Annotated in this window: 50 protein-coding genes, 1 pseudogene and 2 riboswitches (1 of these 53 running past the window's edge); of the genes and pseudogenes, 20 read left to right on the top strand and 31 right to left on the bottom strand. The window is 72.4% G+C overall.

Going from position 1 to position 57182, the window contains the following annotated elements:
* Positions 1-509: 509 nt before the first annotated feature.
* The 3 genes from ABT297_RS15165 to ABT297_RS15175 form a co-directional block, all read right to left on the bottom strand.
* Positions 510-890, bottom strand: coding sequence for an STAS domain-containing protein (locus tag ABT297_RS15165; RefSeq protein WP_350549127.1), 381 nt, complete (start codon positions 888-890; stop codon positions 510-512).
* Between the two features lie 74 nt (positions 891-964).
* Entirely contained in the window at positions 965-1594 is a 630-nt protein-coding gene (locus tag ABT297_RS15170) for an alpha-ketoglutarate-dependent dioxygenase AlkB (RefSeq protein WP_350549129.1), read from the bottom strand.
* 64 nt (positions 1595-1658) lie between these two features.
* Complete coding sequence (locus ABT297_RS15175; protein WP_350549131.1) at positions 1659-2936, bottom strand: ROK family protein; 1278 nt, start codon at positions 2934-2936, stop codon at positions 1659-1661.
* Positions 2937-3723: 787 nt separating this feature from the next.
* Here ABT297_RS15175 and ABT297_RS15180 point away from each other — a divergent pair.
* From ABT297_RS15180 to ABT297_RS15195, 4 genes are read left to right on the top strand one after another with little or no spacing between them, the layout of a single operon-like run.
* Positions 3724-8031 carry a discoidin domain-containing protein gene (locus ABT297_RS15180; RefSeq protein ID WP_350549133.1) on the top strand — a complete coding sequence of 1436 codons (4308 nt, stop codon included), beginning with the start codon at positions 3724-3726 and terminating at the stop codon, positions 8029-8031.
* Between the two features lie 50 nt (positions 8032-8081).
* The gene (locus ABT297_RS15185; protein ID WP_350549135.1) at positions 8082-8249 is read left to right on the top strand and encodes a hypothetical protein; all 168 of its coding nucleotides are present in this window, start codon (positions 8082-8084) and stop codon (positions 8247-8249) included.
* Between the two features lie 45 nt (positions 8250-8294).
* Positions 8295-9131 carry a methyltransferase domain-containing protein gene (locus ABT297_RS15190; protein ID WP_350549137.1) on the top strand — a complete coding sequence of 279 codons (837 nt, stop codon included), beginning with the start codon at positions 8295-8297 and terminating at the stop codon, positions 9129-9131.
* A 13-nt stretch (positions 9132-9144) separates the two neighbouring features.
* The gene (locus tag ABT297_RS15195; RefSeq protein WP_350549139.1) at positions 9145-9981 is read left to right on the top strand and encodes a PHP domain-containing protein; all 837 of its coding nucleotides are present in this window, start codon (positions 9145-9147) and stop codon (positions 9979-9981) included.
* A gap of 276 nt (positions 9982-10257) precedes the next feature.
* Here the strand turns inward: ABT297_RS15195 and ABT297_RS15200 are convergent, their stop codons facing one another.
* On the bottom strand, positions 10258-11091 hold the full coding sequence (locus tag ABT297_RS15200) for a hypothetical protein (RefSeq protein ID WP_350549141.1): 834 nt from the start codon (positions 11089-11091) through the stop codon (positions 10258-10260).
* Positions 11092-11255: 164 nt separating this feature from the next.
* Positions 11256-11846 carry a TetR family transcriptional regulator gene (locus ABT297_RS15205; RefSeq protein ID WP_350549143.1) on the bottom strand — a complete coding sequence of 197 codons (591 nt, stop codon included), beginning with the start codon at positions 11844-11846 and terminating at the stop codon, positions 11256-11258.
* A gap of 52 nt (positions 11847-11898) precedes the next feature.
* Between ABT297_RS15205 and ABT297_RS15210 the strand changes: the two genes are divergently transcribed.
* Both ABT297_RS15210 and ABT297_RS15215 read left to right on the top strand, forming a co-directional pair.
* The gene (locus ABT297_RS15210; protein ID WP_350549145.1) at positions 11899-12408 is read left to right on the top strand and encodes a class I SAM-dependent methyltransferase; all 510 of its coding nucleotides are present in this window, start codon (positions 11899-11901) and stop codon (positions 12406-12408) included.
* On the top strand, positions 12390-12701 hold the full coding sequence (locus ABT297_RS15215; RefSeq protein ID WP_350549147.1) for a hypothetical protein: 312 nt from the start codon (positions 12390-12392) through the stop codon (positions 12699-12701). The genes ABT297_RS15210 and ABT297_RS15215 overlap by 19 nt, the downstream gene beginning before the upstream one ends.
* Before the next feature lie 3 nt (positions 12702-12704).
* On the opposite strand, the gene cobN is transcribed toward ABT297_RS15215, so the two are convergent.
* On the bottom strand, positions 12705-16286 hold the full coding sequence (cobN, locus tag ABT297_RS15220; protein ID WP_350549149.1) for a cobaltochelatase subunit CobN: 3582 nt from the start codon (positions 16284-16286) through the stop codon (positions 12705-12707).
* A 59-nt stretch (positions 16287-16345) separates the two neighbouring features.
* Positions 16346-16525, bottom strand: a riboswitch (cobalamin riboswitch).
* Between the two features lie 77 nt (positions 16526-16602).
* On the opposite strand from cobN, the gene ABT297_RS15225 reads away from it, so the two are divergent.
* The 3 genes from ABT297_RS15225 to ABT297_RS15235 are packed head-to-tail and all read left to right on the top strand — an operon-like array spanning position 16603 to position 19882.
* Positions 16603-17736, top strand: coding sequence for a ferredoxin-like domain-containing protein (locus ABT297_RS15225; RefSeq protein WP_350549151.1), 1134 nt, complete (start codon positions 16603-16605; stop codon positions 17734-17736).
* Positions 17733-18374, top strand: a complete 642-nt coding sequence (locus tag ABT297_RS15230) for a precorrin-8X methylmutase (RefSeq protein ID WP_350549153.1) — start codon at positions 17733-17735, stop codon at positions 18372-18374. The genes ABT297_RS15225 and ABT297_RS15230 overlap by 4 nt, the downstream gene beginning before the upstream one ends.
* Entirely contained in the window at positions 18371-19882 is a 1512-nt protein-coding gene (locus tag ABT297_RS15235) for a precorrin-2 C(20)-methyltransferase (RefSeq protein WP_350549155.1), read from the top strand. Before ABT297_RS15230 ends, ABT297_RS15235 begins: the two co-directional genes overlap by 4 nt.
* 49 nt (positions 19883-19931) lie before the next feature.
* On the opposite strand, the gene ABT297_RS15240 is transcribed toward ABT297_RS15235, so the two are convergent.
* Positions 19932-20075 carry a hypothetical protein gene (locus ABT297_RS15240; RefSeq protein ID WP_350549157.1) on the bottom strand — a complete coding sequence of 48 codons (144 nt, stop codon included), beginning with the start codon at positions 20073-20075 and terminating at the stop codon, positions 19932-19934.
* A 101-nt stretch (positions 20076-20176) separates the two neighbouring features.
* On the opposite strand from ABT297_RS15240, the gene ABT297_RS15245 reads away from it, so the two are divergent.
* Positions 20177-20731 (top strand): hypothetical protein, encoded by a 555-nt coding sequence (locus tag ABT297_RS15245; protein ID WP_350549159.1) that lies wholly within the window; start codon positions 20177-20179, stop codon positions 20729-20731.
* A 135-nt stretch (positions 20732-20866) separates the two neighbouring features.
* Here ABT297_RS15245 and ABT297_RS15250 read toward each other — a convergent pair whose 3' ends face one another.
* On the bottom strand, positions 20867-21550 hold the full coding sequence (locus ABT297_RS15250; RefSeq protein ID WP_350549161.1) for a TetR/AcrR family transcriptional regulator: 684 nt from the start codon (positions 21548-21550) through the stop codon (positions 20867-20869).
* 83 nt (positions 21551-21633) lie between these two features.
* Here ABT297_RS15250 and ABT297_RS15255 point away from each other — a divergent pair, with 83 nt between their 5' ends.
* Positions 21634-22338 carry a Crp/Fnr family transcriptional regulator gene (locus tag ABT297_RS15255; protein ID WP_350549163.1) on the top strand — a complete coding sequence of 235 codons (705 nt, stop codon included), beginning with the start codon at positions 21634-21636 and terminating at the stop codon, positions 22336-22338.
* A gap of 272 nt (positions 22339-22610) precedes the next feature.
* Here ABT297_RS15255 and ABT297_RS15260 read toward each other — a convergent pair whose 3' ends face one another.
* Positions 22611-23525 carry a helix-turn-helix domain-containing protein gene (locus ABT297_RS15260; protein ID WP_350549165.1) on the bottom strand — a complete coding sequence of 305 codons (915 nt, stop codon included), beginning with the start codon at positions 23523-23525 and terminating at the stop codon, positions 22611-22613.
* Between the two features lie 135 nt (positions 23526-23660).
* Here ABT297_RS15260 and ileS point away from each other — a divergent pair, with 135 nt between their 5' ends.
* Positions 23661-26774, top strand: coding sequence for an isoleucine--tRNA ligase (ileS, locus tag ABT297_RS15265; protein ID WP_350549167.1), 3114 nt, complete (start codon positions 23661-23663; stop codon positions 26772-26774).
* Positions 26775-26789: 15 nt separating this feature from the next.
* Here the strand turns inward: ileS and ABT297_RS15270 are convergent, their stop codons facing one another.
* The 11 genes from ABT297_RS15270 to ABT297_RS15320 all read right to left on the bottom strand — a co-directional run bounded on the left by ABT297_RS15270 (position 26790) and on the right by ABT297_RS15320 (position 40502).
* The gene (locus ABT297_RS15270) at positions 26790-27536 is read right to left on the bottom strand and encodes a cobalt-precorrin-6A reductase (RefSeq protein WP_350549169.1); all 747 of its coding nucleotides are present in this window, start codon (positions 27534-27536) and stop codon (positions 26790-26792) included.
* A gap of 98 nt (positions 27537-27634) precedes the next feature.
* On the bottom strand, positions 27635-29827 hold the full coding sequence (locus ABT297_RS15275) for a pectate lyase-like domain-containing protein (RefSeq protein ID WP_502885571.1): 2193 nt from the start codon (positions 29825-29827) through the stop codon (positions 27635-27637).
* 166 nt (positions 29828-29993) lie between these two features.
* Positions 29994-30584, bottom strand: a complete 591-nt coding sequence (locus ABT297_RS15280) for a hypothetical protein (protein ID WP_350549171.1) — start codon at positions 30582-30584, stop codon at positions 29994-29996.
* 256 nt (positions 30585-30840) lie between these two features.
* Positions 30841-31182 carry a glycoside hydrolase family 18 protein gene (locus ABT297_RS15285; RefSeq protein ID WP_350549173.1) on the bottom strand — a complete coding sequence of 114 codons (342 nt, stop codon included), beginning with the start codon at positions 31180-31182 and terminating at the stop codon, positions 30841-30843.
* Between the two features lie 190 nt (positions 31183-31372).
* Positions 31373-32569, bottom strand: coding sequence for an ROK family protein (locus ABT297_RS15290; RefSeq protein ID WP_350549175.1), 1197 nt, complete (start codon positions 32567-32569; stop codon positions 31373-31375).
* Between the two features lie 77 nt (positions 32570-32646).
* Positions 32647-33708 carry an NHL repeat-containing protein gene (locus ABT297_RS15295; RefSeq protein WP_350549177.1) on the bottom strand — a complete coding sequence of 354 codons (1062 nt, stop codon included), beginning with the start codon at positions 33706-33708 and terminating at the stop codon, positions 32647-32649.
* Positions 33709-33799: 91 nt separating this feature from the next.
* A complete protein-coding gene (gene cobM, locus ABT297_RS15300; RefSeq protein ID WP_350549179.1) occupies positions 33800-34552 on the bottom strand; it encodes a precorrin-4 C(11)-methyltransferase in 753 nt (250 codons plus the stop codon).
* On the bottom strand, positions 34549-36492 hold the full coding sequence (gene cbiE / locus ABT297_RS15305) for a precorrin-6y C5,15-methyltransferase (decarboxylating) subunit CbiE (protein ID WP_350549181.1): 1944 nt from the start codon (positions 36490-36492) through the stop codon (positions 34549-34551). Before cbiE ends, cobM begins: the two co-directional genes overlap by 4 nt.
* Positions 36480-37811: a cobyrinic acid a,c-diamide synthase CobB gene (locus tag ABT297_RS15310; RefSeq protein ID WP_350549183.1), complete on the bottom strand. Its 1332-nt coding sequence runs from the start codon at positions 37809-37811 to the stop codon at positions 36480-36482. Before ABT297_RS15310 ends, cbiE begins: the two co-directional genes overlap by 13 nt.
* Positions 37805-38407 carry a cob(I)yrinic acid a,c-diamide adenosyltransferase gene (gene cobO / locus ABT297_RS15315; protein WP_350549185.1) on the bottom strand — a complete coding sequence of 201 codons (603 nt, stop codon included), beginning with the start codon at positions 38405-38407 and terminating at the stop codon, positions 37805-37807. Before cobO ends, ABT297_RS15310 begins: the two co-directional genes overlap by 7 nt.
* A 1-nt stretch (position 38408) precedes the next feature.
* The gene (locus ABT297_RS15320) at positions 38409-40502 is read right to left on the bottom strand and encodes a VWA domain-containing protein (RefSeq protein ID WP_350549187.1); all 2094 of its coding nucleotides are present in this window, start codon (positions 40500-40502) and stop codon (positions 38409-38411) included.
* Between the two features lie 41 nt (positions 40503-40543).
* Positions 40544-40674, bottom strand: a riboswitch (cobalamin riboswitch).
* Positions 40675-40741: 67 nt separating this feature from the next.
* Between ABT297_RS15320 and ABT297_RS15325 the strand changes: the two genes are divergently transcribed.
* From ABT297_RS15325 to ABT297_RS15335, 3 genes are all read left to right on the top strand, one after another.
* The gene (locus tag ABT297_RS15325; protein WP_350549189.1) at positions 40742-41632 is read left to right on the top strand and encodes a hypothetical protein; all 891 of its coding nucleotides are present in this window, start codon (positions 40742-40744) and stop codon (positions 41630-41632) included.
* Between the two features lie 66 nt (positions 41633-41698).
* Positions 41699-42484 carry a hypothetical protein gene (locus ABT297_RS15330; RefSeq protein WP_350549191.1) on the top strand — a complete coding sequence of 262 codons (786 nt, stop codon included), beginning with the start codon at positions 41699-41701 and terminating at the stop codon, positions 42482-42484.
* Between the two features lie 15 nt (positions 42485-42499).
* The gene (locus ABT297_RS15335; RefSeq protein ID WP_350549193.1) at positions 42500-42862 is read left to right on the top strand and encodes a hypothetical protein; all 363 of its coding nucleotides are present in this window, start codon (positions 42500-42502) and stop codon (positions 42860-42862) included.
* Positions 42863-43013: 151 nt separating this feature from the next.
* On the opposite strand, the gene ABT297_RS15340 is transcribed toward ABT297_RS15335, so the two are convergent.
* On the bottom strand, positions 43014-43736 hold the full coding sequence (locus ABT297_RS15340) for a copper resistance CopC family protein (protein ID WP_350549195.1): 723 nt from the start codon (positions 43734-43736) through the stop codon (positions 43014-43016).
* An 87-nt stretch (positions 43737-43823) separates the two neighbouring features.
* On the opposite strand from ABT297_RS15340, the gene ABT297_RS15345 reads away from it, so the two are divergent.
* Positions 43824-44300 carry a cupredoxin domain-containing protein gene (locus ABT297_RS15345; protein WP_350549197.1) on the top strand — a complete coding sequence of 159 codons (477 nt, stop codon included), beginning with the start codon at positions 43824-43826 and terminating at the stop codon, positions 44298-44300.
* The gene (locus ABT297_RS15350) at positions 44300-45562 is read left to right on the top strand and encodes a hypothetical protein (protein ID WP_350549199.1); all 1263 of its coding nucleotides are present in this window, start codon (positions 44300-44302) and stop codon (positions 45560-45562) included. The genes ABT297_RS15345 and ABT297_RS15350 overlap by 1 nt, the downstream gene beginning before the upstream one ends.
* A 225-nt stretch (positions 45563-45787) precedes the next feature.
* Here ABT297_RS15350 and ABT297_RS15355 read toward each other — a convergent pair whose 3' ends face one another.
* The 5 genes from ABT297_RS15355 to ABT297_RS15375 all read right to left on the bottom strand — a co-directional run bounded on the left by ABT297_RS15355 (position 45788) and on the right by ABT297_RS15375 (position 50778).
* Positions 45788-46951, bottom strand: coding sequence for a hypothetical protein (locus ABT297_RS15355; RefSeq protein WP_350549201.1), 1164 nt, complete (start codon positions 46949-46951; stop codon positions 45788-45790).
* A gap of 333 nt (positions 46952-47284) precedes the next feature.
* Positions 47285-47743: a hypothetical protein gene (locus tag ABT297_RS15360; protein WP_350549203.1), complete on the bottom strand. Its 459-nt coding sequence runs from the start codon at positions 47741-47743 to the stop codon at positions 47285-47287.
* 112 nt (positions 47744-47855) lie between these two features.
* Positions 47856-48620 carry a phosphodiesterase gene (locus ABT297_RS15365; RefSeq protein ID WP_350549205.1) on the bottom strand — a complete coding sequence of 255 codons (765 nt, stop codon included), beginning with the start codon at positions 48618-48620 and terminating at the stop codon, positions 47856-47858.
* 113 nt (positions 48621-48733) lie between these two features.
* Positions 48734-50311: an MDR family MFS transporter gene (locus tag ABT297_RS15370; RefSeq protein ID WP_350549207.1), complete on the bottom strand. Its 1578-nt coding sequence runs from the start codon at positions 50309-50311 to the stop codon at positions 48734-48736.
* Positions 50308-50778 (bottom strand): MarR family winged helix-turn-helix transcriptional regulator, encoded by a 471-nt coding sequence (locus ABT297_RS15375; RefSeq protein ID WP_350549209.1) that lies wholly within the window; start codon positions 50776-50778, stop codon positions 50308-50310. The genes ABT297_RS15370 and ABT297_RS15375 overlap by 4 nt, the downstream gene beginning before the upstream one ends.
* Positions 50779-50868: 90 nt before the next feature.
* On the opposite strand from ABT297_RS15375, the gene ABT297_RS15380 reads away from it, so the two are divergent.
* Positions 50869-51456, top strand: coding sequence for a TetR/AcrR family transcriptional regulator (locus tag ABT297_RS15380; RefSeq protein WP_350549211.1), 588 nt, complete (start codon positions 50869-50871; stop codon positions 51454-51456).
* A 111-nt stretch (positions 51457-51567) separates the two neighbouring features.
* On the opposite strand, the gene ABT297_RS15385 is transcribed toward ABT297_RS15380, so the two are convergent.
* Entirely contained in the window at positions 51568-51909 is a 342-nt protein-coding gene (locus ABT297_RS15385) for a hypothetical protein (RefSeq protein ID WP_350549213.1), read from the bottom strand.
* 46 nt (positions 51910-51955) lie between these two features.
* The gene (locus ABT297_RS15390; protein ID WP_350549215.1) at positions 51956-53218 is read right to left on the bottom strand and encodes a galactose-binding domain-containing protein; all 1263 of its coding nucleotides are present in this window, start codon (positions 53216-53218) and stop codon (positions 51956-51958) included.
* 191 nt (positions 53219-53409) lie between these two features.
* Here ABT297_RS15390 and ABT297_RS15395 point away from each other — a divergent pair.
* Positions 53410-53550: pseudogene (locus tag ABT297_RS15395) on the top strand (response regulator transcription factor); the annotation flags it as partial.
* An 11-nt stretch (positions 53551-53561) separates the two neighbouring features.
* Here the strand turns inward: ABT297_RS15395 and ABT297_RS15400 are convergent.
* Positions 53562-54065, bottom strand: coding sequence for a chemotaxis protein CheX (locus tag ABT297_RS15400; RefSeq protein ID WP_350549217.1), 504 nt, complete (start codon positions 54063-54065; stop codon positions 53562-53564).
* A 190-nt stretch (positions 54066-54255) separates the two neighbouring features.
* Here ABT297_RS15400 and ABT297_RS15405 point away from each other — a divergent pair, with 190 nt between their 5' ends.
* A complete protein-coding gene (locus ABT297_RS15405) occupies positions 54256-54837 on the top strand; it encodes an ATP-dependent Clp protease proteolytic subunit (RefSeq protein WP_350549219.1) in 582 nt (193 codons plus the stop codon).
* A 76-nt stretch (positions 54838-54913) separates the two neighbouring features.
* On the opposite strand, the gene ABT297_RS15410 is transcribed toward ABT297_RS15405, so the two are convergent.
* Positions 54914-56152: an SGNH/GDSL hydrolase family protein gene (locus ABT297_RS15410; protein ID WP_502885574.1), complete on the bottom strand. Its 1239-nt coding sequence runs from the start codon at positions 56150-56152 to the stop codon at positions 54914-54916.
* A gap of 79 nt (positions 56153-56231) precedes the next feature.
* Positions 56232-57182, bottom strand: the 3' portion of a protein-coding gene (locus ABT297_RS15415) for a coiled-coil domain-containing protein (RefSeq protein WP_350549223.1). It continues 81 nt past the right edge of the window; 951 of the gene's 1032 nt are visible here — the last part of the coding sequence; its start codon lies beyond the right edge, outside the window; it ends in the stop codon at positions 56232-56234.

Here is a 57182-nt window from a genome sequence, read left to right on the forward strand (position 1 = left end):
CGGCCGCAACGCGCGAAGGACGCGCGAGCGCTACGCGCGGCCCGGCCCGGCCCGGGTGCCGTGCGGCCGACGGCCGCCTGGTGTCCAGGCGCTGCACGGCGACTGGCCCGGCCGCCGCTCGCGTCTGACACCCAGACACAACGTGCGGATGACGCGCGAGCGCTGCGCGCGACCTGGCCCGGACGCAACGCGCGAAGGACGCGCGAGCGCTACGCGCGGCCCGGCCCGGCCCGGCCCGGGTGCCGTGCGGCCGACGGCCGCCTGGTGTCCAGGCGCTGCACGGCGACTGGCCCGGCCGCCGCGCGCGTCTGACACCCGGACGCAGCGAGCGCCGCATGGCTGACGGCCGCCGATGCCCGGTCGCCCCGCGTGGCTCGGATCCGCGTGCGGTATGCGGGTGCCGCGTGCGGCTGACGTCCAGGCGCCATACGACCAGCAGTCGCCTGACCGTCGACCGCCGCGCGGTTGGCAGCCGGGCGCTGCATGCGGCTCGCGCACGGCCGGGCGGCTCAGGCGGACTTCGGCGGTGCCCAGCCCCTCGTGCCGGTGGGCGTGCTCAGGGTCTCCAGCAGCCCGAGCAGGCTCAGCACCCGCCGCACGCCCGGGCTGGGGTTCACGATCCAGAGGTCGCTGCCGCTGCCGATCGCGTGCGCCCGCGCCGAGACGAGCTTGCCGATCGCGGTCGAGTCGATGAACGTCACGAGCTCGAAGTCGACCTCGACGGCCCGCGCCCGCACGTCGTCGATGGCCCGGAACAGCACGCTGCGCAGCTGTGCGACGTTCTCGACCGTCACCTCCCCCGCGGCCCGCACGCGCAGCGCCTGGCCGGGCAACGGCTCGACGGTGATGTGCAACTCCGGAAACACGGCGAAACGATCGGCGGGACTCATCCGGCTCACCTTCCAGGATCCGAGCCGCTCCCACGATACGGGCACTCACCCGCCGAGTCACCCAACGACTACACCTAGGCCACCCCGGCCGGCCGGAACTGCACGCTGACCCGGGGACCCACCGGACGAGCCGTCTTCGGGATCGCGTGCTCCCACGTCCGCTGGCACGAGCCGCCCATCACGATCAGATCCCCGTGCCCGAGCGGGAACCGGACGCTGTCGCCGCCGCCGCGCGGCCGCAGCAGCAGCGTGCGTGGCGAGCCGAACGACACGATCGCGACCATGGTGTCGAACCGCGCCCCGCGCCCGATCGTGTCGCCGTGCCAGGCGACGCTGTCGCGGCCGTCGCGATAGAGGCACATGCCGGCGGTCATGAACGGTTCGCCGAGCTCCTCGACGTAGTGGGCGGTCAGGCGGCGCCGCGCCTCGGTGAGCAGCGGGTGCGGCAGGGTCTCCTCGGCCGCATACCACCGCAGCAGGCGCGGCACGTCGACCACGCCGTCATACATCTTGCGGCGCTCGGCGCGCCAGTCGACCTCGTGCAGCAGGGTCTGCAGGATCGAGTCGGAGCCGAGCACCCAGCCTGGCAGGTGATCGACCCAGGCCCCGCGGCTGAGGTGATGGCGCGTGACCTGGCCGGTGAGCGACCCCAGGGAGGGGCCCGCGACGTCGAACATCGACGGCTGGTACGCGAGGTCAATCATGCCTGGAAGTCTACCCCGAATTCGAACAGGCGTACGACCGAACACGCGATTCGGCGAAAGGCGCTCAGCGGACGCCGGCGAGCCGGGGCGGTGCGGGCAGCGACACGGCGGTCGGGTCCTCGATCATGCGCTCGACGACGACGCCGGCCCCGCCGCGGGCGGCCGCCGTGAAGCCCAGGTGCGAGGCGACGAAGTGGCAGCGCGCGGCCGTGGAGGCGACCGCGAGCCGGGCTAGGTTGGCCTGCGCCGACGGGATGAGGTGGTCGGCGAGCTCGGCGAAGTATCCGCCGAGCACGATCACCCGCGGGTTGAACAGGTTGACCAGGATGGCGCCGCCGTGGCCGAGCCAGCGGCCCACCTCGGCGACGGCGTCGGCGACGTTGCGGTCGTCGGCGGCGAGGCGGCGGGAGATCTCGGCGATGCGCTCCTGCGGGTCGGGGATCGGGCCGTCGCCGGGTCCGTACGCGGCGTCGGGGGTGGCCCGGCGGACCAGCTCGGCGAGGCCGACCTTCGTCTCCCAGCAGCCGACCCGGCCGCAGCCGCAGGGGTCGCCGCCGGGCTCGACGGGCAGGTGGCCGACCTCGCCGGAGAAGCCGTCGGCGCCGCGCAGCAGCCGGCCGTTGACGATGACGCCGCCGCCGACGCCGACCTCGCCGGTGAGGTAGACCAGGTCGTCGGTCCCGGCCGCGACGCCCCAGGTGTACTCCGCGAGCGCGGCCAGGTTGGCGTCGTTGTCCACGCCGATCCACAGTCCCGGCGCGAGCCCGTGCGCGAGCCGGGCTGCGACCGGCACGTCCCGCCAGCCCAGGTTGGGCGCGAGCACGACCACCCCGCGCGCCACGTCGACGAGGCCGGGCACCGCGACGGTGAGCCCGACGGGGGTCACCCCGCGGCGCACCAGCTCCGCCAGGGAGCGCCGGGCGGCCTCGGTCAGGTCGTCGAGGCAGCGCTCCACGTCGCGGTGCATGGCGTCGAAGCTGATCCGCTTCTCGATGACGGTGCGGCCGGTCAGGTCGCTGCCGTGCACGGCGAGATAGTCGACGTTGATCTCGATGCCGACGGCGCCGATGTCGGGGCTCAGCGCGATCCCGCGCCCGGGCCGCCCGGCCCCGCCGGAATACTCGGCGCCGATCTCACGGACCAGCCGCCGGGCGAGCAGCTCGTCGACCAGGCTGGACACCGTCGCCTTGTGCAGGCCGGTGGCCGCGGCGATCGCGGCCCGCGAGCGCGGCCCGTTGGCGCGGATGTGCCGCAGCGTGCGGGTCAGGTTGGCCCGACGCAGGGCGAGCTGGTCGGTCGGCTCCTCGGCGGACCCGGCCCCGGCGCGCTCCTTGTTCACCATCGCAGCCCTCCCCGGCGCCGCGCCGTCCGCAGCGGCATTGACACCTTTTTCGCGATCCGACGAAAGTCCGGCCGGCCGCTCCGACAACGTCCGCGAGTCAGCCGCATCGGCGCGCCCTATTCGTCGGTCCGTCCGACGAATCAACCACGAAACATCCCGGTAACACCAGACCTGCGGGCAACGAATCACGAACGTTTCGGTGGTGGGCCGCGCGAGTCCACAACAGCCGCGCACGATCCAACGCGGCAACCCCACGGGATGTCACACGACCAAAGACCGGCGTCACTGTCCTGACGACTCAAAACGCCCAGACCGTTGACGAGCCGGTGGCAAGTCTGCAACATTTGGCGCAACACAGTGCAAGATTCATACAAGCGCTCGACAGACTTACGCTGCTCTCCGCAACTCGATCACAGCCGCACCGCCAACCGGCTCGATCGCCAACCGCCCCGCCTACGGAGAGGCCGACCACCGTGCAGCGGCACCTGCAGCCCCACGGTCGCGCACCACCCGCGCGGCCGGTGTAAGAACCCGACCGCCATCGACCGTCTTCATGTGGCCGCCACCGCACAGGACCGTACCCGCCGGACCGCACCGCCAAACCCCGCCGCCACCGTGCGGGAAGCCGTCCGGCGAACCGACGCCGACCCCCGCCAAAGCTTCGCCCGATGCGTCCAATCCCGTCATCGCGGGTCGCAGGTCGAGTCACCGTCCGTCCGCACGCGTCGCCACGCCTCCGCACCACCACCCCGCTTCGACGCATGAGATGACACGACGAAGGAACCCGATGAGCAGAAGGCTCGTGATGCGAAGGGTGCTCGCGGTGTTCGCCGCGGCCACCCTTGTCGCGGTGACGGCGCAGACGCTGCCGGCGCAGGCCGCCGGCGGCCCCAACCTCGCCAGCGGCCGCCCCGCCACCTCCAGCAGCAACAACGGCGCGAACGGCATCGGCAACATCAACGACGGCAACCAGGGCACCTACTGGGAGAGCGCCAACAACGCCTGGCCCCAGTGGGCGCAGATCGACCTGGGCAGCGCCAAGAACATCGACCAGATCGTCCTGAAGCTGCCTGACCTCAGCTCGTGGCAGACCCGGACGCAGACGCTGTCGATCTCCGGCAGCAACGACGGCACCGGCTACAGCACGATCCTCGGCTCGGCCGGCTACGTGTTCAACCCGGCCACGCACAACACGGTCAACATCAGCTTCAACGCCACGAACACCAGGTACGTCCGGCTGAACTTCACCGCCAACACCGGCTGGCCGGCCGCGCAGATCTCCGAGTTCGAGATCTACGGCGTGTCCACCGGCTCCAGCACCAACCTGGCCGCCGGCAAGTCGTTCAGCTCGAGCAGTGTCAACGGCCAGTTCGCGGCCGCCAACGCGGGCGACGGCAACCAGAACAGCTACTGGGAGGGCACGAACAACGTCTTCCCGCAGTGGCTGCAGGTCGACCTGGGCGCGGCGGTGCCGGTCAGCTCGGTCGTGCTGAAGCTGCCCGCCTCGTGGGGGGCCCGCACCGAGACGCTCTCGGTGCAGACCAGCACCACCGGCACCTCCTTCGCCGACATCGTCGCCTCCGCGGGGTACAACTTCGCTCCCGGCAGCAACAACACGGTGACCATCCCGTTCACCCAGACCACGGCCCGCTACATCCGGGTCAACATCACGGCCAACACCGGCTGGACGGCGGCGCAGATCTCCGAGCTGGAGGTCTACGGCCCGTCGACGGGTGACACCCAGCCGCCGACCGCGCCGGGCAACCTCGCCTACACCCAGCCGGCCAGCGGGCAGATCAAGCTCACCTGGACCGCCTCCACCGACAACAGCGGCTCGATCGCCGGGTACGACGTCTACGCCAACAACTCGCTGGTCACCAGCGTGGCCGGCAACGTGCTGACGTACACCGACAGCCAGCCCGACTCGGCCACGGTCAGCTACTACGTCAAGGCGCGCGACGCCGCCGGCAACCAGTCGCCGGCGAGCAACACGGTGACCCGCACCGGCACCACCCCGGACACCCAGCCGCCGACCGCGCCCGGCAACCTCGCCTACACCCAGCCCGCCAGCGGGCAGATCAAGCTCACCTGGACCGCCTCCACCGACAACAGCGGCACGATCGCCGGGTACGACATCTACGCCAACAACTCGCTGCGCTCCAGCGTCGCGGGCAACGTGCTGACCTACACGGACAACCAGCCGGACTCGGCCACGGTGTCGTACTACGTGAAGGCCCGCGACGCTGCCGGCAACGCCTCCGCGGCGAGCAACACCGTCACCCGCACCGGCACGGGCAACCCGCCGCCGGGCACCAACGTGGCGCTGGGCAAGCAGATCGAGGCCAGCGGCTCGGTCTTCACGTTCGTGCCGTCCAACGCCAACGACAACAGCGCCACCACCTACTGGGAGGGCGCGGCCGGCTTCCCGGCGACCCTGACCCTCAAACTGGGCGCCAACCACGACATCTCCAAGATCACGCTCAAGCTCGACCCCAGCGCCGGGTGGGGCGCCCGGACCCAGAACCTGCAGGTCCTCGGCCGTGAGCAGAGCGCGACCTCGTTCACCAACCTGGTATCGGCGGCGGACTACCGCTGGGATCCGGCGACCGGCAACTCGGTGGACATCACCGTCTCCGCCCGCGTCGCCGACGTTCAGCTGAAGATCAACTCCAACACCGGGGCCCCGTCGGGCCAGATCGCCGAGTTCCAGGTCTTCGGCACCCCGGCGCCGAACCCCGACCTGCTGATCACCGCCCTCACCGCGGCGCCCGCGTCGCCGGTGGAGACCGACTCGGTCAGCCTGACCGCGACGGTGAAGAACGCCGGCAACGCCGCGTCCGGCGCGACGAACGTCAACTTCTACCTCACCACGCCGCAGGGCACCGTCAAGGCCGGTACCGCCAACGTGACGGCCCTGGCCGCCGGCGCGCAGAACACGTTCACCGCGAACATCGGCCCACGCACCGCGGGCACGTACACGGTGAGCGCGAAGGTCAACGAGGACAACTCGGTCATCGAGTCGGACACGACCAACAACTCGTTCACCAGCCCCACCAGCCTGGTGGTGGCGCCGGTACAGAGCTCCGACCTGATCGCCTCGCCGGTGGCCTGGTCGCCGAACAACCCGTCCGCGGGCAACAACGTCACGTTCACCGTGGTCATCAAGAACCAGGGCACTCAGGCCTCGGGCTCTGGTGCGCACGGCGTGACGCTCACCCTGCTCAGCTCGACGGGCGCGACGGTCAAGACCCTCACCGGCTCCTACACCGGCACGATCGCCGCGGGCGCCAGCTCGCCGGTGATCACGCTCGGCACGTGGGCGGCGGTCAACGGCAAGTACACCGTGCGCACCGTGCTCGCCGCGGACACCAACGAGCTGCCGATCAAGCAGGGCAACAACACCAGCGACAACCCGCTGTTCGTCGGCCGCGGCGCGAACATGCCGTACGACATGTACGAGGCCGAGGACGGCACCGTCGGCGGCGGCGCGCAGGTCGTCGGGCCGAGCCGTGACATCGGCACCATTGCGGGCGAGGCGTCCGGCCGCAAGGCCGTCACGCTGAACTCGACGGGCTCGTACGTGCAGTGGACGACCCGGGCCAGCACCAACACGCTGGTGACCCGGTTCTCGATCCCGGACGGCACCAGCTCGACGCTCAACATCTACGTCGACGGGACCTTCGCCAAGTCGATCTCGCTGACGTCGAAGTTCGCGTGGCAGTACGGCAACGAGGCGTCGCCGACCAACACCCCCGGCAGCGGCCCGCGGCACATCTACGACGAGGCCAACATCCTGCTCGACAACACGGTGCCGGCCGGACACACGATCAAGCTGCAGAAGGACGCCGCCAACAGCGGCACGTTCGCGATCGACTTCATCAACCTGGAGCAGGTCTCCCCGATCGCGAACCCGGACCCGGCCAAGTACATCACGCCGGCCGGCTTCGCGCAGAAGGACGTGCAGAACGCGATCGACAGCGCGCGGCAGAGCACCACGGCCCTCGGCGTCTACCTGCCGGCGGGCACGTACATCACCAACGAGAAGTTCAACATCGGCGGCAAGGCACTGCAGATCGTCGGGGCCGGGCCGTGGTACACGAAGTTCTTCACGCCGCAGGACCAGCAGAACACCGACGCGGGCTTCCGGGTCGAGACCTCGGCGAACGGCTCCACCTTCAAGAACCTGTCGTTCTTCGGCAACTACGTCGAGCGCATCGACGGGCCCGGCAAGGTCTGGGGCGAGCTCAAGGACAACCAGAACCTGACGATCGACAACGTCTGGGTCGAGCACACCGTCTGCATGTACTGGGGCGTGCACAACAACAACATCAACATCAGCAACAGCCGCATCCGTAACACGTACGCGGACGGCATCAACTTCACCAACGACACGACCAACACCCACCTGAACAACATCGACGCCCGCACCACGGGTGACGACTCGTTCGCGCTGTTCTCCGCGACCGACGGCGGCGGCTCGGTGGGCAACCACGACAACCTGTGGGAGAACCTGTCCGCGACGCTCACGTGGCGGGCGGCCGGCCTCGCGGTCTACGGCGGGTACAACAACACGTTCCGCAACCTGTACATCGCGGACATGCTGACGTACTCCGGCATCACGCTCAGCTCGCTGGACTTCGGCTACCCGTTCGTCGGGTTCGGCCCAGGGTCGACGCCGACGAACATCCAGAACGTCTCGCTGGTGCGCGACGGCGGTCACTTCTGGGGCAACCAGGCGTTCGGCGCGATCTGGGTCTTCTCCGCCTCGAAGCAGTTCCGTGGCATCCGGGTGTCCGATGTGGACATCGTCGACCCGACGTACTCCGGCATCATGTTCCAGACGAAGTACACCGGCAACTCGCCCGAGAACCCGGTCACCGACACGGTGTTCACCAACGTGAGCATCAGTGGCGCGAAGCGCAGCGGTGACGCGTACGACGCGAAGTCCGGCATCGGCATCTGGGTCAACGAGATGCCCGAGCCCGGTCAGGGCCCGGCCGTCGGCTCGGCGACGTTCAACAACCTCACCTTCTCCAACAACGCGGAGAACATCCGCAACAGGACCAGCACGTTCACGCTCATCATCAACCCGTAACCCGCACCAACTCAGACGGCCGCCGGGCACCCGCCCGGCGGCCGTCGCCGTTGCGGCCCAAGGACACGCTTCGGCGGGCCGACGCGCTGGTGGTGACCGTGCTCGCGGCCGGCGGCATCCGCCCGGCCGACGCCCAGGCCGGCGGCGAGGAAGAGGCGTGGGACGTCGGCGCGCTCGCCGCCGGACACCGCGACCCAGGTGGCGATCCCGGAAAATGAGATTGTCGTACCGAATTATGAGAATCAAATACTACAGTCCGAGACATGCCATCCAACGTCTACACCCATGGACACCACGAGTCGGTCCTGCGCTCCCACCGCTGGCGCACCGCCGAGAACTCCGCCGCCTACCTGCTGCCGGTGCTCAACGGCGACATGAGGGTCCTGGACGTCGGGGCCGGGCCGGCGACGATCACCCGTGACCTGGCCGCCCGGGTGGCCCACGTGACCGCGCTGGAGGTCACCGAGGAGGCGGTCGGCGTGGCCCGCGACGGGCTGGCCGGCATCGGCAACGCCGAGGTCGTGCTGGGCGACGTGCACGCGCTGCCGTTCCCCGACGACACGTTCTGCGTGGTACACGCCCACCAGGTGCTGCAGCACGTCGCCGACCCGGTGCTGGCGCTGCGCGAGATGCACCGGGTGTGCAAGCCTGGCGGCTACGTGGCCGCGCGCGACAGCGACTACGCCGGGTTCGTGTGGTATCCGCGGGTGCCGGAGCTGGACGACTGGATGGCGCTGTACCAGCGGATGGCCCGCGCCAACGGCGGCGAGCCCGACGCCGGGCGGCGGCTGCTGGCCTGGGCCCGCGAGGCCGGCTTCGCCGAGGTCACCGCCACGTCGAACACCTGGTGCTTCGCCGACGACGAGGACCGCGCCTGGTGGGGCGGCATGTGGGCGGACCGGGTGCGCACCTCGGCGATGGCCCGGCAGGCTCTGGACGCCGGTGTACCGCAGGAGGAGCTGGACCGCCTCGCCGACGGCTGGCGGCGCTGGGCCGCCGACGGTGACGGATGGCTGTCCATCCTGCACGGCGAGATCCTGGCCCGTCCAACAGCCCGTTCGTCAGCACGCCCTACCGTGGCCGACGGGTTCCGGGCGTGACACCATGCTCGCCGTGAGCCGAGATCAGTTGCCCCCCGACCTGCACACCCACACCCAGTTCTCGTGGGACACCACGGCCGGGGACATGGACGGCTCGTGCGCCCGGGCGGTCGAGCTCGGACTGCCGGCGATCGCGTTCACCGAGCACACCGACTTCGTGTCCTGGACCGTCGACGCGGCGCTGCTGCCGGAGCGCATGGCCCGCCACCTCGCCGACCCCACGCACCTGGCGCCGCCGCCGCTGGACGTGGCCGGATACCTGGAGGCTGTCGACCGGTGCCGCGCGAAGTACCCCACCCTGAAGATCATCACCGGCGTCGAGCTCGGTGAGCCGCACTGGTTCGCCGAGCAGGCCGCGGCGCTGCTCGCCGGCGCCCCGTTCGAGCGCGTCATCGGCTCGCTGCACTCGCTCAGCGTCGACGGCCGGCACCGCCTGGTCGAGGACGAGTACGCGCTGCGCGGCGTCCCCGAGGTCCTGCGCGACTACTTCGCCGAGACGATCCGCATGATCGAGACGTGCGGCGACTTCTCGACGCTGACGCACCTCGACTACCCGGTGCGCTACCTCCCCGCCGGCTACGAGTTCCGCCTCGCCGACTTCGAGGACGAGGTCCGCGAGGTGCTGCGCGTCCTGGCCGGCACCGGGCGCGCCCTGGAGGTCAACACGCGCCGGACCCTGGAGCCGGACCTGCTGCGCTGGTGGCGCGAGGCGGGCGGCACGGCGGTGAGCTTCGGCAGCGACGCCCACCGCCCGGACATGGTGGCGGCCGGTTTCGCCGAGGCTGCCTCCCTGGCCGAGTCCACCGGTTTCCGACCGGGCCGGCACCCCTACGACCACTGGATCCGCTGACCATGAGTCCAGCCAAGCGGGGAACTCACCAGCGTTCGTAGCGGCGGCTCGGCCAGGTCAGTGGGTGGCGCAGGTCTTCCAACACCATCAAACGTGAACTCGGTCTGCCCAGGAACGCTGACACCCGCGCCACCGCCGACCAATCCCACACGCACCGCGACGGCTGCGATAAAGCACCGGTACGCAAACGACGCGCGGTGCCGTCCCGGGCGGGACGGCACCGCGCGAGCGGAGCCTGGAACAGATCAGCTCAAGTGTCCGTGGACGGTCGGGCGATTACTTTCCGTCGGCAGACGGGTGGGCGTCCGGGTCCGCGACGAACGCGAGCTGTGCCCGGCGCCGCCGGACCGCGAGCAGGGCGACGCCGCCGGCAACGAGCGCGGCGCCGGCCAGCGCCGTGCCACCCACCGCGACGCCGGTCACCGGCAGGCCACCGCCGCCACCGCCGCCGACCGGCGTGGAGGCGCTGTCGGACGGGCTCGGGGTCTGCGAGGGCTCAGTGCTGGCCTCCGGGGTGCCCGAACCACTCGTTGAAGGACTGGCCGAGGGGCTTTCCGAGGTGCTTTCCGAGGCGGACGGCGACGTGGACGTCGAGCTCGAGGTCGACGGCGAGGCGGATGGCGACTTCGACGGCGACTTCGACGGCGACGGGCTGGCGGCGCCGCCCACACAGGTGTGGGAGAGGTTGAAGAAGTCGGCCTTCGTCTTGTCGTTGCTCACCAGGGCGCTGCCGTCCAGCAGCGTCCAGCCGGACGGCACGACGATCCAGGCCTTGCTGGCACCGTTGGTGGTGATGCCGTCAGGGTAGGCGTCGAGCTCATTCGGGATGGTGATCGGGACGGTGTTGCCGCCCGTGTCGCGGAACGACAGGTTCAGGTTGACGAACACGGCGTCGTTTTTAGGCAGTACGAACACGAAGCCGTCCCGCCCGGCGCCGCGGTTAGCGACCGGAATCTGGTCGCATTTGTGTTCTCCTTTGAAGCCCGCGGCCGTGGTGTTGCGGTGCGGCGAGTGCAGCGGACGCGAGACCGCCGCGGACGCGGTGCCGGCGAAAAGCAGCACGGCCGCGGCGGCCGGGACGGTGGCTAAGACGAGGGGTCGAACTAACACGAAGGATCCTCCGAATGGATGCAGCGGACTGCAAAGAAGTGCGGGAGGAGCCTCTGGTGTTACGCAAGATGCGAATGTTACGTAAGGTGCTTGCGTGATTGCGTCTCGGTGATCTACAAATCGCCACGAACCCGATGGTTCGGACGGTGATGGGCCCTGCCGGCTTACGCCCGCAGGGCGCCGACCAGGACGGTGTCGACGACCCGGCGCACGGCGTCGGGGGTCGGGGGCGTGCCGGTGCGGTCGGCGTAGAGCAGGTGGCCGGAGCCGACCAGCATGGCGCCGAGCGTGTCGACGTCGGCGTCCGCGGCGACGCGGCCCAGGTCGCGCTCCGCGGCGAGGTACGCGCCGAACATGACGGCGGCCTCGGTGAGCACCGGGACGCCGGCCGGCCAGGTCTCGCGCAGCCGCGCGCGCAGCTCGTCGCGGAAGGTGACGAGGGCGACGATCGCCACGGCGACCGAGCCGAACACGGCGGCGAGCGCGCCGCTGAGGTTGTCCGCGACGGTGCCGGTGCCGGCCGCGCCGCGCAGGGCGGCGGCCTGGGCGTCCATCCGGTCGACGCGATCGAGCACGAACTGCGCCAGGAAGGCGTCGAAGTCCTCGAAGTGCCGGTGCAGCACGCCCTTGGCGCAGCCCGCCTCGGTGGTGACCGCGCGGCTGGTCAGCCCGCTCGGCCCGTCGCGCAGCAGGATGCGATCGGCGGCGTCGAACAGCTGCTCGCGCACGTCGCGGATGGCGATGCCCGTCGGCACGAAGGCGCCCCTTCCCGTTGCAGAGTGGGCACTTGCCCACTAGCGTGGGCGCATGCCCACTCCGTCATCGCCCGAACCCGAGCCCCATCGACTCCGAACGGTAGCCGAGTCCTTCGGGGCGGACACCGAGCGCTACGACCGGGCCCGGCCAAGCTACCCGGACGCCCTGATCGAGCGGGTCGTCGCCGCGAGCCCCGGCCGCAGCGTCCTCGACGTCGGCTGCGGCACCGGCATCGTCGCGCGCCGGTTCCAGGCGGCCGGCTGCACGGTGCTCGGCATCGACCCCGATCCGCGCATGGCCGAGGAGGCCCGCCGGCGCGGGCTCGACGTCGAGGTGGCCACCATCGAGGCGTGGGAGCCGGCCGGCCGCACGTTCGACGCCCTCGTCGCCGGCCAGGCCTGGCACTGGGTGAACCCGGTCGCGGGCGCGGCGAAGACGGCGGCGGTGCTGCGGCCCGGCGGCCGGCTGGCGCTGTTCTGGAACGCGCGTTCGAGCCCCCGCCCGACCTGGCCGAGGGCTTCGCCGCGGTCTGCCGCCTGGTCGTGCCCGACCTGCCGATGATGCACCGCTGGTCGTTCGGCGGGGACGACTACGCGAAGCTCGCCGCCAAGCCCGCGGAGGCGATCCGGGCCGGCGGCGCGTTCGGCGAGCCGGAGGACTGGCGCTTCCCGTGGCAGCGCGAGTACACGCGCGACGAGTGGCTCGACCAGGTGCCGACCTCCGGCGCCGCGAACTGGCTGCCGCCGGACACCCTGGCCGAGATCCTCGCGGGCTTCGGCGCCGTCCTCGACGCGGCGGGCGGCGCCTTCACCATGCGGTACACCACCGTCGCCGTCACCGCGGCGCGGGCCTGACCGTCAGGCGTCGTCCTCGAGGTCGCCCTCGGTCTGCAGGTAGACCTCGCGCAGCGCGTCCAGCGTGGCCGGCTCCGGGTGCTCCCACATGCCGCGGTCGGCCGCCTCCAGCAGGCGCTCGGCGATGCCGTGCAGCGCCCACGGGTTGGACTCGGTGAGAAACTTGTGGTTGTCCGGGTCGAAGACATAGGACTCGGCCAGCTTCTCGTACATCCAGTCGGCCACGACGCCGGCGGTGGCGTCGAAGCCGAAGAGGTAGTCGACCGTCGCGGCGAGCTCGAACGCGCCCTTGTAGCCGTGCCGGCGCATCGCGGCCAGCCAGCGGGGGTTGACCACGCGGGCCCGGAAGACCCGGGCGGTCTCCTCGCTCAGCGTGCGGGTGCGCACGGCGTCGGGGTTGGTGCTGTCGCCGACGTAGGCGGCGGGCGCCCGGCCGGTCAGGGCGCGGACCGTGGCGACCATGCCGCCGTGGTACTGGAAGTAGTCGTCGGAGTCGGCGATGTCGTGCTCGCGGGTGTCGGTGTTCTTCACCGCGACGCTGATCCTGCGGTACGCGCCCTCCATGTCCGTGCGCGCCTCGACGCCGTCGACGCCGCGGCCGTATGCGTAACCGCCCCACACGGCGTAGACCTCGGCGAGGTCCCGGTCGTCGCGCCAGTTGCGGCTGTCGATGAGCGGGAGGATGCCAGCGCCGTACGCACCGGGCTTGGAGCCGAAGACGCGCAGCGTGGCGCGCCGCTCGTCGCCGTGCCCGGCCAGATCGGCGTGCACGTGCGCACGCACGTAGTTGTCCTCGGCGGGCTCCTCGGCGCTCGCGGCGAGCCGGACCGCGTCGTCGAGCAGCGCCACCACGTGTGGGAAGGCGTCGCGGAAGAAGCCGCTGATGCGCATGGTCACGTCGATGCGCGGGCGGCCCAGCTCGGCGAGGCCGATGAGCTCGAGGCGGGTGACGCGACGGGACGCCTCGTCCCAGACCGGGCGGACGCCCAGCAGCGCGAGCGCCTCGGCGATGTCGTCGCCCGCGGTGCGCATGGCGCTGGTGCCCCACATGGACAGGCCGACGGACTTCGGCCATTCGCCGTGATCCGTCCTGTACCGCGAGAGCAGCGACTCGGCCATCGCCTGGCCCGTCTCCCACGCCAGCCGGCTCGGCACCGCCTTCGGGTCGACGGAGTAGAAGTTGCGGCCGGTCGGCAGCACGTTGATCAGGCCGCGCAGCGGCGATCCGCTCGGGCCGGCCGGCACGTATCCACCGTCGAGCGCGTGCAGCACCATCGTCAGCTCGTCGGTGGTGCGCGCCAGCCGCGGCACGATCTCCTCGGCGGCGAAGCGCAGCACTCGTACCACTTCTGGGTTATCCGAAATATCAGACATCTCAGATACATCCCAATTGCGGGCCTCCATCGCGGCGACCAGCTCCCGCGCCCGCGCCTCGGTCGCGTCGACCGCCGTGCGGTCCGTCGAGGACTCGGACAGGCCGAGCGCCTCGCGCAGGCCGGGCAGCGCGGCGACCTGGCCGCCCCACATCTGCCGGGCGCGCAGCATCGCCAGCACCAGGTCGACGCGCGCCTCGCCGGTCGGCGCCTGGCCCAGCACGTGCAGGCCGTCGCGGATCTGCACGTCCTTGACCTCGCACAGCCAGCCGTCGACGTGCAGCAGGAAGTCGTCGAACTCGGCGTCGTGCGGCCGGTCGGCGAGGCCGAGGTCGTGGTCGAGGCGGGCGGCCTGGATCAGCGTCCAGATCTGGGCCCGGATCGCGGGGAGCTTCGCCGGGTCGAGCGCGGCGATCGTGGCGTGCTCGTCGAGGAGCTGCTCCAGGCGGGCGATGTCGCCGTAGGTGTCGGCGCGGGCCATCGGCGGCACCAGGTGGTCCACGAGCGTGGCGTGCGCGCGGCGCTTGGCCTGGGTGCCCTCGCCCGGGTCGTTGACCAGGAACGGGTAGATCAGCGGCAGGTTGCCCAGCGCCGCGTCGGCGCCGCACCCGGCGGACATGCCGACGGTCTTGCCCGGCAGCCACTCGAGGTTGCCGTGCTTGCCGACGTGCACGACGGCGTGCGCTGCGAAACCGGCCTCGGACGGGTCCGCGAGCCAGCGGTACGCGGCCAGGTAGTGGTGGCTCGGCGGCAGGTCGGGGTCGTGGTAGATGGCGACCGGGTTCTCGCCGAAGCCGCGCGGCGGCTGGACCATGACGACGACGTTGCCGCGGCGCAGGGCGGCCAGGACGATGTCGCCGGTGGCGGGGTCGACGAACAGCTCGCCGGGGGCCGGGCCCCAGTGCCGCTCGATCCCGGCGCGCAGGTCCTCGGGGAGGGTGGCGAACCAGGCGGCGTACCGCTCGGCGGAGATGCGCACCGGATTGCCCCGCAGCTGCTCCTCGGTCAGCCAGTTGACGTCCTGGCCGCCCGCGGCGATGAGCTCGTGAATCAGCGCGTCGCCGTCGGCGGGGAAGCCCTCCCCCAGGTCGTACCCCTGCCGCGCCATCGCCTCGAGCAGCCGCACGACGCTGGCCGGCGTGTCCAGGCCGACGGCGTTGCCGATGCGCGAATGCTTCGTCGGATACGCGCTGAGCATGATCACGACGCGCTTGTCCGCGGCGGGCAGGCCGCGCAGGCGGGCGTGCGCGACGGCGATCCCGGCGACGCGGCCGGCGCGCTCGGGGTCGGCGACGTAGACAGTGAGGCCGTCCTCGTCGATCTCCTTGAACGAGAACGGCACCGTGATGAGCCGCCCGTCGAACTCCGGGATCGCCACCTGGGTCGCGGTGTCCAGCGGCGAGAGCCCGTCGTCGAGCTCGAGCCAGCCGTCGCGGCTGCTGGTCAGGCACAGGCCCTGCAGGATCGGCACGTCGAGGGCGGCGAGCGCGCCGACGTCCCACGCCTCGTCCTCACCGCCGGCCTGGGCGTCGGCCGGGCGGGTGCCGCCGGCCGCGAGCACGGTCACCACCAGCGCGTCGGCCCGCCGCAGCGTGTCGAGCAGCTCCGGCGGGGCGGTGCGCAGCGAGGCGGCGAAGACCGGCAGCGCGCGGGCGCCCTCGGCCTCGATCGCCTCGCAGAGGCGCTCGACGAACGCGGTGTTTCCGGCCACGTGGTGCGCGCGGTAGTAGACGACCGCGACCGTCGGGCCGTCCGGCTCGGGACCGCCGGCTGGAGTTGGACGGCCCGGGCGCTCCAGCACGCCCCAGGCCGGGGTCTCCACCGGCGCGGCGAAGCCGTGGCCGGTCAGCAGGACGGTGTCGCAGAGGAACCGGTGCAGCTCGGCGAGGTTGGCCGGGCCGCCGAAGGCCAGGTAGGCATGGGCCTGCGCGGCGAGACCGGCCGGCACCGTGGAGTGGCTCATCAGCTCGGCGTCGGGGGCCTGCTCGCCGCCGAGGATCACCACGGGCAGGCCGGTGGCCAGGAGCGTGTCGAGGCCGTCCTGCCAGTCGCGGTACGCGCCGAGGAAACGCACGACGACGAGGTCGGCGCCGCCGGCGAGCCCGGGCAGGTCCTCGACCGCGGTCCGGGAGGGGTTGGCCAGCCGGTAGTCCGCGCCGCTGGCACGGGCACTGAGCAGGTCGGTGTCGGACGTCGACAGCAGCAGGATCACGCCGGGGTCCTCCCTCGGGGTCCGCGCCCCAAGTCGGTCGGGATGGGTCCGGCGGCGGAGAGTCTCCTGGCTCCCGGATCGGCGCTCGCCCCCAAACTACGCCCAGTCTGGCCCGCGAGCTTCGCGAAGGCCGCCCAGACCAGGCGCTTCCCGGACAAGGCATCCGGTGGCCGTCTTCGCTGGAGGTTCGCTCCCCGGTCACAGTGGCGGGACCGTCCCGGATTCGCACCGGGTTCCTCCACACGTCGCCGTGGTACAGCAGGCCCAACTCTGCGCGACGAGCCTGCGCCGCGTCAAGCGCAGGTAGTATCCGGCCGTGCAGGCTGCCAGTGGACGTGACGCCCCGGACCGGTGCCCCGGCGCCGTGCAGGTGCACGAGGCCGCCGACGGCGGGCTCGCGCGCATCCGCCTGCCCGGCGGGCGGCTCACCGCCACGCGGCTGGAGGTGCTGCGCGCGGCCGCCGCGGAGCTGGGCGATCCGGCGCTGGAGCTCACCTCGCGCGGCAATGTGCAGGTCAGGGCGCTGCGGCCGGGCGCGGAGCACGAGCTCGGGGCGCGGCTGAGCGACGCCGGCCTGCTGCCCTCGGCGACGCACGAACGGGTGCGCAACATCGTCGCCAGCCCGCTGAGCGGCGTCGACGGGCGCGGCGAGCTGGACGTGCGGCCGGTCGTGCGCGAGTTCGACGAGCGGCTGTGCGCCACGCCGGAGCTGGCCGGACTGCCCGGCCGGTTCCTGGCCACGATCGACGACGGCCGCGGCGACGTGACCCCGCTGCTCGGCGACGTGGGGCTGCACGGCTCGAGGCTGGTGCTGGCCGGCGCCCCGACCAGCGCCTCCGGCGGGGCCGAGCTGCTGGTCCGGGCCGCCCTGGCCTTCCTGGCGGAGCGGGCCGCGCAGGGCTCCCGGGCCTGGCGGCTCGCGGAGCTCGAGGACGGCCCGGCGCGGGTCGCGGCCCGGCTGGGCACCGCGCTCACGGCCGACGGGACCAATCGCGCGAACCCCGTCGAACCGGGGCTGATCGCCCAGGCCGGCGGGGGCGCCGCCGTGGTCGTGGTCGCGCCGCTCGGGCTTCTCACGGGCGCCCAGTCGGCGGCGCTCGCGGGCGCGGCGAAGGAGATGATCGTCACGCCCTGGCGGACCGTCGTCGTTCCCGCGGTACCGATGGAAGAAGCTGACCCGACCGTCGCCGGACTGGCCGCCACCGGGCTCACCGCCGACCCCGCCTCGCCGTGGGCCGGGGTCACGGCGTGCGCCGGGCGGCCGGGCTGTGCCAAGGCGCTCGCCGACGTCCGCTCGGACGCCCGGGCCGCCGTGGCCGCCGCCGGCGCGCGGGAGCCCGGCGCGGTGCCGGTGCACTGGGTCGGCTGCGAACGGCGCTGCGGCGCGCCGAGAGGAAGGCACGTGGAGATGCTGGCGACGCCCGGCGGGTACCGGAGCGCGGTCGTATGACGCGGCGCAGCGACCTGACGACCGAGTACATCCGCGACGGCGCCGAGATCTACCGGCGCTCGTTCGCCACGATCCGGGCCGAGGCCGACCTGTCCGCGCTGCCCGCCGACGTGGCGCAGGTGACGGTCCGGATGATCCACGCCTGCGGCATGGTCGACCTGCCCGCCGACGTCGGCCACTCCCCCGGTGTCGTCGCGGCCGCGCGCGCGGCGCTGCGGGGCGGGGCGCCGATCCTGTGCGACGCCGAGATGGTCGCGTCGGGGGTGACCCGCGCGCGGCTGCCCCGGGACAACGACGTGGTGTGCACGCTGCGCGATCCGGCCGTACCGGAGCTGGCGGAGCGGCTGGGCACCACGCGCAGCGCGGCGGCCCTCGAACTGTGGCGCGGCCGCATCGACGGCGCCGTCGTCGCCATCGGCAACGCGCCCACCGCCCTGTTCCGGCTGCTCGAACTGGTCGCCGAGGGCGCGGGCACACCGGCCGCGGTGCTGGGCATCCCGGTCGGGTTCATCGGCGCCGCCGAGTCGAAGGCAGCCCTGGCCGGCTCCGGGCTGGAACACCTGGTGGTGCACGGCCGCCGGGGCGGCAGCGCGATGACGGCCGCCGCCGTCAACGCGATCGCGGACGAGAAGGAATGACCACGGTGGACAGCGGCAGGCTCTTCGGTGTCGGTCTGGGCCCCGGCGACCCGGAACTCGTGACGGTCAAGGCCGTCCGGCTCATCGCCGCCGCGCCGGTCGTCGCCTATCACAGCGCCCGGCACGGGCGCAGCATCGCCCGCTCGATCGCCGCGCCCTACCTGCGCGCGGACCAGATCGAGGAGGCCCTCGTCTACCCGGTGACGACCGAGGACACCCCCGACTACCGCGGCGTGATCGAGGAGCACTACGACGCCTGGGCGGCCCGCCTCGCCGCGCACCTCGACGCCGGCCGCGACGTGGTGGTGCTGTGCGAGGGCGACCCGCTCTTCTACGGGTCGTACATGCACATGCACAAGCGGCTCTGCCGGCGGTACCCCACCGAGGTCGTCCCCGGCGTCACGTCCGTGTCCGGCGCGTCGGCCGCGCTGGGCCGCCCGCTCGTCGAGCGCGACGAGATCCTCACCGTGCTGCCCGGCACGCTGCCCACCGACGAGCTCGCCGAGCGCCTGGCCGCCACCGACTCCGCCGCGGTGCTGAAGCTGGGCCGCACGTTCGGCCGGGTCCGCGAGGCGCTCGAGCGCGCCGGCCGGCTCGGCGACGCCTGGTACGTCGAGCGCGCCACCACCACCGGCGAGCGCACCGCCCCGCTGGCCGAGGTGGACCCGGCGACGGTGCCGTACTTCTCCCTGGCCCTGCTGCCCTCGCGCGTGCACGAGGAGACCGCGGCCGCGCTCGCCGAGGCCGCCCCCGCGCCGGCTCAGGGCGAGGTCGTGGTGGTCGGACTGGGGCCCGCCGGCCGCGACTGGCTCACCCCGGAGGCACAGGCCGCGCTCGCCGCCGCCGAGGACCTCGTCGGCTACGGCCCCTATCTGGCGCGGGTCCCGGACAACCCGCGGCAGCGCCGGCACGCCTCCGACAACCGCGTCGAGGCCGAGCGCGCCGAGTTCGCGCTGGCGCTGGCCAAGGAGGGCCGCCGGGTCGCGGTGGTCTCCTCGGGCGACCCGGGCGTCTTCGCGATGGCCGCCGCCGTGCTGGAGGTGGCGGCCGAGCCGCGCTGGAAGGACGTGCCGGTGCGGGTCCTGCCGGGCCTGACCGCCGCGCAGGCGGTGGCGAGCCGGGCCGGCGCTCCGCTGGGCCACGACTTCTGCGTGCTGTCGCTGTCCGACCGGCTCAAGCCGTGGGACGTCATCTCCGCCCGCCTGGAGGCCGCGGCCCGCGCCGACCTGGTCATCGCGGTCTACAACCCGGGCTCGCGCACGCGCACCTGGCAGGTGGAGGCCGCGAAGGAACTGCTGCTGCGCCACCGCGCCGCCGACACCCCGGTCGTGCTCGGCCGCGACGTCGGCGGCCCGGCCGAGTCGGTCCGCGTGGTGCGCCTCGCCGACCTCGACCCGGCCGAGGTGGACATGCGGACTCTGCTCATCTTCGGCTCGTCGCAGACAAGGTTGCAGGACCGCGGCGGCGAGACGCCGGTGGTCTGGACCCCGCGCCGCTACCCCGCCTGAGGCCAGGAATCCTGGTCAACCGAACCGTTCCGCGAGCCGGCTCGATGCCCTACTCGCGCGCCTGGTCCAGGTACTTCTCGTCGGTCAGTGCGGTGGCCGCGGCGAGCAGGCCGGCGTCCAGCCGCCGCACGCCGGCGGCAAGCGCGGCCGACGGCGGTTGTTCCGATTGACGCCCCTGGATCACTATCGACATGGATCAAACCGTTTCGGAATGTCTTCCTCGGACGCCGCCGCGGCCCGCACCACGCGAGAACCGATTCGCCGGAGTTTCCCGGGTTGCGGTAGGGTCCACTCATGTCGGCCGATGTGTCAGAAAACAATCGGGACGGACTCGCTCAGGGTGTGCTGATCATGGTCGTCTTCGGGCTGTCCTGGTCGGTGATCGCGGTCACCGGGCTGAGCGCACCCGCGGCCCTCACCGCGCTCCTGATCATGGCCGCCGCGGCACTGGCCGGTGCGACCTGGTGGACGGCCCGGCGCCTGCGGGCGGGTTCGCCGTCCGGACGGCCGCGACGCGTCTCGCCGAACAGCCGCTCGGTCTTCACCGCGGTCAACGCGGCCCAGTGGGTGCTGATCGTCGCGTCGGTCTTCGTGGTGGTGCGGGCGGGACAGCCGGCGCTGCTCTGGCCGATCGTCGGCCTGATCGTGGGCCTGCACTTCCTGCCGCTGGCCAAGGTGTTCGACGTGTCCGTCTACTGGCTCACCGGCACGCTGATGATGCTCGCAGCCGTGGCCGGGATCGTCGCATTCGCTTACGATGCGAGCAACGGTGCCGTTCGTGCGGTGGTCGGCTTCCCGGCCGCCGTCGTCCTCTGGTCCACCTCGCTGCTGGTCGCCAAGCGGGGCTGACCCTCCGGCTGGAGACGCCGAGATCGGCTGCATTCGTCCAACTGGGTTGACACAGAGTTCGTTGCCCTCGTGCCTCGAGATCGAGGCCCGCCGCGGCATTGGGGCGGATTGCCTGTTCGGTCCGTCGGCACTACGTCAGGGCTGAGTCAGAACCCGGCGGATGGTGGCCGCGACGTACTCGGGATCGTGGTGGTCGCGCAACACGACGACCGTGGAGCCGCCGCCGGCCGGCTCGTCCGGGCGGGTGAACAGCGAGACGACCTGGGCCATGGCCGCGTCCAGCTCGGCGGCCGGGTCCGCGGCGTCGCGGCGCAGCCAGCGGCGCAGGACGTGGTTGTGCGCCGAGACCACGGCGGCGGCCATCAGCTCGGCGCGCAGCGCCGCACCCGGTGCCGGGCCCATCCACTCGGCGATGAACTCGCGGAAGAGCCGCTGGTAGCGCGCGACGCTGGCGATCTCCCGGTCGCGCAGGGCGGCCACCCGGCTGGTCAGCGCGTAGCGGCGCCGGGCGCGGTCGCCCTCCTCGACGTAGCGCAGCAGCACCAGCCGCACCGCGTCGGTCACCGCGACGAGCGCCGTCTCGGCGCTGGAGGTGGCCAGGCGCTCGCGTACGGCCGCGACGAGCCGGTCGTGGTCCGGGAAGATCACGTCCTCCTTGGACCGGTAGTGCCGGAACAGCGTCGTGCGGCCGACGCCCGCGCGGTCGGCGATCTCATCGGCGGTCGTCTGCTCGTAGCCGCGCTCGTCGAACAGGTCCAACGCCGCGTCGACCAAGCGCTCTCGTACGGGGATTCCGGTCACCATGCCATCCTCGCGCATCTCCGGACAGGCTGTTGCCTCGCCGCCATGGGATCTAGTACCGTCATAACGGTACTTGGTACCGCGCCGCTCCGGGAGGGCCCATGTCACCGACATATTCACCCGAGCTCGTGCGCACGGCCGAGCTGTTCGAGTACACCGACCCGGACGAGGCCGAGTCGCTCGAGCGTGATTTCGAGATCGTCCACGCACCGCGCCGCACGGTGCTGTTCCGCGAGGGCGAGACCGCCGACTACCTCTACGTCCTGCTGGACGGCAAGGTGAAGCTCAGCCGCCGCTCCCACGACGGTCGCGAAGGGCTGCTGGCGCTGCTCGGCCCGTCGGACCAGTTCGGCGAGATCGAGCTGCTCGACGGCGGCCCGCGGGTCACCACCGCGACGGTCGTGTCCGGCGCGCGGCTGGCCCGGCTGCATAAGACCGCGCTGTACCGCTGGATCGCCCAGCGCCCGCACGTCGCCGAGCAGCTGCTGCAGGTCGTCGCCCGCCGGATCCGCGGCAACCGGGCCACCGTCCACGACCGGCTGTTCACCGACGTTCCCGGCCGGGTCGCCGGCCAGCTCATCCAGCTCGCCAACCAGTTCGGCGTGGTCGAGGACGGCGCGACGCGGGTCGTGCACGATCTCACCCAGACCGAGCTGGCCCAGTTCGTCGGCGCGTCCCGGGAGTCGGTGAACAAGGTCCTGGCGCAGTACGCGAGCCGCGGCTGGGTCCGGCTGGAGAACAAGTGCATCGTCATCCTCGACGACGCCCCGCTGGCCCGCCGCGCCCAGCACAAGCGCCGCCGCTGACGTCAGCGCCGTGCCGTTTGCCGATCCGGCTTCCCGGTCCCACTCGGTCACGTCGCCATGATCACGGAGTGAACGCGCTGCTTTTTGTACATTTTCACTCCGTGACCATGGCGAACATGATGTCGGGCGGACCCCTTGCCGACGGTGAAGAGCCGGATCGTGGCGGTGCGGGCCGCGATGTGGCTGAGCACGACCGGCGGCGAGGACGAGCAGCCTCGATGCGCCGCTGCCGTACCTGCCCGGCCATCTCCGGGGTCCCAGGCACCATGAAGTTAAGGGAAACGGTGCGCGCGCATTGCCGCGAGCAGCCACGCGAACGCAGGCACGGCCGGCGGCCCCGCATCGGTGGCGTTGAGCCTGCTGAGGAGCTGCCAGTAGCGCTCGATCCGGGAGTCGGCCACCATCTCCAGCCAGGTAACAAGCGCAGCGGCTTCCTCGGCGGGCAGGTCGGCCGGAACGATCCGGTCGAGTGTCTCGCGGCCTTCGACGGAGTCGGGAGCGACGCCGCGCCCGACAGCGCTGCCGGCGTGGGCAAGGACGAGCGGTCGAATGTTCAGCCCGAACTCCAGACGTGTGTCATCGGCGGCGCTCAGCACCATGACACGGAGCTTCTGCCGAAAGTCTCCGTCGGCGACCAGCTCGGCCAGCTCCAGCCAGGCGTCGATCTGCTCGCCGGTGGGATCCTCGCCGAGTTCGGCGGGCAACTCGCGCATCCAGCCGGCAACGACGGCGCTGTCCGGGTCAGCCGTACCGTCGAACGCGCTGTCGACGAAGTCGTCGATGATGCGCTGGCGCTCCTGCGCGGACAGTCTGGCGAGCCTGTTCATCAAGGTCATCTCCTCGGTCGTGCTCTGTCGACGGGCCACGGTGTGCAGGACCGCGCGTCGTAACCGCAGCGTGCGGATCTCCGCATCGAGCGCCTTGACGTGGGCTGCCGCAAGATCGGCCAGCGTGACGTGCCTGGCCAGCAGCGCCCCGACGGCATCGAGACCAAGGCCGAGATCACGCAGAGTTCGAATGAGCTCCAGCCGAGCGACGGCCACCGCGTCGTAGAGTCGATATCCCCCGCTGGAACGGCCGGCCGGCGGTAACACGCCCCGATCCGACCAGAACCGAACGGTCCGGGTCGACACGCCAGCGCGCTGCGCAAGCTGCCCGATCGTGTGGAGATCCGATTCGCGATCCATGTCCCAAGCCTGAAGGTTCCACCGGGTGGAAGCTCAAGCGGACGCGCCCGCAACGGGCCGGGCATACTACGGCCGGCCGCCGGCGGCGGCATTTAATGCACCTCATCGGGGCGGCGGAGGTGCGAAGCTGACCCCATGTACGCATCGGTTCCCGCTCAGGTCGACCTCTCCGCGCTGGAGCACGGGATTCTCGAGTTCTGGCGGGACCGCGACATCTTCGCCCGCACCCTCGAACAGTCCGTCGGGCGGCCGGAGTGGGTGTTCTACGAGGGGCCGCCGACGGCCAACGGGATGCCCGGCGCGCACCACATCGAGGCGCGTGTGTTCAAGGACGTCTTCCCGCGGTACAAGACCATGAAGGGCTTCCACGTCGCGCGGAAGGCGGGGTGGGACTGCCACGGGCTGCCGGTGGAGCTGGCCGTGGAGAAGGAGCTCGGTTTCTCCGGCAAGCAGGATATCGAGGCGTACGGCATCGCCGAGTTCAACGCGAAGTGCCGCGAGTCGGTGACCCGGCACACCGACGCGTTCGGCCGGCTCACCGAGCGCATGGGCTACTGGGTCGACATGGACCGGGCCTATCGGACCATGGATCCGCAGTACATCGAGTCGGTGTGGTGGTCGCTGCGGCAGATCTTCGACAAGGGGCTGCTCGTCGAGGACTTCCGGGTGGCGCCGTGGTGCCCGCGGGACCAGACCGGGCTGTCCGACCACGAGCTGGCCCAGGGCTACGAGACCGTGACGGACCCCTCGGTGTACGTCCGGTTCCCGCTCGTCTCCGGACCCCTCGCGGGCCGCGCGGCGCTGCTGGTGTGGACGACCACGCCGTGGACGCTGGTGTCGAACACGGCCGTCGCCGTGCATCCCGACGTGACGTACGTCGTGGCCACCGACGGCACCGAGTCGCTCGTGGTCGCCGAGCCGCTGCTGGCGAAGGCGCTCGGCGAGGGCTGGGCGCCCACCGGGGAGTCGTTCACCGGCAAGGAGATGGAGCGCTGGGCGTACGAGCGGCCGTTCGCCCTCGTCGAGATGACCGGCGCGCACTTCGTGGTCCTCGGCGCGTACGTGACCACCGAGGACGGCACCGGCCTGGTACACCAGGCGCCCGCGTTCGGCGCGGACGACTTCGCCACCTGCCGGGCGTACGACCTGCCGATGGTCAACCCGGTCCGGCCCGACGGCCGGTTCGAGCCGGGCCTGGCGCTGGTCGGCGGCGCGTTCTTCAAGGACGCCGACGCCGCGCTCGTCGCCGATCTCGCCGCGCGCGGGCTGCTGCTGCGGCATCAGGCGTACGAGCACTCGTACCCGCACTGCTGGCGCTGCCACACGCCGCTGCTGTACTACGCGCAGCCGTCCTGGTACATCCGCACGACGCAGGTCAAGGACGCCCTGGTGCGCGAGAACGAGGCCACCGCCTGGCATCCCGAGTCGGTCAAGCACGGCCGCTACGGCGACTGGCTCACCAACAACGTCGACTGGGCGCTCTCGCGCAGCCGCTACTGGGGCACGCCGCTGCCGATCTGGCGCTGCGAGGAGGGGCACCTGACCTGCGTCGGGTCCCTCGCGGAGCTGGGCGAGCTGGCCGGGCGGGACCTGAGCGGGCTGGACCCGCACCGGCCGTACATCGACGAGGTCACCGTCGCCTGCCGGTGCGGCGCGACGGCGCGGCGGGTGCCGGAGGTGATCGACGCCTGGTACGACTCGGGGGCGATGCCGTTCGCGCAGTACGGCTACCCGCACCGCGACGCCGGCCTGTTCGCCGCACGCTACCCGGCCGACTTCATCTCCGAGGCCATCGATCAGACCCGCGGCTGGTTCTACACGCTGATGGCCGTCGGCACGCTGGTGTTCGACCGCTCGGCCTACCGCAGCGTGGTCTGCCTCGGCCACATCCTGGCCGAGGACGGCCGGAAGATGTCCAAGCACCTCGGCAACATCCTGGAGCCGATGGCGCTGCTGGAGCGGCACGGCGCCGACGCGGTGCGCTGGTTCATGGCGGCGGTGGGCTCGCCCTGGTCGGCGCGGCGGGTGGGGCACACCGCGATCCAGGAGGTCGTGCGCAAGATCCTGCTGACGTACTGGAACACGGTGGCGTTCCAGAGCCTGTACGCGCGTACGGCCGGATGGACGCCGGCGCAGGACGTCCCGGTCGGGAGCCGCCCGGTGCTGGACCGCTGGCTGCTGTGCGACCTCAACATCCTCATCGGCGAGGTCGACGCGGCGATGGCCGGGTTCGACACGCAGCGGGCCGGGCGGCTGCTCGCCGCCTTCGTCGACGACCTGTCGAACTGGTACGTGCGGCGGGCCCGGCGCCGGTTCTGGCGCGGCGACCCGGCCGCGCTGGCCACCCTGCACGAGGCGATCACCGCGGTGACCCTGCTGATGGCGCCGCTCACCCCGTTCGTGACCGAGCGCGTCTGGCAGGACCTCGTGGTGCCCACGACGCCGGCGGCCCCGCCGTCGGTACACCTGGCCGAGTACCCCGTCGCGGACCCGGCGCTGATCGATCGCACGCTGTCGGAGCGGATGGCGCTGGTGCGGCGCCTGGTGGAGATGGGCCGGGCGGCGCGCGCCGACGCGGCGGTGAAGACCCGTCAGCCGCTCGCGCGGGTGCTGGTGTCCGCGCACGCGCTGGACGGCCCCGGCGGCCTCGACGCCGAATTGCTGGAGCTGCTCGCCGACGAGCTGAACGTCCAGTCCGTGGAGCCGCTGCACGGGTCCCTGGTGAACACGTCCGCGAAGGCGAACTTCCGCAGCCTGGGCCGGCGCTTCGGCAAGCGAGTGCAGGAGATCGCCGCGGCGGTCGCGGCCGCGGACGCCGGCGCGCTCGCCGCCGCGCTGCGCGAGACTGGCCGGGCGACGCTGGAGGTCGGCGCGGAGACGGTGACCCTGGAGCCCGACGACGTGTTCCTCACCGAGACGCCGCGCGAGGGCTGGGCGGTGTCCGGCGACTCCGGCCTGACCGTGGCGCTGGACCTGCACATCACGCCGCGGCTGCGCCGGGCCGGCATCGCCCGCGAGGTGATCCGCCAGGTGCAGGAGGCCCGCAAGAGCACCGGCCTGGAGGTCGCCGACCGGATCGAGCTGCGGTACCGGGCCGCGGACGCGGAAACCGCGCAGGCGGTGGCCGAGCACTCCGGTGCGATCGCTCAGGAGGTCCTGGCGACCGTCTTCACGCAGGGGGAGCCGGAGTGGCCGGACGCCGCGGCGCACGAGGTCGGCGGGCTGACGTACTGGCTGCGCAAGGCCTGACCGGAGCGCCCGAGCCTATCGCGGCGCCGTCAGCAGGCCGGGCAGCCGCGCGGCAACCTCCTCCACCGACGGCAGCACCGGCACCCCCGGTGTCACCGGCGGCCGGTCCACGACCACGACCGGGATCTCCAGCGCCCGCGCGGCCTCCAGCTTCGCCGCGGTCATCGCGCCGCCGCTGTCCTTGGTCACCAGGACGCCGATGCCGTGACGCCGCATGAGCCCGATCTCGCCCTCGACGGTGAACGGCCCGCGGTCGAGCACCACCTCCAGGCGCGGCGGCACCGGCGGTACCGGCGGATCCACGCACCGGACCAGGAACCACAGCGACTCCAGGTGCGCGAAGTGCGACAGGCCCTGCCGGCCCGTGGTCAGGAACACCCGCTCGGCCAGGGCGGGCAGCAGGTCCGCCGCCGCCTCCAGCGACGGCACGCGGCGCCAGTCGTCGCCGGGCCGCGCCTCGAAACCGGGCCGGCGCAGCACGACCAGCGGCACCCCGGCCGCCGCGCACGCCCGGGCGGCGTTGTCCGACATGCGCGCCGCGAACGGGTGCGTGGCGTCGACGACGGCGTCGACGCGCTCGGCGCGCAGGTAGCCGGCGAGCCCCTCGGCCCCGCCGAAGCCACCGACGCGAACCTCCCCCGCCGGCAGCGCCGGGTCGGCGACGCGGCCGGCGAGGGAGGAGATCACTCGGTTGGCGGGCAGCAGCACCGAGGCCAGCCGCCGCGCCTCCCCGGTGCCGCCGAGCAGGAGCACGGTGGCCACCGGGGCAGCCTAGCGCCACCGGAGCCGCGGATGTACGCAGCGGCGGCCCCGGAAAGACCGGGGCCGCCGCCGTCAGGTTGTGCCGTACTCGCGGGTGCTTACGGGTAGTTGACCAGGTTGGCCACGTTGCTCGACGAGTTCGCCGTGCCGCCCGTGTTGTTGATGATGCGCGCGATCGTGCCGGTGCCACCGAGGGACACCGTCACCATGTTGTGGAACTTCACGTTCGGGGTCTGGGGCACCTCGAACGAGCGGCCCAGCACGACGCTCGGGTTGCTGCTGAAGTAGCAGTAGCTGCCCAGGCCCCACGCCTCGTGCGTGGTGACGTTCGGGCCGACCTTGTACGCCGCCCAGCCCTGCGCCCCGGCGCCGCTGGACCAGCTGGCCTGGTTCGGCACGTCGTACGGGATCTCGTTCTGGAAGAAGTACGTGCGGCCGCCGTTGCCGTTCCAGATGACCTGGTACTGCTGGTAGTGCTCGACGAACAGGCCGTAGAACGTGACGTTGTTGCCGTTGACCACGAGGCCGTTGGCGGCGGTGTTGATGTTCCAGCCGACGGTGCCGCCGTTGCCGTGGTCGGCGCGCCAGATCCAGGTGTGGTCGCCGATCACGTTGTTGCTGTTGATGCGCAGGCTGACCGTGGCCTTGCCCACCGTGGCGCCACCGATGCGGAAGAACACGTCGTGCAGCGAGGTCGGGTTGGCCGAGTGGTCGGCCGCGGAGCCGGCCGGGCCGACCTCCATGAGCACCTGGGAGTTGGTGGTGCCGGCGTCGAAGAGCACGCCCGCGACCTTCACGCCGTCGACGTCGGCGACGGTCATCGCGGTCACGCCGTTGTCCGGCACGATCGTGGCGAGGCCGAGGCCCAGCACGACGGTGTTGGGGCGGGTGATGCGGATCGTGTCGTTGACGTGGTACACGCCGGGGGTGAAGAGCAGGTTCTGCCCGGCGGCCAGGGCCGCGTTGATGGAGGCGGCGGTGGCGCCCGCCTTGACGATGTAGAACTGGCTGATCGGGAGCGAGCTGCCCGGCTGGTTGCCGCTCTGCCACGAGTTGCCGACCGAGTTGGTGCGCAGGCCGGGCACGAACACCTGGTAGGCGCCGGCGCCGTCGACGTACAGGAACGGCTTCTCGCGCACGATCGGGGTCTGCGCCACGCGGGTGTACGGCGGGTTCGGGAAGTTGCCGTTCGGCGCGTTGGTGTCGCCGACGAAGACCATGTTCCAGTTGGAGCCGGTCCAGCTGCCCATGTTGGTGTTACGGGTGATGAACTGCTGCTGCGAGCCGGAGCGGATCTGCCCGTCGATGGCGGAGTCGGAGATCCAGCCGCCGGACGACCAGCCGCCGTCGTCGAGGATCAGGTTGCCGCGCACGTGCATGCGACGGTACGGCGCGGCCTGGGACACGGCCCAGCGGTCGCTGCCGCCGGTCGGGTTGACCGACAGGTTCTCCGCGGAGCGCCAGAAGTTCTGGGTGGCGTTGCCCTGGAACCAGTCCGCCTCGGCGTGGACGGCGCCGTTGATGGTGACCTGGTCCGGCGACAGGCCGAGGCCCGCGACCTGGGTGTAGAAGCCGACGTTGGCGTCGACGTTGTACGTGCCCGGCCGGAACAGCAGCGCGTAGCGCTGCGGGCCGAACTGGTTGCGCTCCTGGGAGCTGAAGACCGAGTTGAGCTTGCTCTGGATGCTCGACGCCGACATCGACGGGTCGAAGATCGACACGTTGGGGCCGAAGTCCGGGTTGCCGTTGTTCGGCGGCGTGCTGGTGGGCGGGTTGCTGGTGGGCGGCGTGGTGCCGCCCGGGAGGTTCCACTTCTGGTTGGCGCTGGCGAAGCAGTCCCAGATCTGCAGCGGCGTGCCGTCCGCGGAGCTGTTGCCGGTGGCGTCGAGGCACTTGCCGAGGGAGCGCAGGGTGCCGTCGCTGTTCCTCGACCACTGCTGCGCGCCGGTGCCGTTGCAGTCGTAGATCTGCACCTTGGTGCCGTTGGCGTTGCTGGCCGCGGCGACGTCGAGGCACTTGCCCAGGGCGCGGATCGTGCCGTCGTCGCCGACGGTCCACTGCTGAGCGCCGGTGCCGTTACAGGTGTACAGCTGCACCTGTGTGCCGTTGGCGCTGTTGGCACCGGCGATGTCGATGCACTTGCCGCCGACGCCGGTGATCTGCCCGACGGTGGCCGCCGACGCGGTGCTCATGGCGAACGTGCCGATGCCGGCGACGGCCAGGACGGTCGCCGCGGCGGCGAGACCGATCCTCAGGCGGGGCCGTCGCCTGGTCCTGGTGGAGGGGGTCAATGGGGTGTCCCTTCTGGGCGGGAACCCGCGGACCCGGGTCGGGTGGGTCCGGGGCGGGCAATCTGTGAGGTCACCTAACAGATCCACCGGAGGCTATTCTCGCCCCGGACCAGAGTCAATACAAGACTCGAATTAAGGTTCTGGCCTGCGAATTTAAGGTTCGCCCTTAAGACAAAATCTGGCCCGCGCCGCCCGCGGTCTCGTTGACGGACTCGAGCCACGCCTTCATGTCGGTCTTCTTGAGGCCGGTGCCGCCCACGACGACGGTGGTGCCGGCGATGAGGGTCGGGTACATCGAGGCCTGCTCCTGCGCGTACGACTTCGCCGCGTTGGCCGCCTTGAACTCCACGAAGATGGCCTGCTGCCCGCGGTGCGGCATCGCGTCGCCCTTCTTCGCGTAGCAGTCGAACTGCTTGAAGCTGGCGACGGCCGAGCGGTACTTGGCCGGCACGCCCGTGGAGTTGGCGTCCCACTGGCCGAGCGGGCAGTCCGGGTCCTTCGTGAACAGTTCGCCGGTGAGCTTGCCGACGGTGGCGAAGCTGAGCTTCCCCGCCTCGCCGGAGGCGCCGGCCTTGGCCGAGCCCGACGGCGCGGCGCTGCCCGAAGGCCCGCCGGACGCGGCGGCGGAGGCGGTCGGCGCGGCGGAGTTCGCGGCGGCCGGGGCGTCGGACTTCTTGTCGTCGCCGCACGCCGAGGTGAGCAGCAGCGCGGCACAGGCGACGGAGAACACGGGCAGCAGACGCTTCAAAGGCTTCACGGGGATTCGTCTTCCTCATGTGGTACCGCGTGCGGCACGCGATATCGGCGTTGGACGCTGAGCAACGTATGCGCGTCCGGACGCCGTTGAATCCCGGATGTATGCCACCCGACAACGATCGTGTTCTACCTCACTCGCTGACCCGTGAACGGCTGTCGTGCAGTTGACGTAAGCGGTTGCTCAGAGCGGCATTGAGCGGCACGGAGCGGACGGTGCCCCGGCCGTCCGCATACCGGGGCACCCGCTCGTGCGGGCCTCAGCCCTGGTACTGGGCGATCACCCGCGTGTAGTCCCACGCCGCCTGCGAGACGCCACTGCAGGTGTCGGCGCCGCCGCCGGTGCACGGCCGGTCGCGGTTGGCCGACCAGAACGTGAACCGGGCGATGTGGTGCTGCTGGGCGTACGCCAGCATGGTGCGGAAGTCGGCCACGGTGACCGTCTCGGCTCCCGCGACGTCGACACACTTGCCGCCGATGCCGGTGATGGATCCGGTACTGGCGGCGGACGCGGAGCTCATCGCCACCACGCCGACCGCGCCGACGACGGCGAGGACGACGGTGACGAGCGCACCGCGGCGGATCAGGCGGGATCTGCCCATGGAAAGGCCTTTCATTGGGGATTGGCCCGGCAGGGCACCGACTGGGCGGCCGTCTGTTAAGTGCCCTTCCAGATTGAGGGCAGGCTATGACTCGGCTTCCTCGCGAGTCAATAAAAGAGTCGAAAAAAGGCACGCCACCAGGAACTTCGAACGTTGCGTAGACCTGATCGCTACCGTTCGCGTTCGCCGGTCAGGGGCGGGAGGCGCGGCGCAGGAGTTCGGCCATCGGCAGTGTCGCGGCGCCGAACGCGACCGCGTCCGGGCCCAGCTCGCACAGCTCGATCGACACCTGGCCGAACGGGTGCTCCAGCGCCTGTTCCCGCGCCGCCTCGCGGATCTGCGGCAGCAGCGTTGCGCCCAGGGCCAGGCCGGCCCAGCCGCCGAGGACCACTCGCTCGGGGTTGAACAGGTTGACGAGGTTGCCGATCCCGGCGCCCAGGATGCCGGCGGTCTCGGCCAGCGTCTCGGCCGCGGCCGGGGTGCCGGCGGCGATGAGCGCGGTCACGTCGGCGATCTCGCCGTCCGCGGCGGGTCGGGTCGGGTCGAGGGTGTGGTACCGCTCGAGAATGCCCTCGGCGCCGACATAGGCCTCGAGGCAGCCGCGCGCGCCGCAGCGGCACTGACGGCCGCCGTACACGACCGTCGTGTGGCCCCACTCGCCGGCGCTGCTGCTCGCGCCGCGGTACACGGTGCCGTTGGTGATCACGGCGGCGCCCACGCCGGAGCCGACCAGCACGATGACGGCGTTGCCGACGCCGCGCCCGGCGCCGAACCACATCTCGGCCTGGCCCTGGGTCTTCGCGCCGTTCTCGACGAACAGCGGTGCGGTGATGCCGCGCTCGCGCAGCAGGTCGTGGAAGGAGACGCCGCGCCAGCCGAGGGTCGGCGCATACACCCGGGCGGGGTCGGCCTGTTCCACCGTGCCGGGCACGCCGATGCCGATGCCGACCAGCGCACCGGCGTCGGCCCCGGTGAGCACCTCGCGGATGCCGGCCTCGAGCTGCCCGGCGACCGCCGACGGGTCGGGGCGCGAGGACGGCAGCGGCTCGTCGATCGTCGCCAGCCGGTTCATCGCCAGATCGAACAGCTCGACCTTGACGCCCGTCTCCCCCACGTCGGCGCCGACGAGCCGGCCGAAGTCCGGGTTGACCCGCAGCAGCACCCGCGGGCGGCCGCCGTCGGACTCGATCAGGCCGGCCTCGATGATCAGCCCCTCGTGCAGCAGCTCGGCGGTGACGCTGCTCGCCGTCGCGGCGCTCAGTCCGGTGATGCGGCTCAGGTCGTGCCTGCTCAGCGGCCCCCTGAAAAACAACTCCGACAGCAGCGTCGAACGATTACGCCGGCGCATGTCACGCGTCGTCGCGCGCTCGACCTCGATGCGCACCACCGCAGTCCGGCCCTCCCCGTTGATCCCTCGGTAGCGATCGTGTCACGCGAACGAATGCGCGTCGACACCGAGGGGGGTCACCGGCGGCGCAGCCTGCGGGCGACGGCGGACACCAGGCCGAGCGCCACCACCACGAATGCCCCGGTCAGCAGCGCGACGCGGGCCCGCCGGTCGCGCACCGGGCCCGAGACCGTCGACGCCGGTGCCGATGCGCCGCTGTCGCGCGCCGGCCGCGGAGCGCTCGGTGAGGGCTCGCGTTCCGGCCGGTACCGCAGGATGCTCACCGGCCCCTGCTGGTCCGACACGGTCAGGAAGCTCTCGCCGTCCGGCGTGTATGCGATGGCCTCGCCCTGCGGCTCGCCGGGCAGCGGCGTGACCCTCGGCGTGCCGGTCGTGATCGCCCGCGCCACGTCGCCGTCGGTGACGTCGAACTCATAGGCGTCGGCATAGGTGCGCACGACCGCCCTCGTGCCGTCGGGCGACACCGCCGCGCCGGTGATGAAGGCGCTGCCGAGGAAGCCGAACGGGTTTTCGGTGCCACTGTGCGAGGGCTTGAAGTGGCCGATCAGCGTGAGCGGCGCGCCCTCGGCGTTGTCCGTCGGCAGCGGGGTGTCCAGCCGGTACACCTCGCCGGCCGGGTCCTTGGTGACGATCACGGGCCGGCCGGCGCCGTCGATGAGCAGCGCCTCGGCGTCGCGGGGCACGCCGTCGGGATACCGCAGCCGATGGATCCTCATGGTCTTCGACCCGGGCCGCAGGGTCCACAGCGCGATCGTGTCGCGGCGTTTGCCGGAGCCGCCGAACAGCGGGCTGTTGTCGCCGATGTCGGCGATCCAGACCACGCCCTGGCGGTCGACGGCGAGGTCCTCGGGGTCGCGGGCGGTCGTCGGGTATCCCACGCTGCGCGTCACGGAGCAGTCCGGGCCGAGGTAGAACAGGCGCATCCGGCGCGGCTCGGGGTTGGAGTCGTTCTGCACCAGGTAGCCGCCGCCGGGCAGCGCGGCGAGCCCGGACACCTCGACGACGGCCGGGTCGGTGATCCGGCAGACCTCCTGGGCGCCCCCGGCCCGGGCGGCGGCCGGCGCGCCGGGCAGCACGACGGACAGGGCGACGACCGTCAGGATCACCGCCCACCGCATGCTCGCAGTCTGGCAGAGCGAAGCTCGCCCACCCGGCCCGAGTGACCGAATGCCACCCGAACGACCACGTTCCGTGACTTCGATACGAGCGCTATGGCCTGCCCGGGCGGGGACGGGTCGTCGAGTACAGGTGGCTGTCGGGGAACTCCTCGGCGCTCAGCACCGCGCCGATGACGATGACCGCGGTGCGCTTGATCCCGGCCTCGCGCACCTGCTCGGCGATGTCGGCCAGGGTGCCGCGCAGGATCAGCTCGTCGGCGCGGCTGGCGTAGGCGACGACGGCGGCCGGGCAGTCGGCGCCGTACCACCACGTCAGCTCCACGGCGAGCTCCGCGATCCGCTGTACCGCCAGATGCAGCACCAGCGTCGCCCGGCTCGCGGCCAGCGTGGCCAGCTCCTCCCCCGGCGGCATCGGCGTGGCCCGCGCCGCGGTTCGGGTCAGGATGACCGTCTGTGCGACGCCGGGCACGGTCAGCTCCCGCTTGAGCGAGGCCGCCGCGGCCGCGAAGGCCGGCACGCCGGGCACGATCTCGTACGGCACCCCCGCCGCGTCGAGCCGCCGTAGCTGCTCGGCCATGGCGCTGAACACCGACGGGTCCCCGGAGTGCAGCCGCGCCACGTCGAGTCCCTTCGCGTGCGCGTCAAGCAGCTCGGCGAGGATCTGATCGAGGTCCAGGTCGGCGGTGTCGACCAGCCGGGCACCCGGCGGGCAGTACTGCAGCAGCTCGACCGGCACGAGGCTGCCCGCGTAGAGGCACACCGGCGCCGACGCGATGCGGTCGCGCCCGCGCACGGTGATGAGGTCGGCGGCGCCCGGCCCGGCGCCGATGAAGTACACGGTCATTTCTCCACCACCCACTGTGTGACTGGCATCATCGGTCTCCAACTGAGGAACCCGCCGACGGGCGCGGCCCGGTTGACGGCGATACGGGTCAGCTCCCCACCGTGCGCCGTGTGCAGCTCGGCGATGAGCCGCTCCGACTCGACGGTGACCGCGTTGACGACGAGCCGCCCGCCGGGCCGCAGCACGCCCCAGCACCGCTCGAACACGCCGGGCACCGTGAACCCGCCGCCGATGAACACGGCGTCGGGCACCTCGAGGCCGTCGAGCGCCTCGGGCGCCGCCCCGACGACGAGCGACAGGCCGGGCACCCCGAGCCGCCGCGCGTTGGCCGCGACCCGCTCGGCCCTGGCCTCGTCCCGCTCGACGGCGACGGCCCGGCAGGCCCGGTGCGCCCGCAGCCACTCGATGGCGATGCTGCCCGACCCGGCCCCGACGTCCCAGAGCAGCTCGCCCGGCCGCGGCCCGAGCGCGGCGAGCGTGACGGCCCGGATCTCGCGCTTGGTGAGCTGCCCGTCGCTGTCGTACCGCGCGTCGGCCAGCCCCGGCACGACCGGAACCCCGCCCCCGCCCCGGCATTCGACCGCGACGATGTGCAGCGCCCGCGCCGCGTCCGGGTCGCGATGGATCCGCTCGTCGCCGGCACCGAGCGACTCGAGGATCGTGACGTCGCTGCCCTCGAACCCGGTCTCCTCGAGGATCCGCCAGACCTCGCGCGGCGTACCACCGTCGGCGCCGAGCACGAGCACCCGCCGCCGGTCGTGCAGATACCGTCGCAGCACGTCCACGGACCGCCCGACGGCGCTGACGACCTCGACGTCCTCCACCGCCCAGCCGAGCCGCGCGCACGCGAGCGACACCGACGAGGGGTGCGGTACGACGTGCACGTGCGCGGCCCCGAGGATGCGCACGAGCGTGGTCCCGATCCCGTAGTGCATCGGGTCGCCACTGGCGAGCACACACACCCGCCGCCCGTGCTGCTCCGCGAGCAACCGAGGCAACGCCGGCACCAGCGGCGATGGCCAGGCAATGCGTTCCTGCCGATCGACGCCGCGCACCTGCGAGAAGGCGCCACGGCCCGCCAGCGCACCCTTATCCGACAGCGCGCGCTCATCCGACAGCACGCCACGATCCGGCAGCAGTCCGTCATCCGCCAGCGCACTCTCGCCCGACAACGCGCCCTCATCCGGCAGCGCACCACAGACAGGCAGCACGCCAAGGTCCGGCGGCACGCCGTCGCCCGGCAGCGCCCCGCTGACAGGCGGCGCGCCACGATCCGGCAGCACACCGCCGACAGACAGCGCACCAAGGCCCGGCAGCAGGCCGTCATCCGACAGCGCGCCCTCATCCGGCAGCACGCCAAGGTCCGGCAGCACGCCAAGGTCCGGCGGCACGCCGTCGTTGGGTAGCAGGCCGTCGGTCGTGAGCGCGGCGCGGGGCGGGAGTAGGGCCAGTTGGCGCGCGCCGCCGAACACGACGTCCGCGGTCTCGATGGCGTTCCGGCCCGCTTCGGTCAGGCCGGCGTAGGCGTCAGCGCCGATTCCCACGACGGTGACTTCGGGAGCGGCCGCTGCGATGGCGATGGTCGCAGATGGCGATGACCGCTTCCCGACGATGAGGACCGCCGCGCCGGCGGGCGCTCCACCCGAGTCCCTTCGGGCCGCCGCCAGAAGGGCTGACGCTTCCGCGACGCTGGGAGTGCCAAGGGCCGACGCCACCCGTGCCGAGGGCGATGGGACCGGCACGGCAGCGAGCTCCTCTGGCGGAAAGGTTACCACCTCCCAGCCCCGCGAAGCGGCCAACGAGGCGGCCAGATCGGCGCGCGAATCCACTGTGGACACGGCGACGACATCGTCCAATGTGGACAGTGACTCCGTGGCCAGCGACAGGATCTCGGCCGGGGTCGTGCCGGGGCGGGCGCCGATGCCGATCACCAGGCGCACGACGCCACCAGACGGTAGGCGAGCTGCGGCGAACCGGCCCAGTGCAGGTGCAGGTAGGACGCGTGCACGCCGCCGGCGACGAAGCCGTCACGGGCCTCGCGCCAGGCCCACGCGGGGCTCGCGCCGACGGCCGGGGTGACCTGTGTGCGGTGGAACTCGTGGCCGGTGACGCGGGTGCCGGCCGGGGCGAGCACGCTGTCGGCGACGGCCACCGCGTCGCGGTAGCCGAGGGTGAGCCGGGGCGTCATGGCGGCGTCGGCGTCCAGGATGCCGCACATCGGGCGGCCGTCCAGGGTGCGGCACAGCCAGAGCAGCCCGGCGCACTCGGCGGCGATCGCGCCGCCCGATCCGGCCAGGGCGGCCACCGCGTCGCGGAGGGGGGTGTTGGCGGAGAGCTGCTCGGCGTACACCTCGGGAAAGCCACCGCCCACCACGAGCGCGCGCGTGCCGGGCGGGAGGCTCTCGTCGCGCAGTGGATCCACTGTGGACACCTGGGCGCCGGCCGCGGTGAGCAGCTCCACGGTCTCGGCGTAGCCGAAGGAGAACGCGGGGCCCCCGGCCACGGCGACGACGGGCGCGACGGGCGCGGGCGGGGCGACGGACGGCGTCCACGGCGTAGCGGTCAGCCCGGGCGCGGAGCGGGCCACGGCATGCACGGCGTCGAGGTCGACGCTCGCGGCGATGAGCTCGGCGAGGGCGGCGACGGACGCCGTGGCCTCGGCGGAGCGCTCGACGACGGGCACGAGCCCGAGGTGCCGCGACGGCGCGGCGACGGCGTCATGGCGGCGCAGCACGCCGAGGACGGGGGTGCCGACCTCGGCGCAGGCGTCGCGCAGGATCTGCTCGTGGCGGTCGGAGCCGACGCGGTTGAGGATGACGCCCGCGATGCGGACGCCCGGCCCGAAGGATCGAAATCCGTGCACGAGCGCCGCGACGGAGCGGGCCTGCGCGGTCGCGTCGACGACGAGGACGACGGGCGCGTCGAGCAGCCGGGCCACGTGCGCGGTGGAGCCGTGCTCGCCGGCGCCGGTGCGCCCGTCGTACAGGCCCATGACGCCCTCGATGATGGCGAGGCCGGCGCCCGCGGCGCCGTGGGCGAACAGCGGGGCGATGAGCTCCTCGCCGACGAGCACCGGGTCGAGGTTGCGGCCGGGGCGGCCGGCGGCGAGGGCGTGGTAGCCGGGATCGATGTAGTCGGGGCCGACCTTGAACGGCGCGACGGCGACCCCGCGCGCCGCGAACGCGGCGAGCAGCCCCGTCGCGACCGTGGTCTTGCCGTGGCCGGAGGCGGGCGCCGCGATGACGATCCGGGCTACCACTCGATACCCTGCTGGCCTTTTCGCCCGGCGTCCATCGGGTGCTTGACCTTCGTCATGTCGGTGACGAGGTCGGCGAGGTCGATCAGGTCGGGATGGGCGTCGCGGCCGGTGACGACGACGTGCTGGTTGCCGGGGCGCTCGCGCAGCGTCTCGACGACGTCGGCGATGTCGACCCAGCCCCACTTGATCGGATACGTGAACTCGTCGAGGACGTAGAACCGGTAGGCCTCGGCGGCCAGGTCGCGCTTGATCTGGGCCCAGCCCTCGGCGGCCTCGGCGGCGTGGTCGCGCTCGGTGCCGGGGCGCTGGATCCACGACCAGCCCTCGCCCATCTTGTGCCATACGACGGCGCCGCCCCGGCCGGTCTCACCGAGCGCACGCAGCGCGCCCTCCTCGCCGACCCTCCACTTCGGACTCTTCACGAACTGGAACACGGCGATCGGCCAGCCGGCGCTCCACGCGCGCAGCGCCATGCCGAACGCGGCCGTGGACTTGCCCTTGCCCTGGCCGGTGTGCACGGCGAGCACGTGCTGGCGGCGGCGCTGGCGGGTGGTGAGTCCGTCGTCGGGTACGTTCTCGACTTTTCCCTGCGGCAACTCAGGCTCCCAGGCTCGTCAGCGGAATGCAGGACGCCTCGAGCGCGGCGGCGAGGCGGCGCGCGAGGCCGAGGCGGATCGGGCCGGACTCGCAGTCGACGACGACGGCGGGGACCCCGGCCAGCAGCGGTACGACGCTCAGCGGGTCGGGCCCGCTGGTGGAGCGGCCGTCGGTGACGACGACGAGCAGCGGCCGGCGCCGGGCGTCGCGGCGGCGCTCGCCGTGCAGCGTGCGGGCGGCCTGGCGCAGCCCGGCGGCCAGCGGTGTGCGGCCCCCGGTGCGCAGCTCGGCGAGGCGCAGCACGCCGACCTCGTGGCTGGCGGTGGGCTCCAGGACGAGCGCGGCATCGTGCCCCCGGAACGCGATCATCCCGACCTTGTCCCGCCGCTGGTAGGCGTCGCGCAGCAGCGACAGGACCGCGGTCTTCACCACGCTCATCCGCTGGCGCGCCGCCATGGAGCCCGACGCGTCGACGACGAACAGCACGAGGTTGGCCTCGCGGCCGACCTTGACCGCCTCGCGCACGTCGCGGGCCTCGGCCCGGGTGGCGCCGCGCAGCGCGGCGGCGCGCACGGTGTCGGGCACGTGGAGGCTGGTGAGCTTGCCGCCGAGGGGGGCGCGGGAGCGCACGACCCGCCCGTGGCGCGAGAGCGCGGGCGATCGGCGTCCGGCGTGCGCGCCCGCCTGCCGGTTCGCGCGCCCGGCGATGCTGAGGAGCCTGGGTTTGTACGGCAGGCCCGCGAACGCCAGCGCACCGGGCGCCCCCGTGCCGCCGAACTCCTCCTCTTGCGATATACCCGATAAGTCGGATAAATCAGACTCGCCCCGCGAGTCGGACAAATCAGCACTTGAGCGATTTGTCGGCAGAGCGCCGGCATCGGCGCCGTCGGGGACACCATCGGCACCGCCCGCGGAGTCGCCCGGCGAGCCCTCCGAGGCACCGCCCGCGGAGTCGCCCGGCGAGCCCTCCGAGGCACCGCCCGCGGAGTCGCCCGGCGAGCCTTCCGGGGCACCGTCCGGCGGCGTCGGGCTGCCGCCGTCGTCGCCCGGCGAACCACCCGGCGGATCGTCGTCGTCCGGTCCGGCCTCCTGCTCCAGGACCTCCTCGAGGCGGTCGCGGTCCGCGCCCGGCGGGTCGAGCGGGTCCCGGCGCCGGCGGTGCGGCAGCGCCAGCCGCGCGGCGTCGCGCACGTCGTCCCTGGTCACCACGGTCTGCCCGTGCCACGCCGCCAGGGCCACCGCGGTCCGCGCGACGACGATGTCGGCGCGCAGGCCGTCCACGCGGTACGCCAGGCAGATCCGCGCGATCCGTTCCAGCTCCCGATCGGGCAGCGCGACCGCGCCGAGGCGGGCCCGGGCGGCGGCGATGTGCTCGGCGAGCGTGGCGTCCGCCTCGACGTAGCGCGCGGCGAACGCGGCGGGGTCGGCCTCGTAGGCGAGGCGGCGGCGCACCACCTCGGCGCGCGGCGCGGCCTCCTGCGGCGCGGCGACGCCGACGACGAGCCCGAACCGGTCGACCAGCTGCGGGCGGGGCTCACCCTCCTCCGGGTTCATCGTGCCGACGAGCAGGAACCGGGCGGCGTGCTTGACCGAGACCCCGTCCCGCTCCACGTGCGCGCGGCCCATCGCGGCGGCGTCGAGGAGCAGGTCGACGAGGTGGTCGGGCAGGAGGTTGACCTCGTCGACGTACAGCACGCCCCGATGCGCGGCGGCCAGCAGGCCGGGCTCGTAGGCCTTGACCCCGTCGCCGAGCGCGCGCTGCAGGTCGAGGGTGCCGACCACCCGGTCCTCGGTGGCTCCGACGGGCAGCTCGACGAGGGTGGAGCGGCGGCGCTCGAAGCCGGCGCCGGGCGTATGCGGGCCGTCGGGGCAGGCGGCGTCGGGCGCGGCCGGGTCGCAGGCGAACCGGCAGCCGGCGACGACGTCGACCTCGGGCAGCAGCGCGGCGAGGGCGCGCACCACCGTGGACTTCGCGGTGCCCTTCTCACCACGCACGAGCACCCCGCCGATCGCCGGCGACACGGCGGTGAGCAGCAGTGCCAGGCGCAGGTCGGCCAGGCCGACAACGGCCGAGAACGGATACGGCGGCGTCACGGGCACACACATCCCTTCGGCGGGTCCGCGCCCGCGAGGCGGCTGAACAACGGCGGCCGGAGTCTCCTGACTCCCGGATCGCCACACCTCGACTCCCCGGTCACAGTGGCGGGACCGTCCCGGATTCGCACCGGGTTCCTCCGCATACCGCTCCGGCCATCGTGTCCCACCGGCCCCAGGGCCGTCAACGTGATGCGATTGACCCTCACGACGGGCGGCGGCCTGCCGATGGGGCGGGTATGCGGCGCTGGCGCGACTCGGCCCAGACCGCGCTGTGCGTGCCGCTCGTGGCGATCGTGCTGGTCGCCATGGGCGGCACGGCCCCGCTGCGCCTGCCGCCGCTGGCGCCGGAGACGTCGGTGGCGCCGCCGGGCACCCGCGCGATGTGGCTGTGGCGGCAGCAGGAGCCGCGGCCGGTCGTGGACTGGGCGGTGGCCAACGGCGTGCGGACCCTGTTCGCGTACTACGACCCGAAGGCCGGCCCGGCCGGCCCGGCCGACCTGGACCGCCTGAGCCGGCTGCGACAGCTGTGCGACGCGGCCGGGATCGTGCTCGACGCGCTCGGCGGCGAGCCGGCCTGGACCACCGACCACGCGGCCGCGCTGGCCTGGGCCCGGGGCGCCGCGGCCACGGGCCTGTTCCGCGGGCTGCACCTCGACGTGGAGCCCTACCTGCTGCCGTCCTGGGCTTCGGACCAAGCCGATCCGGTACGGCACTATCTCGCGCTGCTCGACGAGGTCACCGCCGCCGTCGACCTGCCACTGGAGGTGGACGTGCCGTTCTGGCTGGCCACGGTGCCGCTCGCCGATGGCGGGAACCTCGCCGACGCGGTGCTGGCCCGGGTGGACGCCGTCACGGTGATGAGCTATCGCAACACGGCCACGGGCGACAACTCGATCATCGGGGTCGCCGACGACCTGCTGCGGCGGGCCGGGCGGGTCGCGAAGCCGCTCCGGCTGGGCGCGGAGACCCAGCCGCTCGGCGACTGCGGGTACTGCAGCTTCCACGGCGAGACGGCCTCCCACCTGCACCGGACCCTGGCGGCGGTGGGCTCGGCGGCGCAGCGGTACCCGGCGTTCGCGGGAATCGCGGTGCACCAGTACGACACCTGGATCGCGCTCACCGGGTAGCTCAACACGCCCGCCCCGTCGCCGATCAGCCATGGCGACACAAGACACCCTGGAAGGACCTCGCCGATGCGCCGTACCGCCTCCATCGTCGTCGCCTGCGCCGCCGGCGCGGCCGCCGTCCTGCCCGCGGCGGCACCGGCGTCCGCGGCAACGCCCGGCCTCGGGCTGGTCGTGCCGGTCCTGGCGCCCATGCTGCCGGGCCAGACGGGCTGGGTCAGCACCATGTGGGCCGCCACGGACGACGTCTGCAACGTCAGGGTCACGGCGAGCGGCACCGGGGTCACGGTGAAGTACCCGGCCAACACCGCGACCCACTCGTCGCTGTCCAGGGGCGACTCGCTGGACAAGGGCCGCCTCGACTACGCCGCGTTCAACGTGTCGCTGTCCACGTCCAACCTGCTCGCGCTGGTCCCGCTGAAGCTCGACTACTCCTACACCGCGAAGGCCGGCGGGGCGGCGTCCTGCACCGGCATCGCATACTCCGGCTCCGTCACCGCGACCCTGCCGGTCGTGTCCGCCACCGGCGACGCCGTGGTGCAGAAGACCTCGAGCGTCACCGTGCCCAGGGCCACCCCGATCTGGTCCCAGCTGGTCTTCCAGTCGCGTAAGTCCGGCGTCGACGACCTGCGGATCACGGTCTCCGGCGGTCCCGCCGGGCTGGTCGTGACCTACCCGGGCGAGCGCGCCCACACCGCCCTGAACAAGGGCGCTGGCCTGGCCGTCGGCACCGACGACTTCGCCGCGGTCAGGTTCGACGCCACCGGCGTGGCCGCCGGCACCTACAAGCTCACGGTCAAGCTCACGTACGGCACCACCACCGACACCAACGACCTCACGCTCGTCGTCTCGTAGCGAGGCAGGTACCCCATGATCCGCTCCCGCGCCCCGCTCGTCCTGGCCGCGCTCGCCCTCGCGGCGGGGGTCTCCGCCTGCGGCGGGTCCTCGGACACGGCCACGCAGGAGATCAAGACGCCGGCCCCGGCGGCCTCGCTCACCCAGGACCGCCGCGAGACGATCTTCCTGGACGCGACGGCCGCGCACCTGTGCTCGGTGCAGTCGCAGGTGTACACCGACCCGTCGGCGATGGCGTCCGCGTACGCGTCGCGGCCGATCTACACGGACCTGACCGACGGCCAGGTGGACGACTTCCAGCGGCGGTTGACCGGCGAGCCGGCCTTCGCCGACCGTCTGACCCAGCGCATCCAGTCCACGTGCGGCACACCGAAGTAGCAGTTCTCCATTCTCCGTGATCACGGAGCAAAAGTGCACACGGAGCAGCACGTTCGCTCCGTGATCATGGAGAGCCCCGCGCACCGTGGACGCCGGGCGCGCGGGCTGCGGCTGCCAGCCGATTGGCGGTCGCTCTTATCGGATCTCGTTCTCAGCCGCGCACGGGCACCCGGCGGCGCTTCTTCTTGGGTGATGCCACCGGAGCGCGCCTGGCCGCGGCCACGATCATGAAGGCGACGCCCGCGATGATCGCGGCCGGGATCAGCCAGTCGGTGAGCACGAACGGGGTCTGCGGAGCCGCGCGTGGCGCCGCCGGCGCCGTGCCGACGTCCGGGAGCAAACCGGGCGTCGAGGTGGGCGCCGCGGTCGCGCCGGACAGCGCCGCCGGCGGGCCCGAGGTCGGGGCGGTCCAGCCGGGCGGGGGCTGGGTGACCGGGCCCGAGTACGTGAACTTCAGCGTGCCCTTGACCGGCTCGCCGTCCGAGGCCACGGACTGGTACGCCGCCGTGTACACGCCCTGCTCCGGCCAGTGCGAGACGTCGATGACCGCCGGGTAGCCGGTGTTGAACACGCGCGGCTCGAACTTGCCGTCGACCAGGTTGTACTCCTGGACCGGCTTGTCGAGGCGCTTCGGCTGGCCCGTCCGCCACGCGCCCTCGACGCGCCGACCGGACGGCGTGGTGACGGTGAACCACGCGTACGAGGCGGGCGTCTCCGTGAAGTACAGCGTCAGATCGTCCCTGGGCTGGCTCACCGTGCTGTCGGCGACCGGATCGGACATGGCGAGCTGGCCGTGCGCCGCGGCCGGGGACGCCGGCAGCAACAGGGCGGCGACTACCGCCAGGACGGCCAATCCGCGCAGCGGCAAACGCATCGACCCATGATGGCGGGTTCCGCAGTACGCGACAAGCGGCTAAATTCACAGCCCTGACAAACCCCGCCGCCGACGGGAGACCGACCGTTGTCCAACGCCCGACCGACCGCCCGCGCCGGCCTCGTGCTGGCCGCGCTGCTCGCCTTCGCCGCCGCGTGCGGCGACGACCCCTCCCCCGCCGCCGCGCCGACCACCGCCGCCGCGGCGCCGCAGACGTCCGCCCCCGCCGCGGGCCCAGGATCCGACGCGCCGTCGACGCCGGCCGCCACCGGCTCGCCGGTGCCGTCGCCGCCGCAGGCCGTGAACAAGGACCTCGTGTACACCATCGCCAAGCGCCGGGCCAACCCGCCGGCCGGACGCGTCGAGGTCGCCCGGGGTGACGTCGTGCGCATCACGGTGACCAGCGACGAGGCCGACCAGCTGCACGTCCACGGCTACAACACCGAGCTCGCCCTCGCCGCCGGCCAGCCGGGCTCGATCACGCTCACCGCCGACCGCACCGGCCTGTTCGAGGTCGAGACACACAAGTCGCACCTCGTGCTGTTCCAGCTCGTGGTGCGCTGATGGGCCCGGCGGACGTGCTCGCCCACGGCGTCGGCGGGCGGCAGGACCTGCCGCTGACCCCGGCGCAGCTGGCGGTCGGTGCGGCGCTCGCGCTCGTGGTGTCGTTCGTGGTGCTGGGCGTGGCCTGGCGGGAGCCGCGCCTCGACCCCGGCGCGGGCCGCCCCGTGCCCGCGTGGCTGTCGAGGGCGGCCGGTGGTCTCGCCTGGCCCCTGCGCGTCGCGGGTATCCTGCTCGCCGCGGTACTGCTGGTGCAGTTCACGAAGCCCGACGACGAGCACAACCCCGCCGCCGGCCTGGTGTACGTCCTGTTCTGGGTCGGGCTGGTCCCGCTGTCGCTGCTGCTGGGCCCGGTCTGGCGCAGGCTCAACCCGCTGCGCGCGATCGTGGCCCTGATCCGGCGCGACGGCGGCCGCCCGCTGCCCGCCGGGCTCGGGTACTGGCCGGCCGCCGCGGGCCTGTTCGCCTTCGCCTGGCTCGAGCTCGCCGCGCCCGACCGTGCCACGCTGCCGGTGTTCGGCGCGTGGCTGGCCGTCTACGCGGCGGCGATGCTGGCCGGCGGCCTCGTCTACGGCACCGCCTGGTTCGATCGCGGCGACGCGTTCGAGGTGCTCGGCGACCTCGTCGGCCGGCTCGCGATCGTCGGCCGCCGTCCCGACGGCGCGCTCGTGTGGCGCAACCCGCTCGACGGCATCGCCGGCCTGACCGCCGCGCCCGGCCTCGTCGCCGTCCTCGCGGTCCTGCTAGGCGCGACGTTCTACGACGCCATGTCCGGCGCCCTGTTCTGGCTGCGCTTCACCCAGGAGAGCGGCCTGCCCGCGCCGGTCACCGGCACGCTGGGCCTGCTGGCGGTCATCGGGGCGGTGGCCGCGGCGTACCGGACCGCCACCCGGGCCGCCGGCCGCCGCGGGCGCGCCTCGGCGGACCGCGCGCCGGGCGAGCTCGCCCACTCGATCGTGCCGATCGCGGTCGGCTACGTGATCGCGCACTACTGGTCGCTGTTCGTCCTGGAGGGCCAGCGCACGGTCGCGCTGCTGTTCGGTGCCGAGGACTTCGAGGTGTACAGCGGGATCATCACCCCGACCGGCGTCGCCAACCTGCAGGTGACGGTGATCGTGCTCGGCCACCTGGTCGGCACGGTGCTCGCCCACGACCGCGCCCTGCGGATGTTCCCCCGCGCGCAGGCGGTCACCGGACAGCTGCCGCTGCTGGGGCTCATGGTGGTGTACACGGTGGCGGGCCTGTTCCTGCTGTTCGCCGGCTGAGGCCGGCACCCGGCGGGAGCGCGAGAAGGCGGGCGGCACGAGGGAGGAGTGCCGCCCGCCGGCTCATATATGTGTATCGAGACCGTGTTCTCGAGATAGGTGGTTCGAGGATCTCGCGATCCCTTCAAGCGGTGCTGAGAACAGCATCGGCGACAGGGCTTGGCAGAGACTTGGCGCTCGCTTGCGCCGATGTGTCGCCCGCGCGACAGCCGGCCGCAGCCACGCTCATGGCCCGCCGACGGCAGCCTCCAGCGCGAGGCGCTCGGCCGCGGCGGCGCGCACCTGCGGGGTCTCGATCGGGTCGTCGCGCAGATACGCCATGCGCCGCTCGAGCTTCTCGTCCAGCGGGACGTGCCGCACCGCGAGCAGGCGCACGTCGGCCTCGCAGTCCCACAGGCCCTCGGTCAGGGCGCCCGCGCACGCGTCCGCGTCGGGTTCCAGCGTCATGCGGGCGCGCAGGTAGGTGGCCCGCTCGTACGAGTGGGGGCTGAACCACAGCGACCGGATCCGCGGCAGCGCCTGCCGTGCGGCGGCGCCGCCGACCCGGGCCAGGCCGTCGACGAGCCGGTCGTACCCGCACATGTCGTCCGGCCGCCGGTCGAGCCAGTCGAGGCCGGCGAGCAGCGCAGGGCCGTCGGACTCGTCGCCGTGCTCGGCCAGGACGCACAGGCTCTGCCAGTACGGGCCGGAGCCGGGATCGGCGGCCACCCCGCGCGCCGCGGGCAGGGCGTCGGCCACCGGCCCCGCGAGGCACTCCCGGGCCGCGTCGTCGATGCCGTCGGCCTCCTCGAGGAGCTCGCCGAGGCCGCGCACGGCCTCGGGGCCGGCTGACAGACCGGCGGAGAGTGCGGCGCGGACGCGCTCGTCGCGGGCGGCCCAGTCGCTCCAGGGCGGGCCCGGGGGCAGGTGCGGAGGGCCTTGGGCGCCTCGGGAGGCTTGCGCGCAGGCCAGGCGATCGGCCGCCGCGGGGAGCAGGTCGTCCCACCAGTTGGCCGGCCAGGCATTCGCGATCACGGCGAGCGCTTCGCGCCAGTAGGGGCCGATGTGGACGTACCGCCGCAGACTCTCGACGACCCCCTCGGACCCGGCGCGGCCCAGCGCCTCCGCGACCCGCAGGACGTGGGAGAACTCGCCGGTCTCGTCAGTGGCGGTGAAGAGCCGGGCGATGATCGGGCCGGTCGGCAGCTCCAGGTCCCGGACCAGCCGCGCCAGGTAGACGCCGCGCTCGTCCAGCGGCAGCCAGCGGTGGTCGCGGCGGATGCAGGCGTACACCAGGTCCGGGGCGGCCGGGTCCCGCCCCGCCCGCACGGCACCCCGTCCGAGGCCGCGCTGCAGCGCGCCGGCCCGGGTCCGGGTGGGCAGGTAGTGCCAGTCGTCCTCAATGGTCATGCCGAGACCTCCGCTTCGCTACGGCGGCGGCATGACCTGAACCTGCGTTTATTATGAGCGGCCACTCCGCTTCGCTCCGTACCCCTCATGCCCGAGACCTCCGCTTCGCTCCGGCGGCGGCATGACCTGAACCTGCGTTTATTGTGAGCGGCCACTCCGCTTCGCTCCGTACCCCTCATGCCGATGCAGTGTGCGGGGTTTCCGGGCGGCGCGCCGCCGATTTCCGGCCCGGAAAAGGCTTGACAAAGGGCCCGGACGCGACACGACGCCGGTCAGCGGGTTGGCCGCCGACCGGCGTCGTGAGTGTGATCTCACCGCCCCGAGAGGAGTTGGTCACGCGCTGGCGTCGTTGATCTCGTTGTCGTTGTGGGAGCCCGAGCCGAGGAAGTTCTCGAAGTGGGAGGTGATGCCCTCCAGGCCCGCGAGCACCGACGTGGCGCCGAAGCTGTGCACCTGGCCGAAGCCCACCTCGCCGAAGCCGACGGAGTCGTTCTCGGCCGCGCCGAAGCCCGACTCGCCGAAGCTCTCCTGGCCGTACGCGGCGAAGGTGTGGTCCTCCTCGATCTCCGTGCGCTCGTAGCGCGTGTACTCGGTGATCTGGTAGTGGTTGCCGGCCGCGTCGGTGTACTCGATGTGCTTGACGTTCTCGAACGCTTCGTGCTCGATGCTGCGGTGGTCGTGCTCGAGGATGCCGTACTGCGACTGGTAGTCCTGCGAGGCGCCCAAGCCCGCGTGCGCCTCCTCCAGCGAGCCGTGCTCGTGGCCCATCTCGATCTCGCCGTACTCGCTCATGGGGGTGGTCCTCTCGGATGCATGTCAGCTCGGGGGTGCTGCATTCAAGGTACGGGGCCCCGTACAGCGCCAAATCCCGGAAACGTGCCACGCGGACATCGGCGGATCAGACTCAATAGGCGATGACCGGCGCCCCCGTGTGACTGACCGGGACCAGGTGCGTCACGCACTCGGCGCCCTCGAGCCGGTGCAGCAGAAACCCGGTCGGCTCGGCCACGAAGCTCACCGGGCGGTCCTCGCGCAGGCCGAGGTCCACGGCCCGGTACGTGCTGGGCGCGACGCTGAGCACCGTGCCCGCGAACCCCGCGGTGACCACGCGGTGCAGGTGCCCGGCGAGCACCCGGACGACGTGCGGGTGCCGCCGCACGACCTCGGCGAGCGCGGGCCCGTCGACGAGCCGGATGGCGTCCATGCCGGGGATGCCGACCCGGATCGGCGGGTGGTGCAGGCAGACGAACGCCGGCACCTGCGAGCGGCGGCCGAGCGTGTCGTCGAGCCAGGCGAGCTGCTCGTCGCCGAGCAGGCCGGCGTCGCCGAGCTCGGGCCGCAGGGAGTCGAGGACGACGATCGTGAACTCTTCGTACTCCGCGGCGTAGAAGGTCTCGGCCAGCCCGAACGACTGCTGGAGCGCGGCCTTGCCGTCGTGGTTGCCCGTGACGAGGTGTACCGGGACGGGATAGCGCCCGATCAGCTCCTGGAGCACCTCGTACTCCCCACCGCGGCCGCGGTCGACGAGGTCCCCGGTGACGACGACGCAGTCGGGCTGCGGCTCCAGCGCGAGCACGCGGGTCAGCGCCCGGTACAGCCCGGCGGCCGGCTCCGCGGCCAGCGCGCCGGTGGTGATGTGTGGATCGCTGAGGTGCGCGATGAGGGGCATGCCCGTCATTCTGCGCCGCGAAAGTGGCCGGGCGGGGCGGCTCCGGTGGGTGAGCCGCCCCGCCCGTGTCCAGGATCGGCGCGAAGCGCCGAACAGATCGGACTTATCAGTATTTAGCGTGAAACACCCACCGGCTTGTCGGTCGCCTCGGTCGTCTTGGCGGCCGAGAGGTCCAGCGTGCTGCGCAGCATCGCCGGGCGCATCAGCAGCGCCGCGATCACGCCCACCACCGCGATGCACGCGGAGACGAGGAAGATGTGGCCGGTGGCGTCGCCGTACGCGGCGCGGACGATGTGCCGCATCGCCTCGGGCAGCGCGTTGAGGTTGAGGTTGCTGGTCTTGCCGCCGCCGGCCGGGGCGTGCACGCCGGCCGCGGCGAGCGACTCCGTGATGTTGCTCGTCACCCGGCGGGCCAGGATCGCACCGAGAACCGAGACGCCGATGGTGCCGCCGAGCGAGCGGAAGAACGCCACCGTAGAGCTGGCCGCGCCGATGTCCTTGAGCGGCACGCTGTTCTGCACCGCCAGCACCAGGTTCTGCATGGACATGCCCACGCCGACGCCGATCAACAGCATGGCGCCGCTGACGAAGACCAGCGAGGTCTCGTGGTCGATGGTGGACAGGGCCGCGAAGCCGGCGACGAGGACGATGGTGCCGGCGACGATGTACGGCTTGATCCGCCCGGTCCGGGTGATGAGCTGCCCGACCACGATCGAGGAGATCAGCACGCCCGCCATGAGCGGGATGGTGAGCAGGCCGGCCTCGGTGGGCGTGTAGCCGCGGCCGATCTGGAAGTACTGGCCGAGGAAGACCGCGCCGCCGAACATCGCCATGCCGACCGCGAGGCTCGCCACGATCGACAGCGCGGTGGTCCGCTGCTTGACGATGTCCAGCGGCACGACCGGCTCGGCGGCGCGGGACTCGACCCACACGGCCAGCGCGAGCAGCACCAGCCCCGCGGCCACCATGACCGCGCTCTGCCAGGACAGCCACGCGAACGAGCCGCCGACGAACGACACCCAGATCAGCAGCACGCTGACGCCGACGGCGATGAGGCCCGCGCCCAGGTAGTCGATCTTGACGTTGTCCCGCTTGATCGTGACCAGGTGCAGGGTCTTCTGGAGTACCACGAGGGCGATGACGGCCACCGGCACACCCACGAAGAAGCACCAGCGCCAGCCCAGCCACGAGGTGTCGACGATCACGCCGCCGAGCAGCGGCCCGCCCACGGTGGCCACCGCCATCACGCCGCCGAGATAGCCGTTGTACCGGCCGCGTTCCCGGGGCGAGATCATCGCCGCGATCACGACCTGGACCAGCGCCTGCAGGCCGCCGACGCCGATGCCCTGGAAGGCACGGGCGGCGATGAGCTCCCCGGTGTTCTGCGCGAGGCCGCTGAGCATCGAGCCCAGCACGAAGATCACGATCGAGACCTGGACGAGGACCTTCTTGTTGTACAGGTCGGCGAGCTTGCCCCAGATCGGGGTCGTCGCGGTCGCGGTGAGCAGGGTGGCGGTGACGACCCAGGTGTACTGCGTCTGCGTGCCGTTGAGCGCGCCGATGATCTTCGGCAGCGCGGTTGAGACGATCGTGGAGCTCACCATCGCGACGAAGAGGGCGAGCAACAGGCCGCTCAGCGCCTCCAGGACTTGCCGATGGGTCATCGGCTCCTCGGTCTGCGTCTGACTCATCGTGTTGCCTCCAGGGTGTTGCGGTTGGTCGTAGCGAACTGCGCGTTGAGGGAGCCGCGGAAGCGGCACAGCAGCGTGCCGAGGAGCTCGACGTCGGCGCGGCTCCAGTCGCTCAGAGCGGCGGCGAGCAGGGTGGAGTACCAGTCGTTGGAGCGCCGCAGGATGTCGCGCCCGGCGTCGGTGAGCTCCAGGAAGCTGGCCCGGCCGTCGCGCGGGTCGGCGACCCGGCGTACCAGGCCGTCCTGGACGAGCACGCTGACCGCCCGGCTGGTCGTCGACTGGTCGAGCGCGCAGGCGGCGGCGAGCTCCTTGAGACGACAGCCGCCGGCGAGCCGCTCGATGACGGCGAGCATGCCGGCGACGCCGGGCGCGAGCGCCTCGTTGTCGTGCTGGTACTGCTGCTTCACCAGGCGCACGACCTTCATGAGCTCGCGCACCTCGTCGCGCAGCGCGTCGACATGCTCCACCGGCCCTCCCGAATACTTGCCTGGCACAAGCATCCAAAAAACTTGCCTAGTGCGCAAGTTTGCTCAATGAGAATTAGGTAACATCAAGACGTGGGGGCCGGCCTGCGAGAACGCAAGAAGAGCGCCACCCGGCAGGCCCTGCACGAGGCCGCCGTGGCGCTGTCGATTGAGCACGGCCTGGACAAGGTCACCGTGGAGGCGATCGCGGACGCGGCCGAGGTGTCGCGCCGGACGTTCTCGAACTACTTCGCGAGCAAGGAGGAGGCGCTGCTGTACGGCGACCAGCTGCGCATTCGCCTGCTGGTCGACGCCGTCCGGGACCGCCCGGCCGCCGAGCCGCCCTGGGCCGCGCTGACGGGCGCCGCGCTGGAGGTGCAGCAGCGCCTGGGCGCGCGCGATCCACGCTGGGTGACACAGGTCCGGATGGTGCGCCGGCACCCGGCGCTGGCGGCGCAGCAGGTCTCGACGTACGCCTCGATGGAGGACGAGCTGACCGCGGAGATCAGCTCCCGGGCGCCGTGGTCCGCGCAGTGCCCGGTGCGGGCCCGCCTGATGGCCGCGGCCTTCCTGGCCTCGATGCGCGTGGCGGTGCAGGACTGGCTGGACCGCCCGCCGGGCACCCAACTCGCCGACGTCATGCGCGAGGCCCTGACCGAGATGGGCGCCGCGTTCCACTGAACCGAGGAGGCGCGCGGCGCCGCCCCAGCCAGGCCGCGGACCGTGCGGATTGCGTTACGGATCAGCTATCGGCAGGCCCCGAGTTGACCAACTCCAGTCCCACAGGGGCGTTCACGCGAAGAGCCCAGGGACCTCTTCGGACAAATCCCGTAGATATTCCCGTTGCTGATCATCGAGCTCGTCGATCCTTATCGCGCGCAACGGAGCGAGCACTTCAGCGGTCAGATCGAAGTGCTCAATGATTTCTACAATCGCATTCAGTTGCGCTTCACGCGCGTCCGATTCGGGCTCGACGGATGCCGTCAGCGCCAGGAGACGTGCCACACTTTCAGCCTCGCCTTGATCAAACGCGCCAACCACATCGCCCACCGCGTCAGCACCAAACTCTCGCTCGCGCGGCGCGATGGCAATAATCCGCGTAACCAGTTCCGCGAACGGCTGAGCACCGATCACCGACGGTACTCCTCGATCCTCGAGGCGATGCAGGCAACGTGACACGCTACACGGGGTAGACCTCGAACTCGCCGAGTTGGGCCACCGGCGACATGGTGTTGCCGAAGAAGACGAGCTGCACGTATCTCGCGATGGTCGGCGGGAACGTGATCGTCACCGTGTTCGCGGTGGCCGGAGCGAACGTGTACGACCTGGTGTCGGCAACCGTGGTCCACGGGTCGGTGGTGAGCGAGGTCATGACCATGATCGTCTGGGACCGCGCCAGCCACCCGGGCGGGAGCTTGAGCACCACTCGCGACACCTGGTAGTTCGCGGCGAGCTCAACCATGATGGGCTGCGGAAATGCGTTCACCCGGCTTTCCCACGCGGTGTTCGGGTTGCGGTCGACCGCGTCCTCGGCGCGGCTCATGCCCGAGGATTCCGCCCAGACCGGCCGCCCCGCGGCCAGGTTGGGCGGCGGTGGGGTGACTCCCGTGCCGGAGAGCGGGATCGACAACGAGTTCACGGACAGCGTGCCGGTCCGCGGACCGGTGGCGGTGGGTCTGAACCCGACCGTGATGGTGCAGGAACTCGCGCCGGGCAGGGTCGCGCCGCAGGTGCCGCCGGCGCGCTGGAAGTCGCCGGTGACCGTGACGGGGGTGAGCGTCGCGGGACTGCCGCCGGTGTTGCGGAGCGTGACGGGCTGCGCCGCGCTCGTCGCACCGACGGCGGCGTCGCCGAAGGTGAGGCCGCCCGGGCTGAGCGACAGCTCCGGCGGCGATGGCGGGTCCGGCGGGACCTCGTACACCTCGAACTCCGACAGCTGCGCCGCCGGCCAGCCAGAGTTGCTGTCGATGACCAGCTGAATCTTGCGGCGGTATCCGGGCGCGAAGTCGATCGTCACGGCGTTTCCGGTGGCCGGGTCGAACGTGTACGGCCTGGACCCGACGACGGTGACGGGGTCGATATCCCCCGCGCGCACGGCGATCGTCTGCGTCCGTGCCGGCCACTGCGATTGCGGCTGCGGCGGCAGCCTCAGCACGACCCGGAAGACGTTGCGCGGGCCGCCGAGGTCGACCGTGATGTACTGCGGGAACGCGTTCTGCGGACCTTCCCAGTACGACATCGGGTTGCCATCGTTGGCGTAGGACGCCGGGAAGGGCATGGCCGAGGCCGCGGCGATCGGACGGCCGAGCGCGATGTTGCCCCCGTCCGCGGCCGCTGGGGCCGCGCCTGCGACGACCGGCAGGACGGCGCCGAGGACGACGGCGGCGACGAACGCGGCGAGCCGGGCCCGGCGCGGCCGGGACGCGGAGGTGGAGTGAACCACTGTGGTACCCCTTCCCACGAGGGGCGCGACAATCGCGGAGAGTGATGCCGGCGTCATCATACGCAACATAAACGAAACATTTCAATGCTTAATTGAGCCCGGTGCCCCAGGCTCGCCGACGGCGACCGCGAAGCGGCTCGGCCAGCCACGCGGCGTCGTGAAGATGGCGGCCACCCAGGACAGCCGGGCGCTCCAACGCCCAGATCGCGCAGGCGCTGTTCCTGTCGCAGAAGACCGTGCGCAACAACGTATCGAACGTGTTCGCGAAGCTCCGGGTCGCCGACCGGGCCGAGGCGATCGTCCGGGCCCGCGAGGCGGGCCTCGGACGGTAGCTCCGTGCGAGTCAGCGGTTCTTCGCGATGGCCGGCAGGACGGCGCGGTCCGGGTCGACGTGCAGGACGCTGAACGTGATCGGCTCGCCGTCCTGCCACCGGATCGCCAGGCGATGCGTCTCGCGTGTGGCCGGGAACAGCATCCTGCCCGTGGCCACGACCGGCAGGCTCAGCTTGGCGGGCTGGGCGCCGCGGTTCTTCACGTTGCCGCCGACCACGTTGACGAGTTCGCCCATCGCGTCGGTGACGTCCCGGTCGCTGATCTCCCCGGCGCCCATGGCCAGCATGATCGCGGTGATGTCGCCGGCCGCGATCGGCGGTACGAGCACCCGCACGTGGCCCTCCCAGGCGCCGGTGATCGACACCGAGGCGGTGATCGCCTTCGGGTCCGGCGCGGCCGGCGCGTCGGTCAGGGCGGCCGGCGGCTGCTGCAGGTACGCGTCCCAGACCTCGTTGACGATCTCGATGAGATCCCGGTCCGACAGGCCGGACTCTGCGATGGAATCGTCCGCCATGGCCGCTCCCGACGTCTGCCAACGGCACCGCCGCTCGGTGCCCCTTCCCGCATCGTGACAGCCGGAAGTTTCAACGCGACCGGTTTGGCGGTTTTGGGCCGCTCCCGCCCGGCTCGACGGTGGTTCAGCCGGCAGCGGAATACGCTCCCAGAGGGCGGCCCGGGTGCGGGTTCTCGCCTATGTTCGGCTCATGCGCACACGCTACGACCGGCACCCCGACGAGGAGCCGCCGCCTCCGGCGCTGCACACACCCTGGCTCGACGAGCAGCTGTTCGGCCGCCGCATGGTGTTCCTGCGCGGCCCGATCGAGCCCGAGATGGCCGCGCGTGCCGCGGCGACGCTGCTCGCCCTCGACGCCTCCGGCGCCGACCCGATCAGCGTGCACATGAGCGCCGAGCAGGGCAGCCTGGCCGCGGTCTGGACACTGGTCGACGCGATCGACGCGCTGCGGGCGCCCGTCCACGCGACCGCGGTCGGCGAGGTGAGCGCGGCCGCCCTCGGCGTGTTCTGCGCCGCGGCCCAGCGCACCGCGTTCGCGCACGCCCGGTTTCGCCTGGCCGAGCCGAAGGTGTCCTCGCCGGGCGGCACCGCCGACCAGGTGGTGGCGGAGGCCGGCCGCTACCTGCGCGACCTGGAGGACCTGATCCTGCGCATCTGCGCCGCCACCGGCCGGCCGCGCTCCCGTGTGGAGGACGACCTGCAGTCCGGCCGCGTGCTGACGGCCGAGGACGCCATGGAGTACGGGCTGATCTCGTCCATCGTCCAGCGCTGAGCCGCAGCGCCGCTACCCGCGCGGCCGCGCCGGGCGATGTACGCCCGGCGCGGCCGGCGGCGGTCGCGGGACGAGGTCAGGTCGTAACGATCGTGCCGTCGGGCTGGCGGGCGCAGGTCACCGCGCGGGCCCCCGTGACCGCGGCGGCGGACAGGCAGCGGCCCAGCACGGCCTGGCCCGCCGCGGTCGGGTGCCACGACTCCTGGCAGGTCTGGAAGTACGACACGCAGGTGTTGGCGATGCGCTGAATGGCGATCTTGTCCTTGCCCGACAGGCTCGTCACGAAGGTGCCGCTCGGGCCGTCCTGCAGGCGGATCGGGGTGGCCAGGGCGTTGGCCGGGCTCCCGGGGCGCTCGCACAGGCGGGCGCCGTCGAAGGCGTGCTGGACGTCCAGGAACACCAGGTCCTCGTTCGGGAACTCGGCGGCCAGGGTGTTGCGCACGTTCTGCACGAGCGTGCCGAGGCCCTGCGAGAAGAGGTGGCCGGCCGACAGGCTCGCCCGGTGGATGGGGCAGCCGGCCGCGTACCGCACGGCGCCAAGCTCGCGGAACTTGTCCCGGTCGTCCTGGCGCCCGTCGGCCTCCCAGTAGGAGCGGTCCAGGTCGAACGGAAGCGGGTTGGTGTAGTCCTGGAACACGACGCGGTGCTTGTGGTCGGCGTCGATCTCGTTCAGCGTGACGAGCAGCTGCCGCACGGCCGCGACCGTCTCGGCGGTGGCCGCGGCGAACTGCGCGACGGTGGCCAGGTCGTCGGCGGTGCACGGGGACTGCTCGACGGGGCCGTTGAGGTACGCCCAGAACTCCCACCAGCCGGTCCACGCATCGGCGATGAAGCGGTTGGCGCACTTCTCCGCCACGTCGCCGAACGTGAACGAGCTGTTGTTCGAGCCGAGGCCGACCAGCACGAGGTCGATGTTGTGGGTCTGCCCGACGGCGCGGAGCTGGTCGAGCTGGGCGGCGACCGAGCGGCCCTTGGCGCGGGCGGACGACGGGGCGGTGAAGTCGGCCGGGCGGCCGCCGGAGCACGCGAGGTTGTAGCGGTCCTGGATGCCGGGCAGGGTCGCCTGCAGCAGCGAGGCATTGGCGGAGCGGTGGCAGAAGTAGGCGTTGCTGTTCGGCGCGGACCAGCCGGGGAAGCCCTGCGCCGCCCCGTTGACGTCGACGACCGGCTGGTAGGCGCCGGCTCCCTCGCCGCTGATGAAGCTGTCACCCAGGGCGACGGCGGCGGTAGGCAACGCGGCGGCGGCCGGGGCGGCTGGGACGGCCACCGCGCCGGTGGCGACGAGGGCCACCACCAGCAGGGCACGACGGAACACGGACACGGGCGGTCTCCTCGATCCAGAATGTGAAGACCTTTCGGATCAGATCACGGACCCGCCATCAACGTCAATATGTTCAATAGATGGACATATGCACGTGGTTGGTGTGGTCGCTGCTCGGGTCGCCCTTGCCGCTCTCGTAGGTGTGCCAGCCGGCGGCCGGCGTCCAGATCTGGCGGAACCAGATCACGTACATCACGCCGAGACGCTCGGCGTTGCGCACGAGCCACGTCGCCAGCTGGGTGCCGTACTCCTTCGACGTCCCGTCCGCGACGCCGCCGAAGCCCTTCGGGTCGGCGGCGAAGTCGCACGCGCGGCCCTTCGGGTGCTCGTAGGGCTCCCCCGGCGGGCGCCAGCACGACACGAAGCGGCCGAAGCCGGCCCGCCGCACCTGCTGCAGCGCGTGCAGGGCGCGCGGGGTCAGACAGCCCTTCGTGGTCGGGTCCGGGGCGCCGCAGGTCTCGGCCGGCCACGACCCGTCCGGGTGGCGCGGGGCCGGCTCGGCGACGACGTTGGGGGTCCCGGCGCTGGTCGTCGTCGCGGCGTCGAGGAGGCGCTGCGCCTCCCGCATCCGCGCGGTGGCGAGCGCCGCCTCGACCTCGGCCTTCTGCTTGGCCATGACCGCGAGCTGCTCCTGCTGCTTGGCGACCTCGGCGTCGACGGCGGCCCTGGCCGCGTCGAGCCGGTCGCGGACGCCGGAGAGCTCCCGCAGCCGCTCGCCCTGCCGGCGGGCGATGAGCTCGAGCAGGCTCACCCGGTCGGCGAACACGCCCGGGGTAGGGCTGTCGAGCAGGGCCGCGGCGTCGCGCAGGCCGCCACCCATCTGGTACGCCGTGATCGAGATCTTCTGGGTGTCGGCGAGCATCGCGTTGTACCGCGACTCCAGGTCGGCCTGCTGCGCGGCGTACGCGGCCTGGCGCTGCCGGGAGGCGCCGAGCGCGTTCTGGGCGTCGATGTACGCGCGGTTGGCCGCGTCGAGCCTCTGCGTGAGCTCGGCCGAGCCCTCCTCGGCAGGGCCCGGGGACGG

The organism is Dactylosporangium sp. NPDC000555 (genome assembly GCF_040300025.1).
In the GTDB taxonomy this organism is placed as follows: domain Bacteria; phylum Actinomycetota; class Actinomycetes; order Mycobacteriales; family Micromonosporaceae; genus Dactylosporangium.

Bases quoted from the DNA above. Each gene is read 5' to 3' on its own strand.
- ABT297_RS15340 (WP_350549195.1), bottom strand. From the start codon at position 43,736: ATGCGTTTGCCGCTGCGCGGATTGGCCGTCCTGGCGGTAGTCGCCGCC.
- ABT297_RS15190 (WP_350549137.1), top strand. From the start codon at position 8,295: ATGCCATCCAACGTCTACACCCATGGACACCACGAGTCGGTCCTGCGC.
- ABT297_RS15180 (WP_350549133.1), top strand. From the start codon at position 3,724: ATGAGCAGAAGGCTCGTGATGCGAAGGGTGCTCGCGGTGTTCGCCGCG.
- ABT297_RS15355 (WP_350549201.1), bottom strand. From the start codon at position 46,951: ATGACCATTGAGGACGACTGGCACTACCTGCCCACCCGGACCCGGGCC.
- ABT297_RS15285 (WP_350549173.1), bottom strand. From the start codon at position 31,182: ATGGGCAGATCCCGCCTGATCCGCCGCGGTGCGCTCGTCACCGTCGTC.
- ABT297_RS15370 (WP_350549207.1), bottom strand. From the start codon at position 50,311: ATGAGTCAGACGCAGACCGAGGAGCCGATGACCCATCGGCAAGTCCTG.
- ABT297_RS15400 (WP_350549217.1), bottom strand. From the start codon at position 54,065: ATGGCGGACGATTCCATCGCAGAGTCCGGCCTGTCGGACCGGGATCTC.
- ABT297_RS15245 (WP_350549159.1), top strand. From the start codon at position 20,177: ATGTCGGCCGATGTGTCAGAAAACAATCGGGACGGACTCGCTCAGGGT.
- ABT297_RS15350 (WP_350549199.1), top strand. From the start codon at position 44,300: ATGGGCCCGGCGGACGTGCTCGCCCACGGCGTCGGCGGGCGGCAGGAC.
- ABT297_RS15405 (WP_350549219.1), top strand. From the start codon at position 54,256: ATGCGCACACGCTACGACCGGCACCCCGACGAGGAGCCGCCGCCTCCG.
- ABT297_RS15210 (WP_350549145.1), top strand. From the start codon at position 11,899: ATGCCCACTCCGTCATCGCCCGAACCCGAGCCCCATCGACTCCGAACG.
- ABT297_RS15295 (WP_350549177.1), bottom strand. From the start codon at position 33,708: ATGCGGTGGGCGGTGATCCTGACGGTCGTCGCCCTGTCCGTCGTGCTG.
- ABT297_RS15335 (WP_350549193.1), top strand. From the start codon at position 42,500: ATGATCCGCTCCCGCGCCCCGCTCGTCCTGGCCGCGCTCGCCCTCGCG.
- ABT297_RS15175 (WP_350549131.1), bottom strand. From the start codon at position 2,936: ATGGTGAACAAGGAGCGCGCCGGGGCCGGGTCCGCCGAGGAGCCGACC.
- ABT297_RS15240 (WP_350549157.1), bottom strand. From the start codon at position 20,075: ATGTCGATAGTGATCCAGGGGCGTCAATCGGAACAACCGCCGTCGGCC.
- cobM (WP_350549179.1), bottom strand. From the start codon at position 34,552: ATGACCGTGTACTTCATCGGCGCCGGGCCGGGCGCCGCCGACCTCATC.
- ABT297_RS15170 (WP_350549129.1), bottom strand. From the start codon at position 1,594: ATGATTGACCTCGCGTACCAGCCGTCGATGTTCGACGTCGCGGGCCCC.
- ABT297_RS15230 (WP_350549153.1), top strand. From the start codon at position 17,733: ATGACGCGGCGCAGCGACCTGACGACCGAGTACATCCGCGACGGCGCC.
- ileS (WP_350549167.1), top strand. From the start codon at position 23,661: ATGTACGCATCGGTTCCCGCTCAGGTCGACCTCTCCGCGCTGGAGCAC.
- ABT297_RS15165 (WP_350549127.1), bottom strand. From the start codon at position 890: ATGAGTCCCGCCGATCGTTTCGCCGTGTTTCCGGAGTTGCACATCACC.
- ABT297_RS15255 (WP_350549163.1), top strand. From the start codon at position 21,634: ATGTCACCGACATATTCACCCGAGCTCGTGCGCACGGCCGAGCTGTTC.
- ABT297_RS15260 (WP_350549165.1), bottom strand. From the start codon at position 23,525: ATGGATCGCGAATCGGATCTCCACACGATCGGGCAGCTTGCGCAGCGC.
- ABT297_RS15360 (WP_350549203.1), bottom strand. From the start codon at position 47,743: ATGAGCGAGTACGGCGAGATCGAGATGGGCCACGAGCACGGCTCGCTG.
- ABT297_RS15330 (WP_350549191.1), top strand. From the start codon at position 41,699: ATGCGCCGTACCGCCTCCATCGTCGTCGCCTGCGCCGCCGGCGCGGCC.
- ABT297_RS15250 (WP_350549161.1), bottom strand. From the start codon at position 21,550: ATGCGCGAGGATGGCATGGTGACCGGAATCCCCGTACGAGAGCGCTTG.
- ABT297_RS15235 (WP_350549155.1), top strand. From the start codon at position 18,371: ATGACCACGGTGGACAGCGGCAGGCTCTTCGGTGTCGGTCTGGGCCCC.
- ABT297_RS15325 (WP_350549189.1), top strand. From the start codon at position 40,742: ATGCGGCGCTGGCGCGACTCGGCCCAGACCGCGCTGTGCGTGCCGCTC.
- ABT297_RS15365 (WP_350549205.1), bottom strand. From the start codon at position 48,620: ATGCCCCTCATCGCGCACCTCAGCGATCCACACATCACCACCGGCGCG.